This window comes from Humibacter albus DSM 18994 (assembly GCF_000421825.1).
In the GTDB taxonomy this organism is placed as follows: domain Bacteria; phylum Actinomycetota; class Actinomycetes; order Actinomycetales; family Microbacteriaceae; genus Humibacter; species Humibacter albus.
The window spans coordinates 55,468-113,138 of sequence record NZ_ATXT01000011.1; the positions used below are offsets into that span (position 1 = coordinate 55,468).

A 57,671-nucleotide genomic window follows, 5' to 3' on the forward strand; every position below is an offset into this window, starting at 1 on the left:
CTCGTTGCAGTTCCGTTTCGCGGGAAGCCGACCCCCTGAGTTGAACCGGGTCTGGTTGGAGGCCCTCGCCATCTCCTCGCACGGCACGCGGGGGATGGTCGTCATGCCGGAAGACGAGGCGGAGGCTTACCTCGCATCGGCGCCGAACGCGGGCTGATCGCCGGTGGCGCTGCGCAGACGCCCTCTGACCAGCGGCGACGCGTGGGTGGTCGGACCGGACGGCCGCCGGTTCTGGGGCACCTACGGAGCAGCGGGCCTGCTCCTGGCGCACCCGCACGCCGGAGTTCTGCTGCAGCACCGCGCCGAGTGGAGCCACTTCGGCGGAACGTGGGCGTTGCCGGGCGGCGCGCGGCACGAAGGGGAGAGCGCGCCCGATGGCGCACTGCGCGAAGCGGAAGAAGAAGCGGGCGTCCCGGTCGACCGGGTGCGCCGGCGCTTCCTCTCTCGCCTCGACCTGGGCTGGTGGTCCTATTCAACGGTGGCCGGCATCGCCGACACGCTCTTCGATCCGGTGATCGGGGATGCCGAGAGCATCGAAGTGCGTTGGGTGCCGCTCGACGAGATCAACGGTCTCGAGTTGCACCCGTCGTTCGCGCAGCGGTGGCCGCTTCTGCGCGAAGACCTGTTTCGTGACCCTGTCGTCATCGTCGACGCGGCCAACGTCGTGGGATCGCGACCGGACGGCTGGTGGCGCGACCGTGCGGCTGCGGCGGCGCGGCTGGCCGCTGGTCTGATCTCGCTGACGGAGTCGGGCTGGCCTGCCTCCGCGCTGCAGCTGCCGCACGATCTCTGGTGGCCGCGCGTCGTGATGGTGCTGGAGGGACAAGCCAAGCGGATGCCGGCCCTCGGCTCTTCGCACCCGCTCGAGCTGGTACACGCGGACTCCGACGGCGACAGTGCGATCGTGGATCGCGTCGCATCGGAGGCGGACCCCACGCAGGCGATCGTGGTCACGGCAGACCGCGGTCTGGGGGAGCGGGTGCGCGGGCTCGGGGCATCCATCGCGTCGCCGGGCGCCGTGCTCAGCGCGATCGACGCAGTGATCGAATGACAGTCGGATGACGGTTCCCGGGTCGCGGCACATTCACGCGGTCTGGGCGAGCGATGCCTTCCACTTGACGAGGGAGCGCACGGTGGCGCTCTCGTCGTCGGCTAGACGCGCCATGGCATCGTCGGGCACGAAGTAGTTCACGGCCACCCAGCCGCGTACCAGTTCGGAGGCGTCGCCGGCGAGCTCACGCAGCACGTCGCATGGCGTCGCCTCGTTGCGTGCCACGCAGGCCCGCACGCCGTCGGCCGGATCGTGCGCGAGCACCTCGAAGAGGTCCGGCGGAGTGTTGTAGCTGCTCGCCACGCTCTCTCGGATCTTCGGGTTCGCGTCTTGCGCGAGGATGCGCAATCGGCGGATCTTGCTCTCGGTGACAGGCGGCATCGGATGCAACGACGCCGCTTCCTGAGCGGTCAGCATCGCGGGCGCCGCGCGTCGCATGGCCTCACGCTGAGCAGGAGTGTTGAACCGAATGCACGACATGCCTTCAGGCTAACGGCCTGCTGCATCCTCGTGTCGCGCTCGTTCGCGTTTCCTGGCACTTCGGGCGGGCCGGCTCTCCGGGCGCACCGGCACAGCGGCCTCGCTCAGCGAGCGGTCGTGGTGCGGCGGCGCCGGATCCACGGGATCACGGCCGACGTCGTCGCGCGATAGTGCGCATACTCCGGGTAGCGCCGCCGCGAGATGCCCTCGGTGAAGGTGGTCGACCCGATGAAGAGCACCGTCAGCAGAACCACCCCGACGACCGTCCACTGCAGAACCGAACGGGCGGCGATGGCGCCGATGAAGAAGAAGACCCACCACTGGGCGAGCTCGAAGAAGTAGTTCGGATGCCGGGAGAACCGGAACAGGCCGGACTGCAGGAAACGGGGACTCGGCTCCCGGCCGGCCGCGGTCTCGGCCGCCTTCCACCGGTGGAAGTCCCACTGCTGCTGGTCCGAGACCGTCTCACCGAGAAGAAAGGCGAGGAAGAGCACGATGCAGACCACGTCGAGCAGGGTCAGCGGTGTCGGATGCAGGTAGGCCGTCCATGCCGGCAGCATGAACAGGAAGATCACCACGTTCTGGAAGATCACGATGAACAGCAGGTTGAAGAGCACCCACTTCCACCCGGTGATCCTCGTCCGCAGGTGAGCCCAGCGGTAGTCCTCGCCGCCGCGCGCGTAGCCGCCCTTGCGCGCGAAGTTGAACGTGAGACGGGCTCCCCAGAGCGTCACGAGCGCCGCCATCGCGTCCAGACGGGGATCCATCAACCCGGCAGCTCCCGCGTAGACCCACACGTATGCGACGGGAACGAGCGACCAGATGCGGTCGACCCACGAATACTCCTTCGTGAGTTGTGACGCGAGCCAGGTCGCGACGCAGACGGCAGCGAGAATCCACAGGCACACGATGACGGGGGACATGCACCGAATTCTATGGCGCGGCCCGGCCGAGGCGGCGGGACACGTCGAGCCGTCGCTGCCCCTATGATTGCCAGGCGTGGCACAGGCATCCTCCGCGGTCTCCTCGCGGGTGCTCACCGTTCCCAACGTGCTGAGCTTCTTCCGGCTCGCCCTCGTGCCCGTCTTCCTCTGCTTCGTCATCGTCGCGTGGGATGCTTGGGCTCTTCTCGTGCTCGTCGTCGCCAGCGTCACGGACTTCTTCGACGGCTTCCTCGCGCGCAGGCTCGACCAGGTCTCTCGACTCGGTCAGCTCCTCGACCCGGCCGCAGACCGCCTCTACATCTTTGCGGCATTGATCGGGCTGGCCTGGCGTGAGCTTCTGCCGTGGTGGCTCGTGCTCGCGATCATCGCGCGCGATGTGATGCTGCTCGTGCTCGGCATCGTTCTGGCGAACCACCGGCACGGCCCATTACCTGTGCATCACCTCGGAAAGATCGCCACGTTCGCCCTGCTGGTGTCGCTGCCGGTGCTCATGCTCGGCGAGGCATTCCCGGTGTTCTCCTGGGCATCACGGCCCCTCGGCTGGGCCATCGCGCTCTGGGGTGCGTTCCTGTACTGGTGGGCCGGCATCCTCTACGTGCGCGAGACCGTCAGAGTCATCCACAACACGCCAGGCGGCGACGGCCCGGTTTCCGATACGCTTTCAGAAGAGGAGGTCGACGGTGGCTGAGCAGAACGACCCGAACAGCGAAGCGCAGCGAGCCGCGGGGGAAGACACGACCGCCGGCTTCGGCGAGGAATTCGCTGCAGCGATGAACGCGCAGGCGGCGGGGGTGACGCCCGAAGAGAAGGAGGCGATCGCCGCATTGCCGAGCGGATCCGCGCTCCTGATCGTGCGGCGGGGACCCAACACCGGAGCGCGGTTCCTGTTGGATGAAGACGTGATGACGGCGGGCAGGCATCCCGATGCCGACATCTTCCTCGACGATGTCACGGTGTCACGTCGTCACGCGGAATTCCTGCGACACGGCACCGCCTTCGAGGTGAAGGACCTCGGCTCCCTGAACGGCACGTACTTCGACGGTGTCCGCGTGGAGAGCGCGATGCTGACCGACGGTGCGGAGGTGCAGGTGGGCAAGTTCCGACTCACCTTCTACGCCGCTCGCCACGACTTGGACGCGTCGGCGTCGGCCTGATGGCCCGCCAGGCGTCGCAGACACGTGGCGCGGGAGCCGTCCGCGCCGGTGTGCTTCTGAGCATCGGTCAGGTTCTCGCGCAGCTGACGCCGGAATTCCCCGACCTCGCGCCGTCGAAGCTGCGCTTCCTCGAAGAGCAGGGACTCGTGACGCCCGCGCGCACCGCGTCCGGCTATCGCAAATTCTGCACCGACGACGTCGAGCGGCTGCGGACCATCCTGACGCTGCAGCGCGATCACTATCTTCCGCTCAAAGTCATCCGGTCGTATCTGGCCGATCTCGACGCCGGCCGCACGCCGCTCATCCCCGGCACATCCGGCCCGACGCGCCCGAACATCCTGTCGACGGGACACCGGTTCAGCCGGGAGGAGCTGCTCTCCGAAGCGGAGGCCTCGCCCGCGCTCCTGCAAGAGGCCATCGCCGCGTCACTCGTGAGCCCGGCCGACGTCTACGGAGAAGACCAGCTGATCGTGCTCAAGGCGTTGGTCGACCTGCATCGCAGTGGGATCGAGCCGCGTCACCTGCGCGGCCTGCGGGCCTCGGCGCAGCGCGACATCGGCTTGATCGAAACAGCGCTGGCGCCCGTTCTGCGTCGCTCCGACACGAGTGCGCGTGCCCGCGCCGGCGAGCGGGGGCGCGATCTCGCCGACGACCTCGAGACCGTGCGATCGAGCATCGTGCGGTCGGCGATCGGCAGGCTCGCGCCGTGACCGCTGCGACACGCCGAGCCGTTCGACCGGATGTCGTTGCCGGCCCGAGCGGGCACGGTTACCGTGGAATGTGCATCGCTTCGCGGTGGGTGACCTGGGGTGAGAGGGAGAGCGCATGAGTGAAGTCCGTCGGAATGACGACGCGCGCTACGACCTCGGTTTGCTCTTCACCGACGGAATGCCCGAGTTGGATGACGCGAACGGTTATCGAGGAGCTGTCGCGGCGCGCGCCGCCGGTATCAGCTACCGACAACTGGACTACTGGGCACGTACCGGGCTGGTGGAGCCGACAGTGCGCGGAGCCGCGGGTAGCGGCTCGCAGCGGCTGTACGGCTTCCGCGACATCCTGGTGCTGAAGCTCGTCAAGCGGCTGCTCGACACCGGCATCTCCCTGCAGCAGATCCGCACGGCGGTCGACCAGCTGCGCAAGGAGGGCGTCAACGACCTCGCACAGACAACCCTGATGAGCGATGGAGCGAGCGTCTACCTGTGCACGTCCAACGACGAGGTCATCGACCTCGTCGGCCGTGGACAGGGCGTCTTCGGCATCGCCGTGGGCAAGGTGCTGCGCGAGGTGGAGACGAGCCTCGTCGAACTGAACGTGCAGGCATCCGACACGATGGACGAGCTCGCGGCTCGTCGCGCGGCGAAGAAGATCTCCTGACCGAAGACGGCCTTTCAACAGAGGAACCGTCGCAGCCGCGCACGTTCTCGTGAGCGAGACGTTCCCGCGGAACAGGGCGCGCGGTCAGTTCTCCGCGTATTCGCCCATGCGCGCCGTGCGGAGCACGCGTTCCAGGAGCATGTCGAAGTTGTGCGCCATCTCCTGAGCGCTCTCGCCCGGCCAGACGTGCAGCGGCTTGGCCGCTCCCTGCGCCTGCTGCAATGACGTGCGCTCCGGAAGCTGAGGCGAGAGCACGAGCGGTCCGAACATGTCGCGCAGCTCCTTGATGCGGAACTGGTGCTCCAGGGACTGCACGCGTGCGCGGTTGACGATGATGCCGAGTGGTTGCAGCCGCGGCGAGAGGCCGCGTCTGATCTCCTCGATCGCGCGCAGCGCGCGGTCGGCGGCGGCGACCGAGAACAGGCCGGGCTCGGTGACGACCGAGACCCGGTCGCTGGCGGCCCAGGCCGTGCGGGTGAGCGCGTTCAGCGATGGTGCGCAGTCGATGAGCACCAGGTCGTAGTCGTGCTCGACGTTGGCGAGCGCCTCTTCGAGCTTCCAGATGTCGCGAATCGAGGGATGCGGGCCGTCGAAGTTGATCGCGGACGGGCTGCCGATCATCACGTCGACCTTGCCGGAGCGTCCCCTCGTCCACCCGCTCGGTGCGATCGCCGCGCGGACCACCTTCTCCTTCGGAGAGGCCAGCACATCGGCCACGTTGAGGTGCCCGGCGACGGTGATGTCCATGCCCGTGGAGACATCCGACTGCGGGTCGAGGTCGACCACGAGCGTGCGCAGTCCCTTGGCAAAGGCCGCAGACGCAAGACCCAACGTCACCGTGGTCTTGCCGACACCGCCTTTGAGGGAACTGACGCTGAGCACATGCACAAGAGGAAACGTTACCGTCAGTAGTCTTAGAGAACCTAACCGTTCGCTGAGCGGCGTGCCCCCGCCGGAGAGGCCCGAATGTTCAAGAAAATCCTGGTCGCGAATCGCGGGGAGATCGCTATTCGTGCGTTCCGCGCCGCATACGAGCTCGGTGCGAAGACCGTTGCCGTCTTCCCGTACGAAGACCGCAACTCGATGCACCGGCTCAAGGCCGACGAGGCGTACGAGATCGGCGAGCCAGGACATCCGGTGCGCGCGTACCTCGACGTCGCTTCGATCATTCGCGTCGCGGTGCAGTCGGGCGCCGATGCCATCTACCCGGGCTACGGGTTCCTCTCGGAGAACCCGGAACTCGCCGAGGCGGCGGCAGAAGCGGGCATCACCTTCATCGGTCCACGCGCCGACGTGCTGCGCATGGCGGGCAACAAGGTGACGGCGAAGGAGCACGCGATCGCGGCCGGCGTCCCCGTGCTGGCATCGACGCCGCCGTCGCGTGACATCGAGGAATTGCTCGCAGGCGCGGAGGCGATCGGTTTCCCGATCTTCGCCAAGGCCGTCGCCGGGGGCGGCGGACGCGGCATGCGGCGAGTGAACAGCATGGCGGAGCTGCGGCCTGCGCTCGAAGAGGCGATGCGCGAGGCCGACAGCGCTTTCGGTGACCCGACGATGTTCCTCGAGCAGGCGGTGCTTCGGCCACGGCACATCGAGGTTCAGGTTCTGGCTGACGCGACCGGGCACACGGTGCACCTCTTCGAACGCGACTGCTCGGTGCAGCGGCGCCACCAGAAGGTGATCGAGATGGCCCCGGCGCCGAACCTGCCCGACAGCATCCGACAGGACCTGTACCGGGATGCCATCGCCTTCGCCTCCTCGATCGGTTACGTCAACGCCGGCACCGTCGAGTTCCTGCTCGACACCGCGGGGGAGCGTGCGGGGCAGCACGTCTTCATCGAGATGAACCCGCGCATCCAGGTGGAGCACACCGTCACGGAAGAGATCACCGACGTCGATCTCGTGCAGTCGCAGATGCGCATCGCCGCGGGGGAGAGTCTCGTCGACCTCGGTCTGCGCCAGGAGTCGATCCAGATGCACGGCGCGGCCATCCAGACTCGCATCACCACCGAAGACCCCACCCAGGGGTTCCGCCCCGACACCGGGACGATCACGACCTACCGCTCACCCGGTGGCGGTGGCATCCGACTCGACGGTGGAACCGTCGCGGCGGGCGCGCAGATCAGTCCGCACTTCGACTCCATGCTGGCCAAGCTGACCTGCCGCGGCCGCGACTTCGGAGCGGCTGTTCTGCGAGCGAGGCGTGCGCTGGCCGAGTTCCGCATCCGAGGCGTTGCCACGAACATCCCGTTCCTCCAAGCCGTGCTCGACGATCCGTCGTTCGTGGCGGGCGACCTGAGCACGTCGTTCATCGAGGAGCGGCCGCAGCTGTTGCGCGGCCGCGTATCGAAGGATCGTGGCACCAAACTGCTGAACTGGCTCGTCGACGTCACGGTCAACCAGCGCAACGGCGCACGGCCTCTCGGCCCCGACCCGGCGGCGAAGCTGCCCGACTTCGACGTCTCTGCGCCCGTTCCCGACGGATCGCGGCAGCGGCTCCTCGAGCTCGGGCCGTCCGGCTTCGCTGAGGAGCTGCGGAATCAGACCGCGCTGGCCGTCACGGAGACGACATTCCGCGACGCGCATCAGTCGCTGCTGGCGACGCGGGTGCGCACGAAGGACCTCACGGCGGTCGCACCGTACGTGGCCCGCATGACGCCCCAGCTTCTCTCCGTGGAGGCGTGGGGCGGTGCGACCTACGACGTGGCACTCCGCTTTCTCGGCGAAGACCCGTGGGAACGTCTCGCCGCGCTTCGCGAATCCCTTCCGAACATCAACATCCAGATGCTTCTCCGGGGCCGCAACACAGTGGGCTACACGCCGTATCCCACTCAGGTCACGGATGCCTTCGTGCGCGAAGCCGCGGCCACGGGCGTCGACATCTTCCGCATCTTCGACGCGCTCAACGATGTGAACCAGATGCGCCCGGCCATCGAGTCCGTCCTGGCCACCGGCACGGCGGTCGCCGAGGTCGCCGTCTGCTACACGGCCGACGTCCTCGATCCGGCAGAAGAGCTCTACACGCTGGACTACTACCTGCGTCTGGCGGAGAGCATCGTCCAGTCGGGGGCGCACGTGCTCGCCATCAAAGACATGGCAGGTCTGCTGCGGCCAGGGGCCGCCGAGCTCCTGGTCCGCTCGTTCCGTGAGCGGTTCGATCTTCCGGTGCACGTGCACACGCACGACACCGCCGGTGGCCAGTTGGCGACCCTGCTCGCGGCAAGTGCCGCCGGAGCCGACGCCGTCGACGTCGCCAGCGCCCCGATGTCGGGCACGACGAGTCAGCCGTCCGCGTCGGCGCTGGTGGCGGCGCTCGCGCACACCCGGCGCGACACGGGCATCTCCCTGCAGAACGTCTCCGACCTGGAACCGTACTGGGCGGCGGTCCGCGCACTGTATGCGCCGTTCGAGTCGGGGCTGCCCGGCCCGACCGGCCGCGTGTACGAACACGAGATTCCGGGCGGCCAGCTCTCCAACCTGCGGCAACAGGCGAAAGCGCTCGGTCTGGCCGATGACTTCGAGCTCATCGAGGACATGTACTCGGCGGCCAATCGCATTCTGGGTCGCATCCCCAAAGTGACGCCGTCGTCGAAGGTGGTGGGCGACCTCGCTCTGCACCTCGCCGCCGTGCACGCCGACCCCGATGACTTCGAGCACAACCCCCAGAACTACGATGTGCCCGACTCCGTCGTGGGCTTCATGGCAGGGGAGCTGGGCGATCTTCCCGGCGGATGGCCCGAGCCGTTCCGCAGCAAGGTGCTCGAAGGCAAGAACGTGCGGGTCGCAGTCGCTGAGCTCACACCGGAGGAGCAGCAGGGACTGGATGCCGATTCGGCCACGCGGCGCGCCACGCTCAACCGGCTGCTCTTCCCGGCACCCGCGCGCCAGTTCGAGCAGGTGCGCGAGCTCTTCGGCGACGTCTCGGTGCTCGACACGGCCGACTACCTCTACGGTCTGACGCCGGGCCACGAGCACGTCATCCTGCTCGGGCGCGGAGTCCGGCTCTACGCGGGGCTCGAGGCGATCGGCGAGGCGGACGACAAGGGTATCCGCACTGTCATGACGACTCTCAACGGGCAGCTGCGACCCGTCTTCGTGCGAGACCGATCGATCACGGTCGAGACGAAGGCGGCCGAGAAGGCGGATGCCTCCATTCCGGGACATGTCGCTGCACCGTTCTCGGGCGTGATCACCCTGCAGGTGCAGGCGGGGGACCGCGTGAGCGCGGGAACGCCCGTGGCTTCCATCGAGGCGATGAAGATGGAAGCGGCGATCGCGACGCCCGTCTCCGGGACGGTCGTACGCCTCGCTGTCCCGAAGACGCAGCAGGTCGACGCCGGCGACCTGCTCGTGGTCGTCGCCCCCGACTGACCTGTCGCCCCTATTTGGGGGGTGTGCGGTACCTCTCCGTCGCGCTCGGAGCCGGCGATATGCTGGGGCCGACGCAAGGGGGCGTGCGTGGCTGCCAGCAGCAAGAAGAACGGAACCGCCAGGGGTGCGGGGACGACCGCGGTCGAACGCGACATCGAGGCGGGCGAGCACGCCGGGCCGTCGGATGACGAGGCCGTGACGCCGCACGATGCCGAGGTCGACGTCGAGGTCGAGGTCGAGAGTCTTGAAGGCAGGGAAATCCTCGTCACCGAGTCGGGCAGCATCAACGTCGTCGTGGATCTTCCGGCCGCTCCGCCGAAGCCGCGGCCCGTCGAGGAGGAGGCCGTCGCCATCGACGACGTGCCTGTGGACCCGGCCAGAACGCGTCAGCCACGGACCGCGTCGGTGACGATCGTCACCGCTCACCCGGTGCGGACGCAGCCGCTTCCTCCGGTGCGCACGCCGATACCTCGCCAGGTGGAGGTGGAGGTCTCGAGCGGATGGCGGCATCCGTCCCGTCGAGGACGCCGGTCCGGTGAGGTGGCCGAGGTGCCGGAGTCGTCAGCCATGCTGACCGCTGACCGGTTGCTGGTGCCGCATCGTGGGGCACGGCCCGCTCCCGAGGGTGCGGGGCGTCTGATGCTCTACAAGGCGACGTTCGGTGTCGTGAACGCGGGGGACTCGAAGGCGGCGCGGGCTCGCAATGAGCTGAACCGGCGGATCCAGCGGCCGTTGCCGGGCGGAGCCCGGTTCGTTCCCGTGCTGACCCGCAAGGGCGGCGTCGGCAAGACCACCGTGACCGCACTGCTCGGAATGGCTCTGGCCGACCAACGGGAGGACAGGATCATTGCGATCGACGCCAACCCCGATCGCGGGACTCTCTCTGAGCGCGTGTCGAAGCAGACGGAGGCGACGGTGCGCGACGTGGTGCACCGTGCCGCGTCGATCGACGGATATACCGCCTTCTCCGCACTGGTCTCGCGTGATCGGACGCGACTCGACGTTCTCGCCTCCGATACGGATCCGCAACTGTCCGAAGCCTTCGATGAGAACGATTACAACGTCGTCGCCGATCTCGCCGCCCGCTACTACTCGATCGTGCTCACCGACTGCGGCACGGGCATCGTGCATTCGGTCATGAAGCCGACCTTGCGTCGGGCCGACTCGATCGTCATCGTGTCCGGCGGCAGCGTCGACGAGGCGAAACTGGCATCCGAGACCCTGACCTGGCTCGAGGTGAACGGGTACGAAGAACTCGTGCGCAACGCCGTCATCGCACTGAACACGGCGACGCAGGGCACAAGCCTGGTCGACGTGGAAGAGATCGAGGCGCATTTCCGGTCACGAACCCGCGACGTCGTGCGCATACCCTACGACCCGCGCCTCGCCGCCGGTGCCGCCATCGACTACCAACACCTGCGACCCGCGACCCGGCGGGCCGCGCGCGTGCTGGCCGCGCTGGTCGTCGAAGGGCTGCCGGCAACCCGGTGACGGCCGGGGCGCAGCCGCGATGCCAGAGCGTTCGGTCAGTGAGGGCGTTCAGTAAACTGATCGGATGCCTGATCGCCCCATCCGCCTCTTCGGCGACCCCGTGCTCAGCAGCGTGTCCGAACCGGTCGGCGCGATCGACGACGGCGTGCGCGCCCTGGTCGCCGACCTGCTCGACAGCGTGAAGCTGCCCGGTCGTGCCGGCGTGGCCGCGTGTCAGATCGGTGTCGGGCTCCGAGCGTTCAGCTACAACGTCGACGGTGAGGTCGGTTACCTGCTCAATCCACGCATCGTGGACGTCGACGGCGACCTCGAGGAGATCGACGAAGGATGCCTGTCGGTCCCCGGCCTGTGGTTCCCGACTCCGCGCCATCCGTTCGCACGAGCAGCGGGCATCGACCTCGACGGCAACGAGGTCGCCGTCGAGGGTACTGGCGTGCTCGCCCAGGCTCTGCAGCACGAGACGGACCACCTCGACGGCATCGTGTACCTCAAGCGCCTCGCCCCGGAGCGCCGACGCGAGGCGATGCGCAAGGTGCGCGAGAGCGACTGGTTCTGAGTTGTTCTGTGCGCCGTCCCCCGGCCGGCGCACCGCGGTTGGCCGGGTGCATGGCGGGGTTCGGCGGCGTGCATGCCGCCGCCTTGTGGAGCGTGTTGCGCTGGTGGGGCGGTCGCGCTCCATTTCCTGGTGCGCCCTTTTCTCTTGGTGCGCCCTTTTCGGTGGGGAGTCATTGGTCGCGGGGCGGCGTCGGCCGGGTGCATGGTGGGGTTCGGCGGCGTGCACGCCGCCGCCTTGGGGAGCGTGTTGCGATGGCGGGATGGTTGCCCTCGTGTGGCGGCGCGTCGCTTTTGGGGACAGCCGTCGTATGCGGCGAAACCGGGTCAGCGCAGTGAGAAGCCCTCTGTCGACGGTGCGTTCGAGTACAGGGACTCGATCTCGGGGGAGAAATCCTTCAAGATCTCGTGGCGCTTGATGCTCAGCTTCGGCGTGAGATGACCGCTCTGCTCCGTGAACTCGGTGGGAAGCACGACGAACTTGCGGATGGACTCCGCGCGCGAGACCTGCGTGTTCGCGGCATCCACCGCCTTCTGCAGCTCCGCGAGCACTGCCGGATGCTTCGACGCGACGGTCAGCGACATGTCGGGGTCCAGTCCGCTGTTGTGCAGCCACACGGGCAGCATCTCCGTGTCGAGCGTGATCAGGCATCCGATGAACGGCTTCTGGTCCCCGACCACCACGACCTGACCGACCAGTAGATTGGCGCGGATCGCGTCCTCGAGCACGGCAGGGGCGACGTTCTTGCCACCGGCCGTCACGATGATCTCCTTCTTACGACCGGTGATCGTGAGGAAGCCGTCGTCGTCCAGGCTGCCCAGGTCGCCCGTCTTGAACCAGCCGCCCTCGAACGCGTCCGCGGTCTGCTCCGGGTTGTTCCAGTACTCCTTGAACACGTCGATACCCTTGATCAGGATCTCGCCGTCATCCGCGATCTGGACCGCGACGCCGGGAAGCGGCACGCCCACGGTCCCGATACGCGAGCGCTGCGGAAGGTTGACGGTCGCGGGAGCCGTGGTCTCCGTCAGGCCGTAGCCTTCGAGCACCGTGATGCCCATGCTGTGGAAGAAGTGCCCGAGGCGGGCTCCGAGCGGGGCCGATCCCGATACCGCATACCGCACATTTCCGCCCATCGCCGCGCGAAGCCGGGCGAAGACCAAACGGTTGTACAGCGCGAACCGCAGGCGCAGCCCGAACGGAACCGGCTCGCCGGCCTCCTGCGCCTTCGAGTAGTCGATGGCGCAGGCAGCGGCCTTGCGGAAGATGCCGCCCTTCCCGCCGCTCTCCGCGTTCTGCTCCGCCGAGTTGTAGACCTTCTCGAAGACTCGCGGCACGGCCAGGAGGAAGCTCGGTTTGAACGTGCCCAACGACGGCAGCAGGCTGCGGGTGTCCGGCTGGTGGCCGACCCGCACTCCGCCGTGCACGCAGAGCACCGCGATGAACCGGGCGAAGACGTGCGCGAGAGGAATGAACAGCAGAGTGGATGCTCCGCGCGGGTCCTCGACCACCTCGTGCAGCGCCACCGCCGAGTTCCGGGAGAGGTCGACGAAGTTCGCGTGCGTGATGACACAGCCCTTGGGTCGCCCCATGGAACCCGACGTGTAGATGATGGTCGCGAGATCGTCGGCATTCGCGAGCCTGCGACGACGGACGATCTCGTCGTCGGACACCTCGTGGCCCGCCTCGGCGATCTTCTCCAGATCGCCGAGATCGATCTGCCACACGTTGCGGATGTTCGGAAGGTCCGCGGCGACCTCATCGAAGCGCGCGAAGTGGTCGGCCGTTTCGACGAACATGTGGGTGGTACCGGAGTCGCTCAGATTCCATTGCACTTGAAGCGGCGAGCTCGTGTCGTAGACCGGCACGAGGACGGCACCGGCATACCATGCGGCGAAGTCGATCAGCGACCACTCGTACCGCGTGCGGCACATGATCCCGATCTTGTCTCCGGGCTCCACTCCGGCGGCGACGAAGCCCTTCGCCAGAGCGATCACCTCGGCTTCGAACTGCGCGGCAGTCACGTCGATCCAGCCGTCGCCCGCAGGCTTGGCGAACAGCACCTTCTCCGGCGTCTCCGCGGCCCGTTGCACCAGCAGATCGGCCGAGTTCGCGGTCGGGTCGGCAGGCACCGCAAGAGGGGTTTCGGTTCGGTTCACTGGCAACTCCTTCGCCACCGTCATACCCAGTACACTCTATGCTGCATCGGCCGAACGATCTGGCGGCTGCGCACTCGTCGACCAGGAAAGGCGGCCTTCGGCTTGCACGCGATCGGAATCGACATCGGAGGCACGAAGGTCGCCGGAGCGCTCGTCGACGAGCTGGGCACGATCATCCGTGAGGACCGCGTTCCGACATCGCGGGATGCGGACGAGATCGAGACGGCCGTGGTCGAGATGATCGCCCGCCTGAAGGACGATGCGGAACCGGTCGCGGCCGGGGTCGCGGCGGCCGGATTCATCGACGCGGCGCAGTCCACCGTGTACTACGCGCCGAACATCGCGTGGCGGAACGAGCCGCTGCGCGAGAAGCTCGAGACACGCACCGGAATGCCGATCGTCATCGAGAACGATGCCAATGCCGCCGGCTGGGCGGAGTTCCGGTTCGGTGCCGGGCGTCTGGTGAGCGACATGGTCATCCTCACCATCGGCACCGGAGTCGGCGGAGCGATCGTCTCCGAGGACAAGCTCTTCCGCGGTGGCTTCGGCACCGGCGCGGAGATCGGACACATGAGGGTCGTTCCCGGCGGCCTGCCCTGCGGGTGCGGCGCACGGGGCTGCATCGAGCAGTACGGATCGGGACGTGCCCTGCAGCGCTACGCGAACGAACTCGCCGACCAGGGCGGCATCGGCCAGGTGCTCGCCGATGTACGCACACGCACCGGCACGCTCCGCGGCGCCGACATAGGCGATCTCATCCAGCGACGTGATCCCGGCGCGCTGGCCGCGCTCCGGCAGCTCGGCGACTGGCTCGGGCAGGCCTGCGCCAGCCTGGGCGCCGTGCTCGACCCGCAGATGTTCGTGTTCGGCGGCGGCGTCGCGGCGGCCGGCGACCTTCTGCTCGAGCCCATCCGTGCCTCGTATCTCGAGAACCTTCCCGCCCGCGGCTACCACCCCGAACCCGAGTTCCGCATCGCCGAACTGGTGAACGACGCCGGTGTCGTCGGTGCGGCCGACCTCGCGCGCCTGCACGCGGAGAGCCACTAGGCTGCTCGTGCACGCTATGGAAGGGGTGCGCTGACAGGTGTTCTACTGGCTGCTGAAGTACGTGATCGTGGGTCCCGCGCTCCGTGCGATCTTCCGGCCGTGGGTCGTTGGACTCGAGAACGTCCCGAAAGACACCGCGGTCATCCTCGCCAGCAACCATCTGTCGTTCATCGACTCGATCTTCCTGCCCCTGGTCGTGACGCGTCCTGTGTCGTTCCTCGCGAAGAGCGACTACTTCACCGGGCCCGGGTTCTCCGGGTGGATGACGAAGACGTTCATGCGTGCCACCGGCCAGCTGCCGATCGACCGCGGGGGCGGTCCCGCCTCCGAGGCGTCGCTCAACACCGGCCTCACCGTGCTCGCGCGCGGTGAGATCCTCGGCATCTACCCCGAGGGCACGCGAAGCCCCGACGGCAAGCTGTATCGAGGACGCACCGGTGTCGCCCGCATGATCCTCGAGGGTCGCGTGCGGGTCGTTCCGGTGGTCATGGTCGGCACCCAGCAGATCATGCCGATCGGCTCGAAACTGCCTCGCATCCGTCGGGTCGGTGTCGTGTTCGGCGACGTCCTCGACTTCTCGCGCTTCGAGGGACTCGAAGGCGATCGGTTCATTCTGCGCTCCATCACGGACGAGATCGTGTACGCGCTGCACGGGCTCGGCGGACAGGAGTACGAGGATGTCTACGCGTCGACGGTCAAGGCGCGTCGCGCCAGCGTCGCCCGCTGAACGGGAGAGGGGCGTCGTCGGCGGCCCGCGCGTTGACAGGCCGGCCCTGCGCGTGAGCCCAGACGATGGACCCGGCCGGCGAGCATGACGATCATGCCCCAGCCGGTAAGCTGAGTCCGGTCCGACGGCGGACCCGGACGCCGCTCGACGGAGCCCGGGCACGCGATCGGCGATGTCGCGGTCGTCTCCCGAGACGGCCGTCACACGCAAGAGTCGAAAATGATCCGAGACAAGACGTCGTCACCCGCGGCGCCTCGACTTCGAAGAAGTGGAACCACCGCCCGTGCTGCTTGATTCGTCCGACACCGTCGTTCCCGCCGATGAGTCCGTGATCGCCGGTCTCGACCACTGGCGTTCTCTCGAGGCGCGGCAGCAGCCGACCTGGCCCGACGCTGAGGCTGCTCGCGAGGCATCCGCTGAACTGGCGAGCATGCCGCCCCTGGTCTTCGCCGGCGAGGTGGACGAGCTGCGCGAGAAGCTCGCGGCGGCGGCCGAGGGACGTGCGTTCCTGCTCCAGGGCGGCGACTGCGCAGAGACATTCGCCGAAGCGACGGCGGACAAGATCCGCAACCGCGTGAAGACCGTGCTGCAGATGGCCGTCGTCCTGACCTACGGCGCATCGGTGCCCGTGATCAAGATGGGCCGCATGGCGGGTCAGTTCGCCAAACCGCGCTCGAGCGACACGGAGACACGCGGCGGAATGACTCTTCCGGCCTATCGCGGCGACATGGTGAACGGATACGAGTTCACCGAAGAGTCGCGCACCGCCGACCCGCGTCGTCTGGTGCGCGGTTATCACACCGCCGCCTCGACGCTGAACCTGATGCGCGCGTTCACCCAGGGAGGCTTCGCCGACCTGCGGCAGGTGCACAGCTGGAACCGCGGCTTCTCGGCGAACCCGGCGAATCAGCGCTACGAGGGTCTCGCGCGCGAGATCGACAGGGCGATCAAGTTCATGGAGGCGGCCGGAGCCGACTTCGACGAGTTGAAGCGCGTGGACTTCTACGCCAGCCATGAAGCCCTCCTGATGGATTACGAACGGCCGATGACCCGCATCGACTCGCGCACCGGAACGCCGTACGATACCTCGGGCCACTTCGTGTGGATCGGGGAGCGCACACGTCAGATCGAGGGCGCCCACGTCGACTTCCTCAGCCGCGTGCGCAACCCCCTCGGCGTCAAGCTGGGCCCGGCGACCACGCCGGATGACATGTTCCGGTTGATCGACAAGCTCGACCCTGACCGCGAGCCGGGCCGACTCACCTTCATCACGCGCATGGGGGCGGGCAAGATCCGGGATGCGCTCCCGCCGCTTCTCGAGGCGATCCGCAAGCACGGTGCCACGCCGCTCTGGGTCACCGACCCGATGCACGGCAATGGACTGACCACGCCGACCGGATACAAGACGCGCCGATTCGACGACGTCGTCGACGAGGTCAAAGGGTTCTTCGAAGCGCACCGCGATGCCGGAACGATCCCCGGCGGCATCCACGTCGAGCTGACCGGCGACGATGTCACGGAGTGCCTGGGCGGATCCGAGCACATCGAGGAGGCGACGCTGGCGACGCACTACGAGTCGCTATGCGACCCGCGCCTCAACCACATGCAGTCGCTGGAGCTCGCCTTTCTCGTCGCCGAGGAGCTCGGCGCGCGCTGACAGTCTCGGGTCGGATGCGTCGGTCCGGCGAGGCCGAGCTCGGTCCACGCCGTGAAATCAGAAGTTCGCCGCGAGGCTGACCTTGATCGTGCTGCCCTTCGGCTGCATCGTTCCGCCCGCCGGGTCGAGAGCGGTCACCTTGAACGCCGACGAGAAGGTGTCCACAGGAATGGTTCCGACGGTCTTCGGGTAGCTGACCTGGAATCCGGCGTCGGTGAGCGCCTTCTTCGCATCCTTCCAGGTCTTGCCGACCACGTCGGGAACCTGCACGGGTGCGGGGCCGAGGGAGATGTCGAGCACGATCGTGTCGCCCTTGCGCACGACACCGGCATTCTGCTGCGCTTGAGCGAGCACGGACCCCTTGGGAACGTCGTCGCTGTAGTCCTTCTTGCCTTCGGCGCTCTTGAGTCCGACGGCGGCCAGGGCCGACTCGGCGTCCGCCTCGGTCTTCCCTGTCACATCCGGAACGGCGCCGAGCGAGACCACGAGGTTCACCTTGAGGCCCTTGTAGTAGTCGCCCCCTTTGGAGAGGTCCGCCTTGTCGTCGTCAGCCTTTGCCGCAGAGATCACGGTGTCCTGGGCGACACTGGACGAGAACTGCTCGTCGACCGTTCCCACCACGGCTCCGACGCCGGTGATGTCCTTCTTCGCCTGAGCGCTGCTCAGGCCGGCGAGTGCGGGAACAGTGATCGGCTGGCGCCCCTTGGAAACGTGCAGCGTGACGGTCGACCCCTTGGTGATGACATTCCCCTGACGAGGGGTCGACGACACGACCTTGCCGACCGGGACGCTGGACGAGTAGACCTGATCCGCCTTCGCTTCGAAGCCGGCTTCGGTGAGCTTCGTGGTCGCCGCATCCTGCGCGATTCCGGTCACAGTGGGCACGGTGACCTGCGATCCCGGTCCGCCGCCGAAGTACCACCCGGTTCCACCGGCGAACGCGGCCAGCACCAGCACGAGCGCGAGCAACCACCAGCCACGAGCACGTCGGCCGTGGGTCATCGTCGCGAGCGCGGCGACCGCGTCCGTCGCCGATGCCTCGGGACGTACCTTCGCCGCCGGGGCGATCAGCTGGGTGTCCGACTCGGGCGCCTCCGTTCCGGTTGGCGGGAGCACGAGCGTCGGCTGCGGGCCGGTCTCCGCGCTGGAGGAATGCAGCTCGCGCTCGACTTGAAGGAGACTCTCGAGCATGACGCCGGCATCCGCCGGCCGGTCCGCAGGATCCTTCGCGGTCGCCCAGAGCACCAGGTCGTCAAGGCGCGGCGGAACGTCGGGATTGATGCTGCTCGGCCGCGGAACGGGATCGTTCGCGTGCTGATACGCAATCTGCATCGGTTGCTCGCCCTTGAACGGTTGTTCGCCGGTCAGCATCTCGAACATCATGATGCCGAGCGCGTAGATGTCGCTGCGGGCATCCGCGACGCCTCGGGTGACGAGCTCGGGGGAGAGGTAGGCGATGGTGCCCAGCAGCGCCTGCCCCGTACCGGTGCTGTTCGTGACGGCGCGTGCGAGGCCGAAGTCTCCGATCTTGATGCGACCGTCATCGGCCAGCAAGACGTTCTCCGGTTTGAGATCTCGGTGGATGATCCCCGCTCGGTGGGCGGCGGCGAGCCCGGAGAGCACGGCGTCGGCGATGTCGATCGTCTGTTCCGGCGTGAGGCGGCCGTAGTCGCGAAGCAGGTCGCGCAGCGTGATGCCCGGCAGATATTCCATGACGAGGTACGCCATGTCGGCGTCCTGTCCCTGGTCGAACACGCTGACCACGTTCGGATGCGCGAGGCGCGCCGCCGATCGCGCTTCCTGCACGAAACGGTTCTTGAACTGCGCGTCATCGGCGAGGTGACCGTGCATCACCTTGATCGCCACGCGCCTCTCGAGACGCAGATCGGTGGCCAGATAGACGGTCGCCATGCCGCCGCGGGCGATGCGCGAGCGCACCTGATACCGGCCGTCGATGAGACGGCCGAGCATCGGATCGGGCTGGCTCGCGGTCACTCGTCGAGTCTACGGAGGGCATGGCTGTGAGCCTGGAAGAACACGGTAACGAATGACCTACGAACGGGTGTGGAATCCGCGTCAGGCGTGGCACGCTAGTCGAGTGGTGAAACCGAGCACGGAATCCGATCGAGCGCGAGAAGAGAGAAACTGGCTGACCGTCCCCGACCTGGTCGACGTCCTCGGCGTCGGGGTGGGGCGCATCCATCGACTGCTGGAAGACAAGCACCTCCTGGCTGCCCGCGTGGATGGGGTGCTGAAGGTGCCTGCCGACTTCATCGCAGGCGACGAGCCGTTGAGCGAGCTGCGCGGAACGCTGTTCGTGCTCGCGGATGCTGGCTTCGACGACGACGAGGCGATGGAGTGGCTGCTCGCGCCGGAGGACAGCCTCGGGACGGCTCCGATCGACGCGCTGCGCGCGGGACGCAAGGCCGAGGTGAGGCGGGTCGCTCAAGCCTTGGGATGATGCGCGCCAGACCATCCGCTGGCGTCATCGAACCCGGTGGGCTCGTCACGCTTGACGATCGCTGACCGACTGAGCAAGGTCGCGCAGTCGGTTCACGGCCGAGCTGGCCAGTGGTGCGTCGTCGAGCGCCCGTGTCGCGCGAGTCGCGTTCCGTTCGATCATGCGCTCGACCTCCGCGGCCGCGCCCGACGCGTTGATGGTGCTCTGCAGCGTGCGGATCTGGCCGTCGTCGAGATCGGGGTCGCCGAGCAGTTCGTCGAGCAGGCGCCGGGCGGAGCCGGGGAGCGTCCTGCGTGCCAGAGCGATGAGCACCGTGCGCTTGCCTTCGCGCAGGTCGTCACCGCTCGGCTTCCCGGTGACCCGGGAGTCGCCGAAGACGCCGAGCAGGTCGTCTCTGAGCTGGAATGCGATGCCGAGCGGCAGGCCGAATTCTCGGAGCACGTCGAGCTGGCCCAGCGTGCCGCCGGCGAGCAGGCCCCCGAGAAGCAGCGGAGCCTGCACGCTGTACTTCGCCGCTTTGTAGACGATCACCCGTTCTGCGCGGGGGAGCAGGTCCGACTCCGGTCCGCGCCGCCACGACGACTCTTCGAGGATGTCCAGGTATTGCCCGGCGATCACCTCGGCCCGCATGCTTCCGAACTCGCGGCGCACGCCGGCGGCCCGGGCGGGCGCGGTGTCGATGAGTGCTTCATCCAGCATGTCGCTGCTGAACCCGAGGAGCAGATCGCCCAGCAGGATGGCGGAGGAGGTGCCGAAGTCGGCGGCGGAGCCGTCCCACTCCTCGGCGGTGTGGAGCGAGGCGAATCTGCGGTGCGCTGATGGGCCGCCGCGGCGGGTGTCGGACCGGTCGATGATGTCGTCGTGCACGAGCGCGGCAGCGTGGAACAGCTCGAGTGCGGATGCCAGGCCCACGACGGGATCGAGAACGTCGGACTCCTGAGCGTGGCCTGCGTCGTGCACGGCGCGGTAGCCCCAGTAGCAGAAGAGGGCCCTGAATCGTTTGCCACCACTGAGAAATTGCCGGGAGAACGCGCTCATCGGCTCCAGGTCCGGGGCGATGGCCTCAAGAATAGATTCGCGAGATTCGAGGAAGCGTCCGATCCGGTCGTTCACGAGATCGATCAATCGGTTGCTTTCCGGCACTCGCCTAGCCTAGCCGCGGCGGCAAGGCTAGAATGAGAGTTCAACATCGTCATTCTCGTTAGCCTGAGGGGGACAAGGATGCCGCTTTCGGAGCACGAGCAGCGCCTCCTCGATGAGATGGAGCGCGGCCTCTATCAGAATGACGCCGATTTCGTCGCGAAGGTCGGCGGGGCGCGCGTGCGCCCGACCTACCGCGCGGTCGTTCTCGGCATCCTTCTCGCCGTCGTCGGAGTCGGGGTTCTCCTGACCGGCGTGTTCGTCCAACAGGTGGTGGTGGGAATCGTGGGCTTCGTGCTCATGCTCGCCGGTGTGCTGGTGGCGATCACACCGAGCCGCGCGAAACGCGCCGCCGCAGCCGCCGCTGAGTCCAGCGATTCATCGGCGTCCAAGCCGGCGCAGCCGGGGTTCATGGACAAGATGAACGAGCGGTGGGACAAGCGCCAGGAAGGCGACCGCTGACCGCAGGGTCGAACAGGTTGGTCGACCGTTCGGTCGCTCATCCCGAAGCTTCCGGGCCTTCGTCGGCGTGACGCCGAGGGGGCTCGAACGGAGTCGGCCCAGAAGGTGAAACAAGGGTGCACGCCGCGCGTGCGCCCTTTTCTCATGCCCGCACGCATTCTCACGGCCGGCACGCGTTCATGGCCGACATGCGTGCACATGCCTGACTTGCGCTCGTCGTGCACGGCTCCGGCCGGGGCGGCGCAAGTACGGAAGCAGTAGGTCGCTGAGCGGCGAGTTGTCGAGGCCCTCCACTCTGCTCTCGTCTCCACGGTTCGCCGCGCGCCCGTGAGGGGAGCATCGGCGCAGAGACACGCCCGATAAGAGCGCAGCCAGCCCGGATTCGCTCCACTCTCCTCCACCGTCATATTTCCCAGTGTTTACGCGGAATAATCGTCCGGCTATGCTGTCATGCCATCCCAGATCCGCGATTTGTGGATGAATGTGGAGTAAAGTGGAGGATGTCGCCGGCTCGCGGCGCAGTTCGACGGGGGAGGAGCCGATGTTCCTTGGCACCTACGCCCCCAAGCTCGACGAAAAGGGGCGCATCATCCTCCCGGCGAAATACCGCGACGAGTTCGAGTCGGGACTCGTGATGACCCGCGGTCAGGAGCGTTGCGTCTACGTCTTTCCGCGGCGCGAGTTCGAGTCGCTGAACGAGAAGATCCGGCAGGCGCCCGTCACGAGCAAGCAAGCGCGTGATTACCTGCGCGTGTTCCTCTCGGGCGCCAGCGACGAGATTCCCGACAAGCAGCACCGTGTGACGATCCCCCCGCTCTTGCGGACGTACGCGGGTCTGCAGAGGGACCTCACCGTGATCGGTGCGGGCAACCGCGCCGAGATCTGGGACTCCGCCGCATGGGAGTCCTACCTGAGTGAGAACGAGTCATCGTTCGCGGAGACCGCCGAGGAGGTGATCCCGGGGCTGTTCTAGCGCCTGGCGCCGGACTCCCAGCCACAGCTCGCACCCTGATGCACCTTCCCCGGTGTCAGGTGGCGTGTGGATGGGGATCCGACGGCAGGGGCGAAGCCCCGTTCCTCTCATGGTCGATGACGCCGAACCCTCTCAGATCCACATCCCGGTCATGCTCGAGCGCTGCATCGAGTTGCTTGCTCCCGCGCTGCAGACCAACGCACCGGTTCTGGTGGATGCCACGCTGGGCCTGGGTGGACACACCGAGGCGCTCTTGCGGCGCTTCGGGCACCTTCGGGTCATCGGGCTCGACCGCGACACCGACGCGATCGCGCTCGCGTCCCAGCGCCTGGATGCTTTCGGGGACCGTTTCACGGCAGTGCACACGGTCTACGACGGGATCACGGACGCCGTCACCGGACTGGGGATCTCCGCCGTCGACGCCGTGCTCTTCGATCTCGGCGTCTCGTCGTTGCAGCTGGACCGGGTGGAACGCGGCTTCTCGTACTCGAAGGATGCTCCGCTGGACATGCGTATGGACGCGTCGGATCCGCTGACAGCACAGACGGTGATCGCCGAATACGACGAAGCGGACCTTCGCCGGATCTTCCTCGACTATGGCGAGGAGAAGCTGGCCGCACGGTATGCGCGCGCGATCGTGCGGGCGCGCGCCCTGACGCCGATCACCCGCTCGGCGCAGCTCGTGGCGATCATTCAGGAGGCCACGCCGGCGGCCGTGCAGCGGGCGGGGCATCCCGCCAAGCGCGTCTTCCAGGCACTGCGCATCGAGGTGAACCACGAGCTCGACGTTCTCGAGCGAGCCGTTCCGCGAGCGGTGGACCTGCTCCGCGTCGGCGGTCGCATCGCGGTGATGTCGTTCCAGTCTCTGGAAGACCGCATCGTCAAGCGGGCGTTGGCCGCGAAGGCGAAGTCGACCGCGCCGGTCGGGCTTCCGGTGGAGCTGCCCGAGCATCGACCGGAACTGAAGCTGCTGACCAGGGGGGCCGAGCTGGCCGATGACGAGGAGCGTGCACGCAATCCGCGGGCCATTCCCGTTCGTCTGCGCGCGGCGGAACGCATCAGGGGGATCTCATGAGCCAGGCGACCGCGTCGCTTCCATCGACACGGCGGGCACCGGAGCGCCGTACACCGCCACGGCTCGAGGCGCTGCCACGAGCGTCACGGCGCGCACGACCGAAGCTGTTCTACGCAGCCGTGGCGGTCATGACGGTCATGGCGGTTGTCGTCGTCCAGCTCCTGCTGTCGATCGGCGTCTCGCAGGGCGCCTACCGCATCGAGTCGCTGCAACAGACGAAAGCGCATCTGGCACGCCAGTACCAGCAGGCCTCGGAGAAGGTGCAGACGTTGTCCTCGCCGCAGAACCTAGCGGCCAACGCCGTCGCGCTCGGCATGGTCAGCGACGCGTCGCCCGTCTACCTGCGGCTCTCCGACGGCGCTGTGATCGGCGCGCCCACCCCCGCGTCCGCGACTGCGGACTCGACGGGACAGCTCGTGCAGAACGCGCTGACCGCCGGCATCCCGCTCGTGACCGCGTCGAAGAGCGCGAAGGCGCCGAAGGACTCGAAGGCGGCGCAGGGCACGGCGACGCAGACCGGAACCGGCGCGGCAACGGGCTCGACGGCATCCGGAACAGGCGAATCGGGCACACCGGACTCGAATCAGAGCAGCGACGATGACTCGCCCGTACCGTGGACGGGGGCCCTTCCGGCGCCTTCGACCCATTGATCCACCCGAGGTTGCCGTATGACGTCCGTCAGAGCCCATCGCCGTCGAACGGCCGTCGCGATCGCGACGGTGCTGGTGATCGTGGCGGTGTTCGTGGTCCGGCTCGTCGACGTGCAGGTCGTGCGGGCGGACACGCTGGACAGGCAGGCGGCGGAGCGGCGCGGCGATGTGTCGGTGATCGAAGGGACGCGCGGCTCGATCCTCGCCGAGGACGGGACCGTCCTGGCGCGCACCGTGCTGCGCTACAACTTCATCGCCACACCGAAATACGCCGACAAGGGCACCCGCACCGAGAACGGCAAGGCTGTCAAGGTCACGCTCCAGCAGGCGGCCGATGCCATCGCGGCCATCACGGGGCAGAAAGCCAGTGACATCACCGGGCCGATCGAGGACGCCCTGAAGCAGAACAAGAACTCCGAGTACGCGCTCGTGGTGAAGAACGTGGACGCTTCCACGTATCAGAAGATCTCGGCGCTCGGCATCTCCTGGCTCGATGCGAAGAGCCATCAGGTGCGCGTGTACCCCGACGGTGCGGTGGCGGGGAACATCCTCGGGTTCTTGAACGGCGAGGGCACGGCCCAGGCCGGCCTGGAGAAGGAGTATGACAAGTGCCTCGCCAGCAGCAACGGCGAGCAGACCTATCAGGTGGGCGCCGATGGCGTGACCATCCCGGGCAGCACGAAGGTGCAGAAGGCGGCGAAGAACGGCGGCGACGTCGTCACGACCATCGATCCCGATCTGCAGTGGTTCTCGCAGGACGAGATCGAGAAGACCGTGAAGGAGCTCGGCGCCCAGTTCGGCATGGTCAGTGTCGTCAGCGTCAAAGACGCCAAGATCAAAGTCGCGGCGCAGTATCCGTCGGCCGATCCGAACAATCTCGACGCGACGGGTACGCAGTACTGGAAAGCCATGATGTTCCAGGACATGTACGAGCCGGGCTCGATCTTCAAGCCGGTCACCGCTGCTGCCCTGCTCGACACCGGAATGGTGACGCCGACGACCCAGCTGGTCGTCCCAGACACTCTCTCGCCCCAAGAGGGCGTGTTCGTCTCGGACAGCGAGTCGCACCCGGTGCAGAACCTCACACTCACCGGCGTGCTGACGGAATCCTCGAACGTGGGGATGTCCGAACTCGGCACGAAGATGAGTGACAAGGAACGCTACGACTTCATGCGCAAGTTCGGCTTCGGGAGCACAACGGGCGCGAACTTCCCCGGCGAATCCGCGGGTCTGTTGTCGAAGCCGTCCCAGTGGGACGCCCAGACCCGCTATGCGACGACGTTCGGTCAGGGACTCTCCACGACACAGGCGCAGATGATGAGCGCGTACCAGGCGATCGCGAACGGGGGAGTACGGGTGCCGCTCTCCCTGATAGCAGGGTGCAGGCAGGCGGACGGCACCATGACCGACGTGCCGTCGAGCACGGGAACGCGGGTGGTGTCGAAGCAGACCTCTCAGGAGATCCTCGGGATGCTCGAGAACGTTCTGAAGGGAGGCCCGATCTCGACGCTGCCGAACTTGGAGATCCCGGGCTACCTGGTCGCGGCCAAGACAGGTACCGCCCAGGAGCCGGACGGAAATGGCGGCTACAAGCAGAGCTACTACGTCTCCGTCATGGGCGTCGCGCCGGTCGACGATCCGCAGTACATCGTTTCGGTCAACATCGGCTTCCCGACTACGATTACATCGTCGCTGGCAGCGGGTCCGCTGTTCAAGACGATGATGAGCCAGGTGCTCAAAACGTTCCGGGTTCAGCCGTCAACGGCACCACCGGCCGACTACCCAGACACCTATTGAAAGCGAGCGACGTGACCGCAACGGGCACTGCCATGCTGCGCCCCGAACATCCCGCTTCCCGGTCGTTGTCACAACTCGTGACCGACTTCGGATTCGAGACCAGGGAAAGGGTCGACTCCGTCGAGGTGAGCGGCGTGACCGTCGCCTCGAGCTCGGTGGAGCCTGGTGATCTCTACGTCGGTCTGCCTGGTAGGCGGGCGCACGGCGCGTCGTTCGCATCGGAGGCGGCTCGTGCAGGAGCCGCTGCCGTGCTCACGGATGCCGCGGGCGCGGATCTCGCAGCGCAGGCCGGCATACCCGTCGTCGTCACCGACGAACCGCGCGCGGTGCTCGGCGACGTGGCGTCCTGGATCTATCGCACGCAGGAGAACCCGGCGACGCTGTTCGCCGTGACCGGCACGAACGGCAAGACGAGCGTCGTGTACATGATCGCCGCCGTCCTCGAACAGCTCGGGATACGCGCGGGGCTCAGCTCGACCGCGGAGCGGAGGATCGGCGACCTCGCGGTCACGAGCTCCCTGACCACTCCAGAGGCGAGCGAATTGCACGGACTCCTCGCTCGCATGCGCGAGAGCGAGGTGCGCGCGGCGGCCGTCGAGGTGTCGGCGCAGGCGCTGAGCCGGCATCGGGTCGACGGGATCGTGTTCGACGTCGTCGGCTTCACGAACCTGAGCCACGACCATCTCGACGACTACGGCTCCATGGACGAGTACTACGAGGCGAAGCTTGCGCTCTTCGACCCGGATCGCGCCCGCCGTGGCGTCGTGACAGTCGACACCGGCTGGGGCCGGCGCCTTGCGGACGAGTCGCGCATCCCGGTCACGACGCTCTCGATGGCGCCCGGTGCGGAGGCCGACTGGCGCGTCGAGCTGGGCGAGTTGGCGCTCGATCGCACCGGCTTCACGCTGCACGGCCCGGACGGGAGGTCGGTGACCACGAGCATCCCGGTGCTCGGCTCGTTCATGGCCGCCAACGCGGCGCTGGCGATAGTGATGCTCGTCGAGTCGGGCTACGACCTCGAGGCGATCGGGCAGGCGCTCGACCGCGACGGCGGCATCCAGGCGTACATTCCCGGGCGGGCCGAGCGAGTCTCCGGGGAGAACGGGCCGGCGGTCTTCGTCGACTACGGTCACACGCCGGATGCCTTCGTCCACGCCCTCGCCTCGCTGCGCGAGGTGACGAAGGGGCGCATCATCATGGTGTTCGGGGCCGATGGCGACCGAGACACCACCAAACGCGGCGACATGGGCGCGATCGCGGCCCGCGGCGCGGACGAGGTGATCATCACCGACTTCCATCCCCGGTACGAAGATCCCGCGGCGATCAGGGCCGCACTCATCGCCGGAGCGCTGGACGCGGTCCCCGACGCTCACGTCGAGGAGATCGCCGACCAGAGGGCCGCGATCCGTGCCGCGATCGCACGTGCCGGCGATGACGACGTGATCTTCTACGCCGGCCCGGGGCACGAGGACTATCAGGAGGTCGCAGGAGTGCAGCTGCCCTACTCGGCGCGCGACGACGTGAGGCTGGCACTGCGCGAAGCGGGGCTGCTGTCATGATCGCGATGACGATCGCCGAGATCGCTCGGGCCGTGCACGGGAGGCTCGCGGCGGGCGCCGACTCGTCCACCGTGATCGAGGGGCTTTCGTACACGGATTCGCGCGAGGTGGAGCGAGGCGGCGTCTTCTTCGCCAAGCCGGGCGAGTTCACCGACGGTCACTTGTTCGCTCCGCAGGCGGCCGAACGGGGCGCCGCCTTGCTGGTGGTGGACCACGAGCTCGAGCTGCAGACTCCGCAGATCGTGGTGACCGACGTCGTCGACGCGCTCGGTGCGCTCGCCCGCACCGTGATCGCTCGCGTGCGCGAGCAGGGCCGACTGCGCATCGTGGGCATCACGGGCTCGAACGGCAAGACGACGACCAAGAATCTGCTGGCGTCCATTCTCGGCTCGGCCGGGCCGACGGTGGCGCCCCGTGCCTCGTTCAACAACGAGGTCGGTGCCCCGTTGACCATGCTCGAGGTCACCGACGCGACACGGTTCCTCGTCGCCGAGATGGGCGCGAGCCGCGAGGGTGACATCGCTCGTCTCGTCCACATGGCGAAGCCCGACGTGGGCGTCGTGCTGAAGGTCGGCCTGGCGCACGCCGGTGAGTTCGGAAGCATCGAAGCGACCCAGCGCGCGAAGTCGGAGATGGTGACCGAATTGGATGCCGATGACACGGCCGTCCTCAACGCGGACGACCCGCGCGTGGCGGCGATGGCATCCCTCACCCGGGCGAAGGTCCTGTGGTTCGGCATCGATGGTGCCGCGGACGCGGGCGGGGTCCGGGCGACCGACGTGCGTGCCAGCCGCGCGGGCACCCGGTTCACGCTGCACCTGCCCGATGGGACGAGCCGCGCTGTGGCGTTCCGTGTGCTCGGAGAGCATCACGTCGCGAACGCGTTGGCGGCGGCCGCTGCGGCGTTCGCACTCGGCGTCGGCATCGAGGAGATCGTCGCCGGGCTCGAATCCGTGACCCGAGCGGAGCGCTGGCGCATGGAGGTCCTGGGTGGCGCGGGCGGCGTGACTGTGATCAACGACGCCTACAACGCCAGCCCCGACTCGATGGCGGCCGCGTTGAAGACCCTGGCGCAGTTGCGCGAGCCCGGTGGACGAGCCATCGCCGTGCTGGGCGAGATGAGCGAGCTGGGCGAGGCATCCGGCGCCGAGCACGACCGCATCGGCCTGCTGGCCGTGCGTCTCGGCCTGGACCAGGTGATCGTCGTCGGTGCGGGCGCCCGCCGCATGCACATCTCGACGATCAACGAAGGATCGTGGGACGGCGAATCGGCGTTCGTTGAGACACAGGACGAAGCGTTCGACCTGCTCAAGGGTCTCGTGCGGGAGGGTGACACCGTGCTGGTGAAGTCGTCGAACTCGGCGGGTCTGCGTCATCTCGGCGACCGGCTCGGGGAGCTGTTCTCGTGAGGGCGCTCCTGACCGCCGGGGCGTTGTCGCTCGCGTTCTCGCTGTTCCTGACGCCGGTGTTCGTGAAGCTCTTCCACAGGCTGAACTGGGGTCAGTTCATCCGCGACGACGGTCCGCAATCGCACCACGCCAAGCGGGGAACGGCCACGATGGGCGGAATCGTCATCATCCTGGCCACACTCGTGGGCTACTTCGTGGCAGTGCTCCTGAACGGCGGCGACGGCCTGTCGGCATCGCCGCTGCTCGTCCTGTTCATGATGGTCGGCCTCGGGCTCGTGGGCTTTCTCGACGACTTCCTGAAGACGCGCAAGCAGCAGAGCCTCGGTCTCGGCGGCTGGTCGAAAGTGGCCGGGCAGGTCGTGATCGCGACAGTGTTCGGCATTCTGGCGATCAACTTCCCGAGCAACGAGGGCGTGACGCCCGCCTCGACGCAGATCTCGTTCATCCGCGACCTGCCGATCGATCTCATGGTGCTCGGCGGCATCCCGTTGATCGGCATCATCCTTTATCTGATCTGGATCAACCTGATCACCACGGCGACATCGAACGGCGTGAACGTGACCGACGGGCTCGACGGCCTTGCCACCGGGTCGTCGATCCTCGCGATCGGCTCCTACATCATCATCGGGTTCTGGCAGTTCAACCAGTCCTGCTTCAGCGACACCATCGACACCGAGAACCTGTTCAAGTGCTACACGGTGCGCGACCCGCTCGACCTCGCCGTCGTCTCCGCGGCGATCGTCGGATCGCTCGTCGGCTTTCTGTGGTGGAACACGTCTCCGGCACAGATCTTCCTCGGCGACACCGGGTCCCTCGCGCTCGGCGGCGCGCTGGCAGCCCTCGCAGTGCTGAGCCACACGGAGCTGCTGCTGGTGTTGATCGGCGGCCTGTTCGTGATCGAGGCGGGCTCGGTCATCCTGCAACGCGCGTACTTCAAAGTCACCAGGGGTAAACGCATCTTCCGCATGAGTCCGATCCATCACCACTTCGAGCTCAAGGGCTGGGCAGAGGTGACCGTCGTCGTGCGGTTCTGGATCATCGCCGGGCTGCTCGTCGTCGCCGGCGTCGGCACGTTCTATCTCGAGTGGCTGTCGAGGACGTCGTGACGCCTCCCACGGCCCGGCGCGCCCGGCTCGCCGGGCTCACGAGCTGGCGGTCCGACTGGCGCGGCCTGCGTGTCGTCGTGCTCGGCCTCGGGGCTGCGGCGTTCTCGTCGGCGGATACGCTGGTCGAGCTCGGAGCCGATGTGCTCGTCGTGGCCGACAGCCTGCACGAGGAGCGCGCCCGACTGCTCGACGTGATCGGTGCCCGGCTCTTCGTCGGCGATCTGAGCGAGGTCCCGGATGTCGTCCCCGCGTTCGATCCGGACGTCCTGATCGTCACCTCCGGTCGTTATCATCCCGACCATCCCGTGCTTCTCTGGGCGGGGGAGACGGATGTACCGGTGTGGGGCGACATCGAGCTCGCCTGGCGCGTGCGCGACAAGGTCGAACCCGCTGCGGAGTGGATCTGCGTGACCGGCACGAACGGCAAGACGACCACTGTCGAACTGACCGCGACGTTGCTCACCGCTGCAGGGCTCCGCGCTGCGGAATGCGGAAACATCGGCGTTCCGGTTCTCGACGTCGTGCGGGATCCGCAGGGATTCGATGTGCTCGTCGTCGAACTCTCCAGCTATCAGCTGCACTGGGTGAACAGCCACTCCGGCGGAGAACTCGTCCCGTTCTCCAGCGCCTGTCTCAATCTCGCCCAGGACCATCTCGACTTCCACGGGTCCATGGCGGAATACGCCGCCGACAAGGCGCGCGTCTACGAGAACACGAAGGTGGCGTGCATCTACAACCGGGCGGACTCTGCGACGCTGCGGATGGTCGAGGAGGCCGACGTCGTCGAGGGTGCCCGCGCGATCGGGTTCGGTCTGGACTCGCCCGGTCCGAGCGACTTCGGCGTCGTCGACGGCATCCTCTGCGACCGCGCCTTCCTCGACGATCGCGCCACGACGGCGCTCGAGCTCACCACGATCGACGAACTGCGAGAGGCAGGACTGTCGGCACCGCACATCGTCGCCAACGTTCTCGCAGCCTCTGCGCTGGCGAGATCTTTCGGAGTCGCAGCGGGCGTCATCCACGAAGCCCTGCAGACCTTCCGTCTCGACCCTCACCGCATCGAGCGAGTCGCCGAGAGCCGGGGCGTCAGCTGGGTCGACGACTCGAAGGCGACGAACCCGCACGCCGCTGACGCCTCGCTCCGTGCGTTCGACCCGGTGGTGTGGGTCGTGGGAGGCCTGCTCAAAGGGGTGGAGATCGACGACCTCGTCCGAGCGCACGCGCGACGGCTCTCGGGCGTCGTCGTCATCGGAGTCGATCAGGAGCCGGTGCTGGCGGCATTCCGCCGACACGCGCCCGGCATCCGGGTTCTCGCGGTGACGCCCGGAGAGACTGACAACGTGATGCCTGAGGCGGTCCGACTGGCTGCGCAGCTTGCGCAGGACGGCGATACGGTGCTCCTCGCTCCGGCGGCGGCGTCGATGGACCAGTTCGCCGACTACGGGGATCGTGGCGCACGGTTCGCGCGCGCGGTGCGGGACTTCCTGGGCCGGTGAGGCACGGCAGCCGGTTGCGAGCGACGGGCCACGGCGAGCGGACGGGTCACAGGGAACGACAGACGACCGGGGAGGCGACGTGACGACACCGACGCGCACCTCCTCCTCGGCCCGCGTTCCGCGTACTCCGCGCGCCAGCGCCGCGGGTGCTTCGGCGGGCGCGCGCAACGCGAAGAGCGCGGCGGCGCCGGCACGAGACGCGCGACGAACGACCGCGGAGACCGCGGGCACATCCCCGCGCGGTGGCCTCGTCTCAGCCCGCATCTCGCTCGGCCGAGTCTTCGCGTCTGAATCGTCGAACTACTTCCTGCTCCTCGGGATCACCCTGTTCCTCGTCGTCTTCGGACTCGTGATGGTGCTCTCCGCATCGTCGGTGGACTCGATCAGCACCGACTCCGTGTTCAACACGTTCTGGACCCAGGGGATCTACGCGGCCATCGGCATCCCGATCATGTTGCTCGCGTCGCGCATTCGGCAGACGTGGTGGAAGCGCCTCGCCTGGCCGGCGTTGATCGTCGGATGCATGCTGCAGGTCCTCGTCGTGTTCACGCCTCTCGGAGGCGGCAACTCGCAGAACCGCAACTGGCTGAGCATCGGGAACATCCAGTTCCAACCGTCCGAGATCATCAAGATGGCCATCATCCTCTGGCTCGGCATGTTCGTGGCGTTGAAATGGGACAAGCTCACGCAGTGGCGGTACATGCTGGCGCCGGTCCTGATCGTGACGGGCACGGCGATCGCGCTCGTCCTGGGCGGCCAAGACCTCGGCACCGTCATGATCATCGCGGCGATCGTGTTCGGCGCGCTGTTCATCGCGGGCGTCCCGTTCCGCCAGCTCTTCGTCGTGCTCGTCATCGTGAGCGCCGTGGCGTATGTCTTCGTCGCCACCAACACGAGCCGGCTCGAACGCGTGACGGCGTTCCTCCATCCGCAGGGCGTCGACCCCGAGAAGGAGGGCTATCAGACGCTCCAGGGCACCTGGGCTCTGGCCGCCGGCGGCGTCTTCGGGGTGGGACTGGGCAATTCGCGATCCAAGTGGAAGTGGCTGCCGGAGGCGGACTCGGACTTCATCTTCGGTGTGATCGGAGAAGAGCTCGGCCTGATCGGCGCCATCGTGGTGCTGGGACTCTTCGTGGCACTGGCCGTCGTGCTGATCCGTATCATCAGAGCCAGTGATGATCCTTTCCAACGGGTCGTGACTGCAGCCGTCATGGTGTGGCTGGTCGGGCAGGCGCTGGTGAACATCGGCGTGGTGCTCGGGCTCCTGCCTCCGCTCGGTGTGCCGTTACCCTTCATCTCACACGGAGGAACCGCTCTGCTCAGTTCACTCTTCGCCATCGGCGTGGTGCTGTCGTTCACGAGAACGGCGCCGCAGAAGAACCCGTCCACGGCGACGCTCCGATGACCGTGTACCTGATGGCCGGTGGAGGGACCGCCGGCCACGTCAATCCGCTGCTCGCCGTCTCCGATGCGCTGCGGCGCGCCGACCCCGATGCCGAGGTGATCGTGCTCGGCACGGCGGAGGGCCTGGAGTCCAGGCTGGTGCCCGAGAGGGGATACGAGCTCGCGACCATTCCGAAGCTTCCCTTCCCACGACGACCGAATGCGGCGGCTCTGCGCTTTCCTGCGCGTTATCGCGCCGCCGTGTCCAGCGTGCGCGAGCTCATCCGTCTGCGCGGCGTCGACGTGGTCGTCGGGTTCGGTGGCTACGCCGCAGCCCCGGCATACTCCGCCGCGCGCCGGGAGGGCGTGCCCGTCGCGCTCCACGAGGCGAACGCGAAGCCCGGCATGGCGAACAAGCTCGGCGCTCGAAACACGAGGTTCGTCGGGGTCGCATTCGAGAACACGCCGATCGCGCACGCGCGCTTCGTCGGAATGCCGTTGCGCCGCGAGATCGAGGACCTCGACCGCGCGGCGATGCGCCAGGACGCCCTCGCGTACTTCGGGCTCGACGACGGTCCGGTCGTTCTCGTCACCGGAGGATCGTTGGGCGCCCGGCGCATCAATGCCACGGTGACGCAGAGCGCTTCGGACCTGACCGAAGCAGGTTTCCAAGTCCTGCACATTCAGGGCGGCGCGTCCGAGTTCGCCGATCCCGGGATCCCGGGGTATCGGCTCATCGACTACTGCGACCGCATGGACCTGGCGCTCGCTGTGGCGGACGCGGCGATCTCCCGCGCCGGTGCGGCGACGGTGAGCGAGCTCTCGGCCCTGGGCATCCCGGCGTTCTATGTGCCCTACCCCGTCGGCAACGGCGAGCAGCGCTTCAATGCGGCCGGCGTCGTGGAGGCCGGCGGCGCCGTCCTGGTCGACGACGCGGACTTCACCCCCGAGTGGGTCCGCCGGTCTGTCCTGCCCGTGCTGAGGGATCGGGATCGCCTGCGGCAGATGGCGCAGGGAGCAGCGTCGGTCGGCGTCACGGACGGCGCGGAGCGCATGGTCTCGATGATCGACGAGGCTCGGCGCAGCGCGCCTGACCAGACGACGCGCCCGGCTCGCTGATCGCACGGCCGGTCGAGCCGGACGGTCAGGTCGCTGACGGCATACTGGATGGGCCGGGACGGTCATCGCCAGCCCGCCGCGCTCAGAATTCCGCCGACATGCACAGACAGGACATCCTCGCACCGTGATCAAGCCCGATCCCACCCTGACGCTTCCTGCCACCATCGGGCGGACGCACTTCGTCGGCATCGGCGGAGCGGGCATGAGCGGCATCGCGCGGCTGTTCCTGCAGGCGGGACACACGGTGACCGGGTCGGATGTGCGGGAGTCGGCGAACATCGCGGCGCTGCGCGAGCTGGGTGCCACGATCACGATCGGACACGACGCCGCGAATGTGGGCGACGCCGACACCCTCGTCGTCACGAGCGCACTGTGGCAGGAGAACCCGGAGTATCAGTACGCGCTCGCGCAGCGCATTCCGGTCCTGCATCGCAGCCAGGCGCTGAAATGGCTGATCGCCGACAAACGGCTGGTGTCAGTGGCCGGCGCGCACGGCAAGACCACGTCGACGGGCATGATCATCACGGGGCTCCTCGGAATCGGCCAAGACCCGAGCTTCGTCAACGGCGGCGTGATCGAGGCGCTCGGCTCGTCCAGCGCGTTCGGGGCCGATGACCTGTTCGTCATCGAGGCCGACGAGTCCGACGGGTCGTTCCTCCTCTACGACACGGCCGTCGCGCTCATCACGAACGTCGATCCGGACCACCTGGACCACTACGGGTCGCTCGACGCGTTCCGTCAGGCCTTCGTCGACTTCGCGTCTGCCGCCCGCGAACTCGTCGTGATCTCGTCCGATGACCCCGGTGCCGTCGATGTGACGAAGCATCTGGCGCACTCGAGAGTCGTCACGTTCGGCGAGGCAGAGGATGCCGACGTGCGTGTCCACTCGATCGTCACCGACGGTCCGGTCTCGTTCGCGCTGAGCTACCGGGGAGCGGATTACAGCACCACGCTCCGAGTCCCGGGCAGGCACAACGCGGTGAACGCGGCCGGAGCGTTCGCGGTGCTGACCGGCCTCGGCTTCGAGCCGCAGGCATCCTTGGACGCCATCGCCGCCTTCGCCGGCACGCAGCGACGCTTCGAGCTGCACGGCATCGTTCGCGGCGTGAGCGTGTACGACGACTACGCACATCACCCCACCGAGGTGGCCGCGGCGCTGTCCGCGGCACGCACCGTCGTGGGCGACGGGCGCATCATCGCCGTGCATCAGCCGCACCTCTACAGCCGCACGCGTCTCTTCGCGGCGGAGTTCGCGGATGTGCTGGAGACGTACGCCGACGAGACGGTCGTGCTCGACGTGTACGGCGCGCGCGAAGACCCGGAGCCCGGCGTGACCGGCGCGCTGGTGGCCGACAGGTTCCGCGACCCGTCGAAGGTGGCTTTCGTCGCAGACTGGCAGGCCGCCGCGGATCACACAGCAGAAATCGCGCGCGAGGGAGATTTCGTCATCACGCTCGGCTGCGGAGACGTGTACCGCATCGTGCCGCAGCTCCTGGAGTCCCTGCGAAACGCGGACGGCTGACCAGTGAAGCGTCCGCAGGGCTTCGACAGCGCAGGGACGCGGCTGTCCTCGCGCGCATCGGCGCGCCCGGCGCCGGGTGAGTCGCGTTCGCCCGAGATCGAGTCGCTTCGGCACGCGGCGACAGGTGACGAAAAGCGCACCCCGCCGTCAGCAGAGCGGGCGACGGGCTCCCGGGCGCGAGTCGAGCGCCGTGCCGCGGTCCTGGAGGACCCGCGTGCCTCGAAGCCGGATGCCGACACCCAGCCGATCCCGGTGCTCTCGAGCGCAGAGCGTACCGAGAAGCCGCATCGAGGCCAGCCGCACTCACGCGCACCGCGAGGAGCGGATCCGCATGCACGTGACGCCGGAGCGGAAGCCCGCCCCTCACGTCGGCGCCGTGAGAAGAGCGTCACCGACGACACTCCTGCCTCGCCGAGTGTCCGTGCTGCGGCGCGGCGCCGGCGCCGATACGAACGCGCCGAGGTGCGTCGCTTCACGCGTGCCACCCGCCGGCGTCGTCTCGCTTGGCTGATCGGGGCCGGCTCCGTCGCGGTCGTGCTGCTCGCAGCGGTCCTGGTCTCCTTCTCGCCGGCGATGGCCTTGCGCACAGTGCGAATCGAGGGTGCGCAGCGCGTGGACGCGAAGGCGGTGCGGCAGGCGATCGATCCGCAGCTGGGCACCCCGCTGCCGTTCGTCGACTACCACGCCGTCCGGCACGAGCTCTCGCAGTTCCCTCTCATCCGGAGCTACAGCACCGAGGCGGTTCCGCCCGGCACGCTCGTCGTACGGATCGTGGAGCGCACCCCTCTCGCCGTGCTCCAGACGAAGAAGGGCTACGAGCTGGTCGACCAGGCCCATGTCGTCATGCAGACCACGGCGGGTCGTCCGGGCGGATACCCGCTGATCACGTTCTCGGCCGGAGCGTCGTCGAAAGACCGCGCCAAGGAGTTCTCGTCGACGGCGGCCGTGCTCGCGGTGCTGCCCGCCGCCACGTTGAGCCAGGTCGACAGCGCGACCGCGACGGGAGCCCAGGACGTCACGCTTCGCCTCTCATCCGGCGCCACTGTCGTCTGGGGCGGGCCCAGCGACGCTGACCTGAAATCGTCGGTTCTCACCGTTCTCATGAGGGCGGCGCCCGGCGCATCCGTCTACGACGTTTCGTCCCCGAAGAGCCCCGTCACGCGCTGACGCAGACGTCCGGTTCCGCGCCGCGCACTCTCGCACCGCACATTCCCGCGCCGGTGTGACGACACGCGGACCACCTGCGCGTGCGCGGGCCGGGCGCCGCTTAACGTCAGGCGTAGTAAATGCATACCGAGCATAACTTTAAGCCTCGACTTGAAGTTGAAGGTTGACAGCACTGCAGTTCGCCAGCGGAGGCCCGTCGTGAGTAATAACCAGAACTATCTCGCCGTGATCAAGGTCGTCGGCATCGGAGGTGGCGGCGTCAATGCCGTCAACCGCATGATCGAGCTCGGCCTGCGCGGCGTCGAGTTCATCGCGATCAACACGGACGCCCAGGCGCTGCTGATGAGCGACGCGGACGTCAAACTCGATGTCGGTCGGGAGATCACGCGCGGTCTCGGCGCCGGCGCGGATCCCGAGGTCGGTCGCCGGGCGGCCGAGGACCACGCGGAGGAGATCGAGGAGGCGCTCACCGGCGCCGACATGGTCTTCGTCACCGCGGGGGAGGGCGGCGGAACCGGTACCGGTGGTGCTCCCGTCGTCGCGCGCATCGCCAAGTCGATCGGGGCCCTGACCATCGGTGTCGTCACGAAGCCGTTCGGGTTCGAGGGCAAGCGCCGGGCCGATCAGGCGGAGGCCGGCGTCGCTCGGCTGAAGGAAGAGGTCGACACCCTCATCGTCGTGCCGAACGACCGTCTGCTGGAGATCAGCGATCGCGGCATCAGCATGCTCGAAGCATTCGCGACCGCCGACCAGGTGCTTCTCGCCGGTGTGCAGGGCATCACCGACCTCATCACGACGCCCGGCCTGATCAACCTCGACTTCGCCGACGTCAAGTCCGTCATGCACGGGGCGGGATCCGCGCTCATGGGCATCGGCTCCTCGCGCGGCGCCGACAGGGCGATCAAGGCGGCGGAACTGGCCGTCGCTTCGCCGCTGTTGGAAGCGAGCATCGAGGGTGCGCGCGGTGTTCTGCTCTCCATTCAGGGCGGATCGAACCTCGGCATCTTCGAGATCAACGACGCGGCGCGGCTCGTTCAGGAGGCGGTGCATCCGGAGGCGAACATCATCTTCGGTGCCGTCATCGACGACACGCTCGGTGACGAAGTGCGCGTGACGGTCATCGCCGCGGGCTTCGACGGCGGTGAGCCGCAGCCGAAGGCGACAGATGTGCGCCGCTCCACGTTCGTGGCCGCAGGAGCATCATCGGACTCGGAGTTGGGTGACACGCAAGCGCTCGAAGAAGAGGACGTCCCTTCGCGCGGCACATGGTCGGATGCCGATTCCGAGCTCGTGGAGGCGGCCGCGGCAAACGACCCGTCGTTCGATGAGGACGATGCGCTGGACGTGCCCGACTTTCTCAAGTGACGTCGACGGCCGCAGGGGGCGGGCTCCGAGCCAGGCTCGCATCGGTGCAGGACTCCGTGGCAGCTGCCGCGCGAGCGGCATCGCGCGATCCTGCCGGGATCACGATCATCGTGGTGACCAAGTTCCACCCCGCGTCGCTGGTGCGCGAACTCGCCGAGCTCGGCGTGCGGGACGTGGGGGAGAACCGGGCCCAGGAGGCGAAGGCGAAGGCGTCCGACGTGGACGACTCCCGCCTGCGTTGGCACTTCATCGGTCAGCTTCAGACGAACAAGGCGCGGCTCGTGCGCGGCTTCGCCAGTGCGGTGCACTCTCTCGATCGCCCGTCGCTGGTGGATGTCTTGAGCTCGGAGGCAGGCGGCGTTCTGGACTGCTTTCTGCAACTCTCGCTCTCCGACGAGCCCGGGCGCGGCGGCGTCTCGCCCTCCGAGCTGCTGCCGCTGGCGGAACGGGTGCTCGCCGCTCCCGGTCTGCGGCTGCGCGGCGTGATGGCCGTCGCACCGCTCGGCCAGGAGCCTTCACGCGCCTTCGCCCGCGTGCGTGAGGCGTCGGAGCGCCTTCGTGCGCTCGCTCCCGAAGCGAGCGCCATCTCCGCGGGCATGTCGGGCGACTTCGCCGCCGCGATCGCCGAAGGGGCGACACACCTTCGGATCGGTACGGCAATCACCGGAAAGCGGCCCGACCATGTTTAGCCTGGCTGTGGAACGCGCCGTCGACCGGCGACACGGCTCGAGTCTCACACGGAGGACCCCATGGCTAACCCGCTCAAGAAGACGATGGCCTACCTCGGTCTCGTCGAAGACGAGCTCGAGTACGAGGAAGAACCGGTCGCCCCTGCGCATCCGGCACCTGTCGCGCCCGTGCAGCAGCACGCTGCTGTGGCCAAGGCGCCCGTCACGCCTCTGCGCAAGCCGACCCCGGCACGGAATACGACGGTGCAAGAAATGAACGAGATACTCACAGTCCACCCCCGCCAGTACAGCGACGCGAAGATGATCGCGGAATCGTTCCGCGATGGCATCCCCGTGATCCTGAACCTCTCCCAGATGACGGAGTCGGAGGCGCAGCGCATGATCGACTTCTCGAGCGGCCTCACACAGGGTCTGCGGGGAAAGATCGAGAAGGTCACCAGCAAGGTGTTCCTGCTCTCGCCCGAACACGTCGTGGTGTCGGGTAGCGCCGCGACCGCGGGAAGCGACGTCGAGGCGTCGTTCTTCGCCGGCGCCTGAGCAAGGCTTCAGCGCTAGCCCAGCGGCGTCACGCATACTTGATCCGTGCCCCTCGCCGTTTCGATCATCGCGACCGTCGCGTACTACGCATTCCTGTTGTTCTTCATGGTGCTGTGGGTGCGGTTCGTCCTCGATCTGGTGCGCACATTCGCACGAGGTTGGCGCCCACGGGGATTCGGCCTGGTGCTGGCTGAGGCAGCGTTCACCGTGACAGATCCTCCGATCAAATTCTTTCGTAGACTGCTGCCACCCCTCTCACTGGGACCGGTGGCACTCGACTTCGGCTGGACGCTGACGATGTTCGTGTGCATCATCGGCATGTACATCGCGTCGTCGTTCATTCGATGACGCACGGGTTGTCCGCGATGGCATGGTCGCAGGCGACTTTGCTAGCGTTAGCTGAACGTTATCCACTGTTCGAAAACACAAGCTCTAAGGGTGGTAGGCCATGGCGCTAACTCCGGAAGACGTCGTCAACAAGCGGTTCCAACCGACCAAATTCCGTGAGGGTTACGACCAGGACGAGGTCGACGATTTCCTCGACGAGGTCGTCGTCGAGCTCCGCCGCCTGAACCAGGAGAACGAGGAGCTCAAGCAGCGGCTCTCCGCCTCCGACTCGCGGGTCGCGGAATTGCAGCGTTCCGCCTCGGTGGAACAGACGCAGGCCATCCCGGCCCCCGCACCCGTTCCGGTCGTCGCTCCGACTCCGCAGCCCGCGGCCGCGGCAGCCGACGAGACCGAAAGCACGAACAACCTGCTGCAGCTCGCCCGTCGTCTGCACGAGGAGCACGTGCGTGAAGGTGTCGAGAAGCGCGACGCGCTGATCGCCGAGGGTCACGCGACCGCTGCTCGGGTCGTGGCGGAGGCCGAGGCGAAGCAGCGCGCGCAGATCACGGCGCTGGAATCGGAGCGCTCGACGATCGAGCGCAACATCGAAGAGCTGCGCAACTTCGAGCGCGACTACCGCGCGAAGCTGAAGAGCTACATCGAAGGGCAGCTGCGCGACCTCGACACCGCCGGAGTCGGCACCGCGGGGTTCAAGCCGGCCGGCGGCTCGCAAGCGTCGTCCGGCCAGTTCGCCACCGTACCCGCGGGTGACGGTGACCGGCAGGCTCCTCCGACGTTCCAGAGCTTTGGAGGCTAAGCCGGCCGGGAAGGTCAACGTTCGCGCGATCATCCTGCTGGCCGTCGTCGCGCTCGTCGTCCTCACCCTCGATCAGCTCGCCAAATGGTGGGTGGTGAACAACCTTCCGTTCCAGGTTCCGAAGAACATCGTCGGAAACCTGCTGATCTTCGAATACGACCGCAATTCCGGCGCCGCGTTCTCGATCGGCACCGGATCCACCTGGATCTTCTCGATCATCGCCACGGCCGTGTTGGTGTTCGTGATCTGGTACGCCCGGCGCATTCGATCTGTCGTGTGGGCTCTCGTGTTCGGACTGGTGCTCGGAGGGCTTCTCGGGAACCTCTCCGATCGCCTTTTCCGCCCGCCGGGATTCGGCACCGGCGAGGTCGTCGACTTTCTGCGCATCCCGTTGTTGCCGGCCATCTTCAACTTGGCCGACTCGGCCATCGTGTGCGCGATGATCCTCTTCCTGATCCTCACCGTGATGGGGGTCGGCCTGGACGGCAAGCGGCCGGTCCCGAAGGCATCCACGGCAGCCGCTGACAGTGGCACGAGCGGCAAGGATGCCTCGCCGTCGGCAACCGAGGACGGCACGACCGACGCAAGCGCGGCGGTCGTCGGTGAGGCGGGCGTGCGCGACGACGCGGCGCAGAAGGGCATCGGATCGCAGCCGGCGGACTCCACCGATGCCGACGACGCCGGCCGCCATGGCGGCGATGCTGCCGAGGCGGGCGGGCGTAGCGACGGCGCCGACCGGGCGGAATCGCGAATGCCGGGCATCGGTGTCGCCCCGACGCCGACAACCGCGGACGGCCGTGGCTGACGTGACGGGGCGCGGCGGGTCGCGGACGCGCAGACGGTGAGCGAGTACCGCTCGCTTCCCGTTCCGGACGGACTCGACGGCTCGCGTGTCGACGCCGGCGTCGCCAAACTCCTCGGGCTCTCTCGCAGCTTCGCGGCCGACGTCGCAGAGGCTGGCGGAGTGTCGCTGGACGGCCGTGTTCTCGGCAAGTCCGATCGGCTGTCGATGGGCGGCTGGCTCGAGATCACCTGGACGCCGAAGGCCGCCGTCGAGATCGTGCCGGTCACGGTGGCGGATCTGGGGATCGTCTACGACGATGACGACATCGTCGTCGTCGACAAGCCGGCCGGGGTGGCGGCACACCCTTCAGCGGGCTGGGACGGACCGACGGTTCCCGGTGCGCTGGCGGGTGCGGGCTTCCGTATCTCCACGTCGGGCGCGGCCGAGCGCGCCGGGATCGTGCACCGCCTCGACGCGGGTACGAGCGGGCTGATGGTCGTCGCGAAGAGCGAGCGCGCGTATTCCGCGCTGAAGCGCGCTTTCCACGATCGTGAGGTCGAGAAGATCTACCACGCGGTGGTTCAGGGACATCCCGACCCGCTGGCAGGCACTATCGACGCGCCGATCGGCAGGCATCCGCGCGCGGAATGGAAGTTCGCGGTGACAGCCGGAGGCAAGCCGTCGGTGACGCACTACGAGACGATCGAGGCGTTTCCCGCGGCAAGTCTGCTCGAGATTCACCTGGAGACCGGGCGCACCCACCAGATCCGCGTGCACATGGCGGCGCAGAGGCACCCGTGCGTCGGCGACGCGATGTACGGGGCGGACCCGTCACTGTCTGCTCGTCTGGGGCTGGACCGGCAGTGGCTGCACGCACGACAGCTGGCGTTCGAGCATCCAGGCACGCGCGAGTGGGTGACGTTCACCTCCGAGTACCCGCGCGAGCTGCAGCACGCGCTCGACGTTCTGCGCGACGCCTGACCCGGCATCGCGACGGAGCCATCGGGTTCTGCGGGATCGCCGCACCGGGCCCCGCGCTCGTCGGCGGTGCGAATTAGGCTGAGGATCCACGACCACCGGGAGGTCCAGAAGACGTGGCGACTGATTCCTTCGTCCACCTGCACGTGCACAGCGAGTATTCGATGCTCGACGGGGCGGCGAAGATCGGCCCGTTGATGGAGGCGGCTGTCGGCTACGGGATGCCCGCGATCGCCGTCACGGACCACGGCAACATGTTCGCGGCGTTCGAGTTCTGGAAGGCCGCGACTGCCGCCGGCATCAAGCCGATCATCGGCACCGAGGCGTACTTGACGCCCGGGACGCATCGTAGCGACCGAACCCGCGTCCGCTGGGGGAACGGTGGCGAAGACGATGTGTCGGGCAGTGGTGCGTACACGCACATGACGATGCTCGCCGAGACCACGGAGGGCATGCACAACCTCTTCAAGATGTCGTCGCTCGCCTCCATCGAGGGCTATTACTTCAAGCCCCGCATGGACCGCGAACTGCTCGAGACGTATGCGAAGGGCGTCATCGCCACCACCGGATGCCCGAGTGGCGAGGTGCAGACCCGGTTGCGTCTCGGGCAGTACGACGAGGCGGTCCGCGCGGCAGCGGAGTACCGCGACATCTTCGGCAAGGACAACTTCTACGTCGAGCTGATGGAACACGGTCTCGGACTCGAATCACGTGTTCGCCGCGATCTTCTGCGGCTTGCGAAAGAGCTCGACCTGCGCACGGTCGCGACCAACGACCTCCACTACACGCACGCCGAAGACGCCAAGTCGCATGCCGCCCTGCTCTGCGTGCAGTCGGGATCGACACTGAACGATCCGAAGCGCTTCCAGTTGGAGCCCGAGGGCGAGTACTACCTCAAGTCTCCCCAGCAGATGCGCGACCTCTTCCGGGAGCTGCCCGAGGCCTGCGACTCCACGCTCGAGATCGCGGAGCGGTGTCAGATCGACTTCGAGCTCTCCACGGGCAAGTACATGCCGAAGTTCCCGGTGCCGGAGGGCGAGACCGAAGAGAGCTGGTTCGTCAAAGAGGTCAACGCCGGGCTGGAGCAGCGCTATCCGGAGGGCATCACCGACAAGGTGCGGGCGCAGGCGGACTACGAGATCGGCATCATCCTGCAGATGGGGTTCCCCGGCTATTTCCTGGTGGTCGCCGACTTCATCAACTGGTCGAAGAACAACGGCATCCGGGTGGGTCCGGGGCGCGGATCCGGTGCGGGATCGATGGCCGCGTACGCCATGCGCATCACGGACCTCGACCCGCTCGAGCATGGGCTCATCTTCGAGCGCTTCCTCAACCCGGACCGCGTGTCGATGCCCGACTTCGACGTCGACTTCGACGACCGTCGTCGGCTCGAAGCGGTGAAGTACGTCACCGAGAAGTACGGGGCGGAGCGCGTCTCGCAGATCGTCACCTACGGCACGATCAAGGCGAAGCAGGCGCTGAAGGACGCGGGACGGGTGCTGGGCTTCCCGTTCTCGATGGGGGAGAAGCTCACCAAGGCGATGCCGCCGGCGGTCATGGGCAAAGACATCCCGCTGTACCAGGTGTTCGACAAGGACAGCCCGCGCTACAAGGAGGCGGTCGAACTGCGGGCCGTCGTCGAGAGCGACCCCGATGCCAAGACGGTGTTCGACACGGCGCTCGGCCTGGAGGGCCTGAAGCGACAGTGGGGTGTGCACGCCGCGGGCGTGATCATGTCGTCGGACCCGATCGTCGACGTCATCCCGATCATGAAGCGCGAGCAGGACGGCCAGATCGTCACGCAGCTGGACTACCCCGCGGCGGAGTCGCTCGGCTTGATCAAGATGGACTTCCTGGGTCTGCGGAACCTGACGATCATCAGCGACGCCCTGGACAACATCCAGGCGAACCAGGGATTCGAGCTCGACCTCGAGGGACTGCCGCTCGACGACAGGGATGCCTACGATCTGCTCACCCGCGGCGACACGCTGGGCGTGTTCCAGCTCGACGGCGGCCCGATGCGTGCGCTGCTGCGGCAGATGAAGCCCGACAACTTCGAAGACATCTCCGCGCTCATCGCCCTGTATCGGCCAGGCCCGATGGGTGCCAACTCGCACATCAACTACGCCCTGCGCAAGAACGGTCTGCAGCCGATCACGCCCATCCATCCTGAGCTCGAGGAGCCGCTCAGAGACATCCTCGACACCAGCTACGGCCTGATCATCTACCAGGAGCAGGTGATGGCGATCGCGCAGAAGGTGGCCGGATTCTCGCTCGGTCAGGCCGACATTCTGCGCCGTGCAATGGGCAAGAAGAAGAAGTCGGAGCTCGACAAGCAGCAGGCCGGATTCTTCGGCGGGATGAAAGAGCGCGGCTACTCGCAGGCCGCGATCGACAAGCTGTGGGAGATTCTGCTTCCGTTCTCGGACTACGCGTTCAACAAGGCGCACTCGGCGGCCTACGGCGTCGTCTCGTACTGGACCGCGTATCTGAAGGCGCACTACCCGGCCGAGTACATGGCGGCGCTGCTGACGAGCGTCGGCGACTCGAAGGACAAGATGGCGCTCTACCTGAACGAGTGCCGTCGCATGGGCATCAAGGTCCTTCCGCCGGACGTGAACGAGTCGATCGGCTTCTTCGCGGCCGTCGGCGACGACGTCCGCTTCGGCCTCGGGGCCGTACGCAACGTCGGTACGAACGTCGTGGAGGGCATCCGTCAGGCGCGGGAGGAGAAGGGTCGGTTCGAGTCGTTCCACGACTACCTCAAGAAAGTGCCGCTGCACGTGGCGAACAAGCGCACGACCGAGTCGCTGATCAAGGCCGGCGCCTTCGATTCATTCGGCAACACGCGCCGTTCGCTCCTGGAAGTGCACGAAGCCGCCGTCGAATCCGTAGTGAACGACAAACGCGTCGAGGCGACCGGACAAGCGGGCTTCGACTTCGACACGCTGCTGGCCGACGAGCCGCACACCGAGCCGATCTCGGCGATCCCCGATCGACCGGAGTGGGACAAGCGGCAGAAGCTCGCGTTCGAGCGGGAGATGCTCGGCCTCTATGTGTCCGACCACCCGCTGGCGGGTCTGGAACTGGAGCTCGCGAAGCAGGCGAGCACGTCGATCGCGGACCTCACCGGGTCGGAGTCGACGCAGGATGGAGACACCGTCACGATCGCGGGGCTCGTCACCAGCGTGCAGCACCGGGTGGCCAAGACGTCGGGCAATCAATACGGCATGATCACCGTCGAGGACTTCGGCGGCGAGATCACCGTGATGTTCATGGGCAAGGCGTACCAGGAGTTCGGGACGTCTCTGGTCGGCGACTCGATAGTCGTGGTGCGCGGTCGGGTCAGCATGCGCGACGACGGCATGAACCTGCACGCCTACAGCCTCTTCACGCCGGATCTCGGTGCGGCGGTCGCAGGCCCGGCGGGACCGCTGGTGATCACGATGCCCGACCAGCGGGCGACGACCGAGGTTGTGACGAACCTCGGGGAGATGCTCGTGCGTCACGCGGGAGACAACGAGGTGCGGCTTCGGTTGGTGAAGGGGACGAACGCACGGGTGTTCGAACTGCCGCATCGGGTCACGGTCTCTCCCGACTTCTACGGCGAGCTGAAGGGCCTGCTCGGGCCCGCTTGCCTCGCATGAGCGCGCGCGGCGGCCTCCCGCGCGCTCGGTAGGCTTGACGCGTGCGAATCATCGATCTGAGAGGCCTCACGCTCGACTCCGATCAGTTGCGCGACCGGGTTCCCCGGGCCGAGGTCGACGTGAGCGTGGCGTCCGAGTCGGCGGCCACGCTCATCGACGAGGTCCGAAAGCGAGGCGCTCAGGCGCTGCTGGATCAGGCGGAGAGATTCGATGGCGTCCGCCCGTCGTCGCTGCGCGTGCCACAGCGCGCGATCGCGGCGGCGGTGGATGCCCTTCCCCTTCCCGTTCGCGACGCCCTGGAGCGTGCGATCGACCGCGTGCGCACCGTGAGCGCCGCGCAGGTGCCGCCCGCGGCATCCACTCGTCTCGGCGACGGCGCTGTCGTCGATCAGCGCTGGGAGCCGGTCTCACGCGCCGGACTCTACGTTCCCGGGGGCAAGGCGGCCTACCCGTCGAGCGTGGTGATGAACGCGGTGCCCGCGCAGGTGGCCGGTGTCGGTTCCGTCGCTCTGGCGTCGCCGGCGCAACGCGAGTTCGGCGGATCGGTGCACCCCGCCGTTCTCGGAGCTGCCGGACTGGTCGGTATCGACGAGGTTTACGCGATCGGGGGAGCGGGCGCGATAGGTTCGCTGGCCTACGGTGTGCCTGATCTTCCGCTGGCACCCGTCGACATCGTGACAGGTCCCGGGAACATCTTCGTGGCTGCCGCCAAGCGGCTGGTGCACGGCGTGGTCGGCATCGACGCGGAGGCGGGGACGACCGAGATTCTGGTGATCGCCGACGGATCGGCCGATCCACGCCTGGTCGCCGCCGATCTGCTCAGCCAGGCAGAGCACGACGAAGCCGCCGCATCGCTCCTGGTCACGGACTCACCCGATCTTGCGCGGGCGACTCAGGAGCACCTGGCCGAACAGCTGGCCTCGACGCGCAACCGCGAGCGAGCCTCGGTCGCCCTGAACGGCCCGCAGTCGGCGATCGTGCTGGTCGACGACGAGGAGGCGGCCGTGCGCTTCAGCGACGCGTACGCGCCCGAGCACCTCGAAGTGCACACCGCACAGCCGGATGCCACGCTCACGCGCATCCACAACGCGGGCGCCATCTTCCTCGGTTCGTCCTCGCCGGTGAGCCTGGGCGACTACCTCGCCGGCTCGAACCACGTGCTGCCGACCGGAGGGTCGGCACGGTATTCCTCCGGGCTGGGCGCCTACACGTTCCTGCGGCCGCAGCAGGTGATCCGATACGACGAGTCCGGTCTGAGCGCGGTCGCGGACGCCGTCGTCGCACTGTCGGCCTCGGAAGGCCTGCCCGCGCACGGTGAGGCCGTCGAGGCCCGCGCCCGCACGACCGTCACCCCTTAGCCTGGAGCAACCATGTTCTGTCCGTTCTGTCGTCATCCAGACTCCCGCGTCGTCGACTCCCGCACCTCGGACGACGGGCTCTCCATCCGCCGCCGCCGGCAGTGCCCGGAGTGCGGTCGTCGGTTCTCCACGATCGAGACGGCGAGTCTGAACGTCATCAAGCGCAGCGGCGTCGTCGAGCCGTTCAGCCGCGAGAAGATCATGGCGGGCGTGCGCAAGGCGTGCCAGGGCCGTCCCGTGACGGACTCGGATCTCGCGGTGCTCGCCCAGAAGGTGGAAGAGTCGGTGCGCGCCACGGGCGTCTCGCAGATCGACGCCAACGAGATCGGCCTGGCGGTGCTGCCGCCCCTTCGCGAGCTGGACGAGGTCGCCTACCTGCGCTTCGCCAGCGTCTACCAGGCATTCGACTCCCTCGACGACTTCGATTCGGCGATCAGTGCACTGCGTGAGGAACACCACTCGCAGCCGACACCGGCCGAGTGATCGCGTCAGTCGTCACCGGCATGTATCGCATCCTCTTCGCGCTCGTCTTCCGCCACATGGACCCCGAGCGGGCGCACCACCTCGCCTTCACCGCCATTCGTCTTCTGCCCAAGCTCGGATTGCGGCGGCTCGCCGCTCGTTTCACCCGACCGCGCACCGACCAGGCGGTGAGTGCACTCGGCCTCACCTTCCCGACGCCATTCGGAGTCGCAGCGGGCTTCGACAAGAACGCCACGGCCATCCTCGGCCTCGGTGCATTGGGATTCGGGCACGTCGAAGTCGGCACCGTCACCGCCATCCCGCAGCCGGGGAATCCGAGGCCGCGCCTGTTCCGGCTCATCCCCGACCGGGCCATCGTCAACCGCATGGGGTTCAACAACGAGGGCGCGGCGACCGCGGCCACACGGGTGGCGAAGACACGGGCTGTCGTCGGACGTCCGATCGTCGGCGTCAACATCGGCAAGTCCCGGGTGGTCGCGGTGTCGGATGCCGTCGCCGATTACCGCGTCTCCGCCCGCGCCGCCGCCGAGGTCGCGGACTACCTGGTCGTGAACGTCAGCTCTCCGAACACGCCGGGTCTGCGCGACCTGCAGGCGGTGGAGTCATTGCGTCCGCTGCTGTCGGCGGTCAAGGACGAGGCGCGCGGTGTTCCGCTGCTGGTCAAGATCGCGCCCGATCTCGTCGATGACGATGTTCTCGCTGTGGCGGACCTGGTGGTCGACCTCGGCCTCGACGGCATCATCGCCACGAACACCACGATCGCCCGTGACGGTCTCTCCACAGACCGGCAGGTCGTGACGGCCGCCGGAGCAGGCGGGCTGTCGGGACGTCCGCTCAAGGAACGGTCGTTCGAGGTGCTGCGGCTGCTTCGCGCCCACGTCCCGGCCGAGCTCTGCATCATCTCGGTGGGCGGGGTGGAGACCGCGCGCGACGTACGCGAACGACTGGATGCCGGTGCCACGCTCGTGCAGGGCTATTCCGCCTTCATCTACCGCGGCCCGCTCTGGGTGCGCGCGATCAACCGCGGCCTGGACGACCTCGCCAAGGCGCGATGAGTGGAGCAGCCGGCGATCGGCCGGCTAGTCGCAGGGTGTTCCCTGATGGAACCGGAGCCTCCACCGGCCACCGGTGCGCACCCAGAGCGAGCTGCGAAGGGTCGTGCCGCGGGCATCCTCGGCGCGGAACACGTGCAGCAGCGCATCGGGGCCGACACGGTCGAGCGACAGTCGCTCGAGGATGACTCCCTCGCCGGAACCGGGGGAGAGGGCGACATCGTCCTTGCCCCAGGTACGTCCCGACCGGCCGATCTCGGCGAAGTCGGGGTGCAGGAGTGCGGAGAGCTCCGCCACGTCCTCGCGCACGCGAGGATCGAGGAGCGCGCGCTCCTGCCGGATCACCGTCTGCTCGTCCGACTCGTCATCGACGTCGAAGAGCGTCGGCTCCGCGGGACCGGATGCCTCGTCAGGACCCGACGCCGGGCCGAGCGACGCCGGGCCGAGCGTCGTCGGGCCCAGCGTCGTCGGGCTGGGAGAGTCGGGCGATCCGTCGAGAGCGGCGGCCGGCCCCCACGACGAGTCTGCGCGCCAGCCGGGACCGGCGTCGACCGGCGTTCCGTTCTGATACGCGGTCGCGACGGCCCGCGCCCGAGTGTCCGCCGCCTCGTTGAGCTCGTGCCCGGCGTGACCACGCACCCACTCGAACGCGTAATCGCGGCCGGAGAGGGCGGCATCCAGGCGCTGCAGGAGCTGCAGGTTCTGCACGGGGGAGCCGTCGGCCTTGCGCCAACCCTTGCGTTTCCACCCGGGCATCCACTTCGTGACCGCGTTGATCACATACTGGCTGTCGCAGAGCACAAGCAGGTCGTCGTTCTCGCCCGCCGTCGACTCGAGCAGGTCGATGACGGCCATGAGCTCGCCCTGGTTGTTGGTACCGTGCGGCCAGCCACCGGCCGCCCAGGTGCCGTCATCCACGTACCATGCCCACCCGGCGGGACCGGGGTTGCCGAGGGCGGAGCCGTCGGCCGCTGCGACGATCGTCATCGAACGCGGATCAGGACGGGTACTGGCCGCGCTTGACCTGCGGCTTCGGGATGCGGATGCGACGGAACTGCAGCGCGCGCATGACGGCGTACCAGGTGATGCCGCGTTCGACGAGGCCGAACTTCTCCCGCATGCGTCGGCGCATTGTGAAGACCATGATGATCGAGTCGATCACGGCGACGCCGAAGAACAGCCAGAGCACGATGATGCCGTAGTACTGCAGGGCGGTGATCGGGATGAAGGTCAGCACGATGACCACCAGCATGACCGGCATGAGGAACTCGGCGACGGTGAAACGGGCATCCACGTAGTCGCGCACGAACCGCTTCTGCGGGCCGCGGTCACGCTGCGTGAGGTAGCGCTCGTCACCGGAGGCCATGCCCAGTCGAGCGCGCTCACGGGCTTCGGCGTTCTTGACCCGCGCGTCGCGGGCCGCGGCTTTGCGGTCAGCGGGGACGAGCGGACGCTTGCGCGCCGCCTCGCGTTCGGCACGGCTCGGGGTCGCATGACCCTTGCCGTTGGGGTGCGACTCGGCCTCGGGAGCCGGCGTCGCGGTGGAATCTGCTCGTTTCGCCACGGAAGTCCTCGCTCGTCGTCCGATTAAGATTACCCGCATGAGCGAAGCCGATCACCCACGGGACGACCTGACCCCCGCACTCACCGGTGCCGTGCAAGAAGGGATGCCTCAGGCGGTCGCTGACCTGACCGACCTGGTGCGCATTCCGTCCGTCTCCTGGGCCGCGTTCGACCAGGAGAACGTGGCGCGCAGCGCGGACGCCGTAGCCGTTCTCCTGCGAGAGCTCGACGTGTTCGACAGCGTCGAGATCGCCCGCGCTCCGGTCGGCGACGGTGATGAGCTCGGCCGGCCGGCCGTGATCGCCCGTCGTGAGCCGAGGAACGGGGCACCGACGGTACTCCTCTACGCGCACCATGACGTGCAGCCTCCTGGCAAGGACGAGGACTGGGACACCCTGCCCTTCGAGCCGACGGTGCGCGGCGACCGCCTCTATGCGCGGGGCGCGGCGGACGACAAGGCCGGCGTCACGGCGCACGTCGCGGCGATCCGGGCGTTGGCCGAGACGATCGGCCGGGACTTCGATCTCGGCATCGCGGTCTTCATCGAGGGGGAGGAGGAGTTCGGCTCCCGCTCGTTCGCCAACTTCCTGCAACGGCACAAGTCGAACCTCGCCGCCGACGCCATCGTCGTGGCCGATTCCGACAACTGGAGTGTGGACATCCCCTCGCTCACCGTCGGACTGCGCGGGAACGTCGCGTTCAAGCTCACGGTGTCGACCCTGCAGCATGCGTCGCACTCCGGAATGTACGGCGGGGGAGTGCCGGATGCCATGCTCGCCCTGGCCAGGCTGCTCGCCACCCTGCACGATGAAGACGGCGCGGTGGCCGTCGAGGGGATGACCACGCACGAGGCGGACGTGCCGGACTACTCGGAGGAGCGCTTGCGCGAGGAAGCCGCCGTGCTCGACGGCGTCTCTCTCGTCGGACGGGGACCCGTGCTCTCTCGCCTGTGGAACCAGCCGACGATCACGATAACCGGAGTCGACGCACCCAGCGTGGCCAATGCATCCAACACGCTTCTGCCGAAGGTCTCCGTGCGGCTGAGCGCGCGTGTCGCCCCCGGGCAGAGCGCACGCGAGGCGTTCAGCGCCCTCGAGCGGCATCTGCTCGCGAACGCGCCGTTCGGCGCCCACGTGGAGATCTCCGACGTCGACCTCGGCGATCCGTTCCTCGTCGATACCAGCGGCTGGGCCGCGGTGGAGGCCAAGAACGCGATGCGGGATGCCTGGGGTGCGGAACCGGTCGAAGCGGGCATCGGCGGCAGCATCCCCTTCATTGCGGACCTGGTGCGCGAGTTCCCTCAGGCGCAGATCCTGGTCACCGGTGTGGAGGACCCCGACACGAGGGCTCACAGCCCCAACGAATCCCTGCACCTCGGTGTGTTCCGCCGTGCGATCCTCACGGAGGCCTTGTTGCTGGCTCGCCTGAACAATCGAGCCGGCTGACTTACACTGGTGCCACACTCCACTCCAGCCCAAAGGAATGAGGCACTCGATGAGCGAGACGACTCTCACCGGCACCGACACCATCGCCGAGCGGAAGGCGCACGGCGTGCTGCTCACGGATGCCGCGGCCGACAAAGTGCGCAGTCTGCTGACCCAAGAGGGCCGTGACGACCTGCGGCTGCGCCTCGCCGTTCAGCCGGGTGGATGCTCCGGGTTGATCTATCAGCTCTACTTCGACGAGCGCTTCATGGACGGCGACGGCACCGTGGACTTCGACGGCGTCGAGGTCATCGTCGACAAGATGAGCGCGCCGTACCTCGACGGTGCGACGATCGATTTCGAGGACACGATCCAGAAGCAGGGCTTCACCATCGACAATCCCAATGCCGCGGGTAGTTGCGCGTGCGGAGACAGCTTCCACTGAGATTCTGTTCACACCAGATTCACGGAAAGGACCGGCCGATCAGCCGGTCCTTTTCGCATGTCAGGGCGTGCGAGCAACGCTCCGCACGAGCGGGTCTGGCGTACGAAGGGGCGGCAGATGGCGGTAGGCTAGCCATGGTCACTGAAAGCAGCGCACGCCGCTGCGCCCACGAATTACTCGAAAGGTCACCGGTGCGTCACAATCGCCGTTTCCGATGGGCTGCAGTTCCGATCGCAGCAACGCTCGCGCTGGTTCTCGCCGGCTGCTCGGAGTCACAGCTGCACGGATTCCTACCCGGCTTCAACGGCAAGACGCCGGTCACCAACCACACCGAGCGTGTGTCGGGGCTGTGGGTCACGTCGTGGATCGTCCTCCTGATCGTCGGCCTCATCGTGTGGGGCCTGATCATCTGGTGCGTGATCGTCTACCGTCGGCGCAAGGGACAGACCGGCATTCCGGTTCAGCTGCGCTACAACATGCCGATCGAGATCTTCTACACGATCGTGCCGTTCGTGCTCATCATCGGTTTCTTCGCTTTCACCGCCCGCGACCAGAACGCGATCGAGAAGCCGTACGCGCATCCCGACCTCACCGTGCAGGTGTACGCGAAGCAGTGGTCGTGGGACTTCAACTACCTGTCCAACGGCGTCTACGACCCGGGTGTCCAGGCGCAGCCTGACGACAAGTCCGGCGCGCCGGCGGGTTCCGTCGTGGAGGGCCAGATCCCCACGCTGTATCTGCCGGTGGACAAGAAGGTGACGATCAAGCTCAACTCGCGTGACGTCATCCACTCGTTCTGGGTTCCTGCGTTCCTGTACAAGAAGGACGTCATCCCAGGTCACACGAACTACATGTACTTCGAGCCCACCCGCAAGGGCACGTATGTCGGCAAGTGTGCAGAGCTCTGCGGCGAGTATCACTCGTCCATGCTCTTCAATGTGAAGGTCGTCTCTGAAGACGAGTACGACCAGCACATTCAAGAGCTGAAGGACAAGGGTTACACGGGCAAGCTCGGCTCCAACGTCGACCGCAACACGAACCTGCCCGGCACGGGCGCTCCGAAGGACAACGAGTAAGGCATCCGGACAATGAGTACGACCACAGCACCGGCTCCCGCGGCGACCACGCCGTCGCCCACGGCTCAGATCCTCGGCGGGACGAAGATCCATCGCAAGGGGAACATCCTCGTCAACTGGATCACTTCCACCGACCACAAGACCATCGGGTACATGTACCTGATCACGTCGTTCGTGTACTTCTGCGTCGGCGGCGTCATGGCGCTGATCATGCGCGCCCAGCTCTTCGAGCCGGGCCTCCAGGTCGTGCAGACGCGCGAGCAGTACAACCAGCTGTTCACGATGCACGGCACGATCATGCTGCTCATGTTCGCGACGCCGCTGTTCGCCGGTTTCGTCAACGTGATCATGCCACTCCAGATCGGTGCCCCTGATGTCGCGTTCCCGAGGCTGAACGCGTTCGCCTACTGGCTCTACAACTTCGGCTCGCTGATCGCGGTGGCCGGCTTCCTCACACCGCAGGGGGCGGCATCGTTCGGCTGGTTCGCGTATCAGCCACTGGCATCCACGACGTTCTCACCGGGGCTCGGCGGGAACATGTGGTTCCTGGGGCTGGGCATCTCCGGGTTCGGAACGATCCTCGGTGCGGTGAACTTCATCACGACGATCATCACGCTCCGCGCTCCGGGCATGACGATGTTCCGCATGGCGATCTTCACCTGGAACGCACTGATCACGTCGATCCTGATCCTGATGGCGTTCCCGGTTCTCGCCGCGGCGATCTTCGGTGCCGCCGCCGATCGCGTGCTCGGCGCCCACATCTTCGATGCGGCCAACGGCGGGGCCATACTCTGGCAACACCTGTTCTGGTTCTTCGGCCATCCCGAGGTGTACATCATCGCTCTGCCGTTCTTCGGCATCGTCTCCGAGGTGTTCCCGGTCTTCAGCCGCAAACCCGTGTTCGGCTACAAGACCCTGGTTTATGCAACGATCTCGATCGCGGCCCTGTCTGTGACCGTGTGGGCGCACCACATGTATGTGACGGGCATGGTCCTGCTGCCGTTCTTCTCATTGATGACAATGCTCATCGCCGTTCCGACGGGTGTGAAGATCTTCAACTGGGTAGGCACGATGTTCAGGGGCTCTCTGACATTCGAAGCTCCGATGCTCTGGTCGATCGGGTTCCTCGTCACGTTCACCTTCGGCGGGCTCACGGGCGTCATCCTGGCGTCGCCACCGCTGGACTTCCACGTGTCCGACACCTACTTCGTCGTCGCGCACTTCCATTACGTGGTGTTCGGTACTGTCGTCTTCGCCATGTTCTCCGGCTTCTATTTCTGGTGGCCGAAGTGGACGGGCAAACTGTTGAACGACACCCTCGGCAAGTGGCATTTCTGGCTGCTGTTCCTCGGGTTCCATATGACGTTCCTGATCCAGCACTGGCTGGGCGTCGTCGGTATGCCCCGTCGCTACTACAGCTATCTGCCACAGGACGGGTTCACGTGGATGAACCAGGTCTCGACCATTGGGGCCGCAGTTCTCGCGATCTCGATGATTCCGTTCCTCCTGAACGTGTACATCACGGCTCGGTCGGGCGCGAAGGTGACGGTGAACGACCCGTGGGGCTATGGACGCTCGCTCGAGTGGGCGACAAGCTGCCCGCCGCCGCGGCACAACTTCACCTCGATTCCGCGTATCCGCAGTGAATCGCCCGCGTTCGACCTCAACCACCCCGAGGTCGGCCTGCCGATCGGCGTGGGCCCCGGCAAGGATGCGCCGGAGACGGCCGTCGTGGAACTCGGCTCTGGAAAGGTGAAGTGACGTGAAGGTCTCTGCCGTCGTCTTCTGGGTCATCGCGGTGTTCTTCTTCGTGGTGGCCGCGATGTACACGATCTGGTCGTGGTACTACTACCCGAATCACGAGATCGAGCCGGTCGGTACCGTCGCTCTGCTCTTGACCGGTGTGCTCGGGGCGTTCATCGCGTTCTTCCTGCAGCGCACGCGTGCGACTCAGAACGGTGTAGAGCTCCCCGAGGACCGTCCCGACGCGAACGTCGACGACGGCGACCCGGAGATCGGACACTTCAGCCCATGGAGCTGGTGGCCGTTCATGCTCGGGCTGTCGGTGGCGATCATCGCCCTCGGTATCGCGGTCGGCTGGTGGATCGTCCCGATCGGTCTCGGTCTGACCATTGTGAGCCTGGTCGGCTGGGTGTTCGAGTACTACCGCGGATACTTCGCCCGCTGATCTGACAACGGAACTGTCTCAGGGCGGGCCGTCTTCCCATCGGGGAGGCGGCCCGCTTTGTGCGCCTACCGGGTGCGGCCTCTAGCTTGGCCTCCTCGCGTGTGACGCGGCGCTCCGGGATCCTGGCGTGCGGACGCGGATCCGCGGGATCCTCGCGGCCGTTGTAGCGCGAAGAGCGGGGGCCGCGCAAGGGGCCGGCCACGCCGGCCTGGAAACGAACGCGCTGGCCGGCCGCGGGCTGCAGTTCGTGATGCGCGGCCGACGCGTCGAGCGCACGACGCTGGAGACCGTCCACCACGACGAAGCGAGCACGCGCCCGCGGGCACTGGCGATAGCGAGAACGGGCGATAGCGGGCAGCCGCGGACGGTACCTGCGCCTTTCCCATCGGCACATCCAGGCGAGGCCCTGTGCACCCAAACGACCCCGTCTACCCGGCTCCGCGTGCGCATTTCGGTGCACTCGCATTGCGGCGACGACTCCTCACGTGGCAGCGCAGCCGCGGTCGCTCGCGTTCTTGTGGGGGCCAGCTGGACGCGGCGTGCGAATCGCGGAAGTTCGCGTGATACCCGCCCCTGCCTGCGTGCACCCCTGCCGGGCCTCACACGACGCCAGGGCTGGCTTTGTGCCGGGCCGCACGCGCCGCCGGAAGTGGCCCTGCCCAGGTTCGCGCACCGTCGGACCGGCACTTGTCGGGCCCGCGACGTGGACGGAGCCTTCGGCGACGTGCATGCCGTCCTGCATGCCTTGCGGATCGTCATGGGCGACGGCCTTGCAGCCGAGGCGGCTCGCAACCGGGGGAGCGTGCCGCCATGTCTTTCGCCCCGCGTGCGCGTCCCACTCTTCTTGCGATGACGCTCGGATGAAGATCGAGTCGCAGACGGCTTGGTGCATCTAGCCGCAGAAGGCTTGCTGCATCGAGCTGCGGAAGGTTTGGTGCCGGCAATGAGGCTGTTGTTCGAGTTGCATGAGGCACGCGTGGCGAACTCGTCGAGGCTGCCCCGACGACCGCACGAAGCGGGTCTATGAAGCGGGATGCCGTGCGGGGGCGTCGGAGGGATATCGAGTCTCCGTACCTGAGCCGACCTTGCTGCGGCTGATGCAGGCTCCCAGTTCGTAGCGGACGGCGCGCAGGGGCGGTGGCGGTGAATGCACCAGGGGGGCGGGCCCGGGGGAGACGAGCCGTGGAGAGACGAGCAGGGGAGAGACGAGCAGGGGAGAGACGAGCCGGGAGAGCAGGTTCGCCATGCCGGGGACGCAGGGAAGAAGGAGCGCTCGTGAACGGTGAGGGATGGCGCCGTGCGGCGAGTGGTTCGAGACCATAACGAATCGGGCGCCGCGCTCCGTGGGGGAGCGCGGCGCCCGATGCTGGCGTCGGTTCAGGCGTCAGTGGTGACCGTGACCGGACTCGAGTTCACCCTTCGAGACGGGCTCGAGGCGGTCCTCGAAGAACCAGCGCGACATTCCAGCGCGGAATCGGTTGCCGAACGTGATCTTGCCGCGCGAGTTCGGACGCAGCATCAACGGCTGATATGTGTCGTAGCTCACGAGCCGCCACCGCTCGTACTCGTCGAGCGGCTGGTGCACCTCGATGAACTCGCCACCGGGCAGCTTGACGATGCGGCCGGACTCGTAGCCGTGCAGGGCGATCGAACGGTCCTTCTTCTGCAGAGCGATGCAGATGCGCTTCGTGACGAAGTAGGCCAAGATCGGGCCGACGATCAGAGTGACCTGCAGGGCGTGGATCACGCCTTCCATGGTCAGCTTGAAATGAGTCGCCACGATGTCAGAACTCGCCGCCGCCCACATGACCGCGTAGAACGTGACACCGGCGGCACCGATTGCCGTGCGGGTTGCCTGGTTGCGGGGCCGATCGAGAATGTGGTGCTCTCGCTTGTCACCGGTCACCCACGCCTCGACGAACGGGTAGATCGCCACGAGGATGAGGAACAGCACGAGGATGACGATCGGGATGATGATGTACCAGACCCAGGTGTGTCCGAGCCACACGGTCTCCAGATGCGGCGGGATCAGACGGAGCATGCCGTCGGCGAACCCGATGTACCAGTCCGGCTGAGTACCAGCCGAGATCGGCGATGGGTCGTAAGGGCCATACATCCAGATGGGGTTGATGGTGAACAGCGATGCCATCAGTGCCAGCACACCGAAGACGATGAAGAAGAAGCCACCGGCCTTCGCGGCATACACCGGAAGGATCGGGTAGCCCGCCACGTTCTGCTGGGTGCGCCCCGGCCCCGCGTACTGCGTGTGCTTGTGCACGACGACGAACACCAGGTGGAGCGCGATGAAGGCGACAACGAGCGCCGGGAGCAACAGGATATGCAGCGTGTAGAGCCGGCCGACGATCGCGTCTCCAGGGAATTCTCCGCCGAAGATGAGGAAGTTCAGCCAGGTGCCGATCACGGGGATGCCCTGCACCATGCCGGAGATGATGCGGAGACCGTTGCCGGACAGCAGGTCGTCGGGAAGCGAATACCCGGTGAAGCCCTCGGCCATGGCCAGGACGAACAGCGTGAACCCGATCACCCAGTTCAGCTCGCGCGGCTTGCGGAACGCGCCCGTGAAGAAGATGCGTAGCATGTGCAGGCCGATGGA

51 protein-coding genes (2 of these 51 only partly in view) are annotated in these 57,671 nt (G+C 67.2%); 42 read left to right on the top strand and 9 right to left on the bottom strand.

Annotated features, from left to right (window positions below; translation table 11 throughout):
* Both H623_RS21625 and H623_RS0101655 read left to right on the top strand, forming a co-directional pair.
* Positions 1-157, top strand: the end of a protein-coding gene (locus tag H623_RS21625; protein WP_022899203.1) for a DUF7882 family protein. 176 nt of this gene lie to the left of the window's left edge; 157 of the gene's 333 nt are visible here — the last part of the coding sequence; its start codon lies beyond the left edge, outside the window; its stop codon occupies positions 155-157.
* A gap of 6 nt (positions 158-163) precedes the next feature.
* A complete protein-coding gene (locus H623_RS0101655; protein WP_022899204.1) occupies positions 164-1,051 on the top strand; it encodes an NUDIX domain-containing protein in 888 nt (295 codons plus the stop codon).
* 33 nt (positions 1,052-1,084) lie between these two features.
* On the opposite strand, the gene H623_RS0101660 is transcribed toward H623_RS0101655, so the two are convergent.
* A complete protein-coding gene (locus H623_RS0101660; protein WP_022899205.1) occupies positions 1,085-1,531 on the bottom strand; it encodes a hypothetical protein in 447 nt (148 codons plus the stop codon).
* Positions 1,532-1,635: 104 nt separating this feature from the next.
* A complete protein-coding gene (locus H623_RS0101665) occupies positions 1,636-2,454 on the bottom strand; it encodes a DUF1295 domain-containing protein (RefSeq protein WP_022899206.1) in 819 nt (272 codons plus the stop codon).
* Between the two features lie 76 nt (positions 2,455-2,530).
* On the opposite strand from H623_RS0101665, the gene H623_RS17245 reads away from it, so the two are divergent.
* From H623_RS17245 to H623_RS0101685, 4 genes are all read left to right on the top strand, one after another.
* The gene (locus H623_RS17245; RefSeq protein ID WP_022899207.1) at positions 2,531-3,163 is read left to right on the top strand and encodes a CDP-alcohol phosphatidyltransferase family protein; all 633 of its coding nucleotides are present in this window, start codon (positions 2,531-2,533) and stop codon (positions 3,161-3,163) included.
* The gene (locus tag H623_RS0101675) at positions 3,156-3,629 is read left to right on the top strand and encodes an FHA domain-containing protein (protein ID WP_022899208.1); all 474 of its coding nucleotides are present in this window, start codon (positions 3,156-3,158) and stop codon (positions 3,627-3,629) included. Before H623_RS17245 ends, H623_RS0101675 begins: the two co-directional genes overlap by 8 nt.
* The gene (ftsR, locus tag H623_RS0101680) at positions 3,629-4,339 is read left to right on the top strand and encodes a transcriptional regulator FtsR (protein WP_022899209.1); all 711 of its coding nucleotides are present in this window, start codon (positions 3,629-3,631) and stop codon (positions 4,337-4,339) included. The genes H623_RS0101675 and ftsR overlap by 1 nt, the downstream gene beginning before the upstream one ends.
* 115 nt (positions 4,340-4,454) lie before the next feature.
* On the top strand, positions 4,455-5,003 hold the full coding sequence (locus tag H623_RS0101685; protein WP_022899210.1) for a MerR family transcriptional regulator: 549 nt from the start codon (positions 4,455-4,457) through the stop codon (positions 5,001-5,003).
* Between the two features lie 84 nt (positions 5,004-5,087).
* Here the strand turns inward: H623_RS0101685 and H623_RS0101690 are convergent, their stop codons facing one another.
* Positions 5,088-5,891, bottom strand: a complete 804-nt coding sequence (locus tag H623_RS0101690; protein ID WP_022899211.1) for a ParA family protein — start codon at positions 5,889-5,891, stop codon at positions 5,088-5,090.
* 78 nt (positions 5,892-5,969) lie between these two features.
* Between H623_RS0101690 and H623_RS0101695 the strand changes: the two genes are divergently transcribed.
* From H623_RS0101695 to H623_RS0101705, 3 genes are all read left to right on the top strand, one after another.
* Positions 5,970-9,374, top strand: coding sequence for a pyruvate carboxylase (locus H623_RS0101695; protein ID WP_022899212.1), 3,405 nt, complete (start codon positions 5,970-5,972; stop codon positions 9,372-9,374).
* 87 nt (positions 9,375-9,461) lie between these two features.
* Positions 9,462-10,865, top strand: a complete 1,404-nt coding sequence (locus tag H623_RS17250; protein ID WP_022899213.1) for a MinD/ParA family ATP-binding protein — start codon at positions 9,462-9,464, stop codon at positions 10,863-10,865.
* A 64-nt stretch (positions 10,866-10,929) separates the two neighbouring features.
* Positions 10,930-11,421 (top strand): peptide deformylase, encoded by a 492-nt coding sequence (locus H623_RS0101705; RefSeq protein ID WP_022899214.1) that lies wholly within the window; start codon positions 10,930-10,932, stop codon positions 11,419-11,421.
* A gap of 323 nt (positions 11,422-11,744) precedes the next feature.
* Here H623_RS0101705 and H623_RS0101710 read toward each other — a convergent pair whose 3' ends face one another.
* A complete protein-coding gene (locus H623_RS0101710; RefSeq protein WP_026939793.1) occupies positions 11,745-13,574 on the bottom strand; it encodes an AMP-dependent synthetase/ligase in 1,830 nt (609 codons plus the stop codon).
* A 102-nt stretch (positions 13,575-13,676) separates the two neighbouring features.
* Here H623_RS0101710 and H623_RS0101715 point away from each other — a divergent pair, with 102 nt between their 5' ends.
* The 3 genes from H623_RS0101715 to H623_RS0101725 all read left to right on the top strand — a co-directional run bounded on the left by H623_RS0101715 (position 13,677) and on the right by H623_RS0101725 (position 17,005).
* Entirely contained in the window at positions 13,677-14,621 is a 945-nt protein-coding gene (locus H623_RS0101715) for an ROK family glucokinase (protein ID WP_022899216.1), read from the top strand.
* 37 nt (positions 14,622-14,658) lie between these two features.
* Entirely contained in the window at positions 14,659-15,348 is a 690-nt protein-coding gene (locus tag H623_RS0101720; protein ID WP_022899217.1) for a lysophospholipid acyltransferase family protein, read from the top strand.
* Between the two features lie 328 nt (positions 15,349-15,676).
* Entirely contained in the window at positions 15,677-17,005 is a 1,329-nt protein-coding gene (locus H623_RS0101725) for a class II 3-deoxy-7-phosphoheptulonate synthase (RefSeq protein WP_026939794.1), read from the top strand.
* Between the two features lie 57 nt (positions 17,006-17,062).
* Here H623_RS0101725 and pknB read toward each other — a convergent pair whose 3' ends face one another.
* On the bottom strand, positions 17,063-18,976 hold the full coding sequence (pknB, locus tag H623_RS0101730) for a Stk1 family PASTA domain-containing Ser/Thr kinase (RefSeq protein WP_022899219.1): 1,914 nt from the start codon (positions 18,974-18,976) through the stop codon (positions 17,063-17,065).
* Positions 18,977-19,103: 127 nt separating this feature from the next.
* Between pknB and H623_RS0101735 the strand changes: the two genes are divergently transcribed.
* Complete coding sequence (locus H623_RS0101735) at positions 19,104-19,466, top strand: Rv2175c family DNA-binding protein (RefSeq protein WP_022899220.1); 363 nt, start codon at positions 19,104-19,106, stop codon at positions 19,464-19,466.
* Between the two features lie 45 nt (positions 19,467-19,511).
* Here H623_RS0101735 and H623_RS0101740 read toward each other — a convergent pair whose 3' ends face one another.
* Positions 19,512-20,609: a polyprenyl synthetase family protein gene (locus tag H623_RS0101740; protein ID WP_022899221.1), complete on the bottom strand. Its 1,098-nt coding sequence runs from the start codon at positions 20,607-20,609 to the stop codon at positions 19,512-19,514.
* A 78-nt stretch (positions 20,610-20,687) separates the two neighbouring features.
* On the opposite strand from H623_RS0101740, the gene H623_RS0101745 reads away from it, so the two are divergent.
* The 24 genes from H623_RS0101745 (at position 20,688) to H623_RS0101860 (ending at position 48,364) form a co-directional block, all read left to right on the top strand.
* Positions 20,688-21,068, top strand: a complete 381-nt coding sequence (locus H623_RS0101745; protein ID WP_022899222.1) for a DUF3040 domain-containing protein — start codon at positions 20,688-20,690, stop codon at positions 21,066-21,068.
* Positions 21,069-21,609: 541 nt separating this feature from the next.
* Positions 21,610-22,041, top strand: a complete 432-nt coding sequence (gene mraZ / locus H623_RS0101750; RefSeq protein WP_026939797.1) for a division/cell wall cluster transcriptional repressor MraZ — start codon at positions 21,610-21,612, stop codon at positions 22,039-22,041.
* Positions 22,042-22,150: 109 nt separating this feature from the next.
* Complete coding sequence (gene rsmH, locus H623_RS0101755; RefSeq protein WP_022899224.1) at positions 22,151-23,116, top strand: 16S rRNA (cytosine(1402)-N(4))-methyltransferase RsmH; 966 nt, start codon at positions 22,151-22,153, stop codon at positions 23,114-23,116.
* Positions 23,113-23,766, top strand: coding sequence for a cell division protein FtsL (ftsL, locus tag H623_RS20820; RefSeq protein ID WP_022899225.1), 654 nt, complete (start codon positions 23,113-23,115; stop codon positions 23,764-23,766). The genes rsmH and ftsL overlap by 4 nt, the downstream gene beginning before the upstream one ends.
* Positions 23,767-23,784: 18 nt before the next feature.
* Complete coding sequence (locus H623_RS0101765) at positions 23,785-25,563, top strand: peptidoglycan D,D-transpeptidase FtsI family protein (protein ID WP_022899226.1); 1,779 nt, start codon at positions 23,785-23,787, stop codon at positions 25,561-25,563.
* Between the two features lie 32 nt (positions 25,564-25,595).
* On the top strand, positions 25,596-27,122 hold the full coding sequence (locus H623_RS0101770) for a UDP-N-acetylmuramoyl-L-alanyl-D-glutamate--2,6-diaminopimelate ligase (RefSeq protein ID WP_022899227.1): 1,527 nt from the start codon (positions 25,596-25,598) through the stop codon (positions 27,120-27,122).
* The gene (locus H623_RS0101775; protein ID WP_022899228.1) at positions 27,119-28,531 is read left to right on the top strand and encodes a UDP-N-acetylmuramoyl-tripeptide--D-alanyl-D-alanine ligase; all 1,413 of its coding nucleotides are present in this window, start codon (positions 27,119-27,121) and stop codon (positions 28,529-28,531) included. The genes H623_RS0101770 and H623_RS0101775 overlap by 4 nt, the downstream gene beginning before the upstream one ends.
* Positions 28,528-29,637 carry a phospho-N-acetylmuramoyl-pentapeptide-transferase gene (gene mraY / locus H623_RS0101780; protein ID WP_022899229.1) on the top strand — a complete coding sequence of 370 codons (1,110 nt, stop codon included), beginning with the start codon at positions 28,528-28,530 and terminating at the stop codon, positions 29,635-29,637. The genes H623_RS0101775 and mraY overlap by 4 nt, the downstream gene beginning before the upstream one ends.
* Entirely contained in the window at positions 29,634-31,133 is a 1,500-nt protein-coding gene (murD, locus tag H623_RS17260; RefSeq protein WP_051143043.1) for a UDP-N-acetylmuramoyl-L-alanine--D-glutamate ligase, read from the top strand. The genes mraY and murD overlap by 4 nt, the downstream gene beginning before the upstream one ends.
* A gap of 79 nt (positions 31,134-31,212) precedes the next feature.
* The gene (ftsW, locus tag H623_RS0101790; RefSeq protein ID WP_022899231.1) at positions 31,213-32,538 is read left to right on the top strand and encodes a putative lipid II flippase FtsW; all 1,326 of its coding nucleotides are present in this window, start codon (positions 31,213-31,215) and stop codon (positions 32,536-32,538) included.
* Positions 32,535-33,635 carry a UDP-N-acetylglucosamine--N-acetylmuramyl-(pentapeptide) pyrophosphoryl-undecaprenol N-acetylglucosamine transferase gene (locus H623_RS0101795; RefSeq protein WP_022899232.1) on the top strand — a complete coding sequence of 367 codons (1,101 nt, stop codon included), beginning with the start codon at positions 32,535-32,537 and terminating at the stop codon, positions 33,633-33,635. Before ftsW ends, H623_RS0101795 begins: the two co-directional genes overlap by 4 nt.
* 124 nt (positions 33,636-33,759) lie before the next feature.
* A complete protein-coding gene (gene murC / locus H623_RS0101800) occupies positions 33,760-35,157 on the top strand; it encodes a UDP-N-acetylmuramate--L-alanine ligase (RefSeq protein WP_022899233.1) in 1,398 nt (465 codons plus the stop codon).
* A gap of 462 nt (positions 35,158-35,619) precedes the next feature.
* Complete coding sequence (locus H623_RS21630) at positions 35,620-36,324, top strand: cell division protein FtsQ/DivIB (protein WP_033371165.1); 705 nt, start codon at positions 35,620-35,622, stop codon at positions 36,322-36,324.
* A 198-nt stretch (positions 36,325-36,522) separates the two neighbouring features.
* Positions 36,523-37,689 (top strand): cell division protein FtsZ, encoded by a 1,167-nt coding sequence (gene ftsZ, locus H623_RS0101810; RefSeq protein WP_026939799.1) that lies wholly within the window; start codon positions 36,523-36,525, stop codon positions 37,687-37,689.
* Positions 37,690-37,733: 44 nt separating this feature from the next.
* Positions 37,734-38,378, top strand: a complete 645-nt coding sequence (locus H623_RS0101815; RefSeq protein ID WP_084485599.1) for a YggS family pyridoxal phosphate-dependent enzyme — start codon at positions 37,734-37,736, stop codon at positions 38,376-38,378.
* 60 nt (positions 38,379-38,438) lie between these two features.
* Positions 38,439-38,915 (top strand): cell division protein SepF, encoded by a 477-nt coding sequence (locus tag H623_RS0101820; RefSeq protein ID WP_022899237.1) that lies wholly within the window; start codon positions 38,439-38,441, stop codon positions 38,913-38,915.
* A 45-nt stretch (positions 38,916-38,960) separates the two neighbouring features.
* Positions 38,961-39,263 carry a YggT family protein gene (locus H623_RS0101825; RefSeq protein ID WP_022899238.1) on the top strand — a complete coding sequence of 101 codons (303 nt, stop codon included), beginning with the start codon at positions 38,961-38,963 and terminating at the stop codon, positions 39,261-39,263.
* A 100-nt stretch (positions 39,264-39,363) separates the two neighbouring features.
* Positions 39,364-40,059 (top strand): DivIVA domain-containing protein, encoded by a 696-nt coding sequence (locus tag H623_RS0101830; RefSeq protein WP_022899239.1) that lies wholly within the window; start codon positions 39,364-39,366, stop codon positions 40,057-40,059.
* On the top strand, positions 40,049-40,864 hold the full coding sequence (lspA, locus tag H623_RS21635; RefSeq protein WP_022899240.1) for a signal peptidase II: 816 nt from the start codon (positions 40,049-40,051) through the stop codon (positions 40,862-40,864). Before H623_RS0101830 ends, lspA begins: the two co-directional genes overlap by 11 nt.
* A gap of 36 nt (positions 40,865-40,900) precedes the next feature.
* The gene (locus H623_RS0101840) at positions 40,901-41,824 is read left to right on the top strand and encodes an RluA family pseudouridine synthase (RefSeq protein WP_022899241.1); all 924 of its coding nucleotides are present in this window, start codon (positions 40,901-40,903) and stop codon (positions 41,822-41,824) included.
* Between the two features lie 161 nt (positions 41,825-41,985).
* Positions 41,986-45,468, top strand: coding sequence for a DNA polymerase III subunit alpha (gene dnaE / locus H623_RS0101845; protein WP_051143068.1), 3,483 nt, complete (start codon positions 41,986-41,988; stop codon positions 45,466-45,468).
* Between the two features lie 41 nt (positions 45,469-45,509).
* Positions 45,510-46,826, top strand: a complete 1,317-nt coding sequence (gene hisD, locus H623_RS0101850; RefSeq protein WP_022899243.1) for a histidinol dehydrogenase — start codon at positions 45,510-45,512, stop codon at positions 46,824-46,826.
* Positions 46,827-46,838: 12 nt separating this feature from the next.
* The gene (gene nrdR / locus H623_RS0101855) at positions 46,839-47,309 is read left to right on the top strand and encodes a transcriptional regulator NrdR (RefSeq protein ID WP_022899244.1); all 471 of its coding nucleotides are present in this window, start codon (positions 46,839-46,841) and stop codon (positions 47,307-47,309) included.
* Positions 47,310-47,329: 20 nt separating this feature from the next.
* Positions 47,330-48,364 carry a quinone-dependent dihydroorotate dehydrogenase gene (locus H623_RS0101860; protein ID WP_026939800.1) on the top strand — a complete coding sequence of 345 codons (1,035 nt, stop codon included), beginning with the start codon at positions 47,330-47,332 and terminating at the stop codon, positions 48,362-48,364.
* Positions 48,365-48,388: 24 nt separating this feature from the next.
* Here the strand turns inward: H623_RS0101860 and H623_RS0101865 are convergent, their stop codons facing one another.
* Positions 48,389-49,348, bottom strand: coding sequence for a ribonuclease HI family protein (locus H623_RS0101865; protein WP_022899246.1), 960 nt, complete (start codon positions 49,346-49,348; stop codon positions 48,389-48,391).
* Positions 49,349-49,358: 10 nt separating this feature from the next.
* Complete coding sequence (locus H623_RS0101870; RefSeq protein WP_022899247.1) at positions 49,359-49,925, bottom strand: DUF3043 domain-containing protein; 567 nt, start codon at positions 49,923-49,925, stop codon at positions 49,359-49,361.
* Between the two features lie 37 nt (positions 49,926-49,962).
* Between H623_RS0101870 and H623_RS0101875 the strand changes: the two genes are divergently transcribed.
* From H623_RS0101875 to H623_RS0101895, 5 genes are all read left to right on the top strand, one after another.
* The gene (locus H623_RS0101875; RefSeq protein WP_022899248.1) at positions 49,963-51,369 is read left to right on the top strand and encodes a dipeptidase; all 1,407 of its coding nucleotides are present in this window, start codon (positions 49,963-49,965) and stop codon (positions 51,367-51,369) included.
* Positions 51,370-51,418: 49 nt separating this feature from the next.
* Positions 51,419-51,793, top strand: a complete 375-nt coding sequence (locus H623_RS0101880; protein WP_022899249.1) for a HesB/IscA family protein — start codon at positions 51,419-51,421, stop codon at positions 51,791-51,793.
* A gap of 191 nt (positions 51,794-51,984) precedes the next feature.
* Positions 51,985-52,869 (top strand): aa3-type cytochrome oxidase subunit II, encoded by an 885-nt coding sequence (gene ctaC / locus H623_RS0101885; RefSeq protein WP_022899250.1) that lies wholly within the window; start codon positions 51,985-51,987, stop codon positions 52,867-52,869.
* 12 nt (positions 52,870-52,881) lie between these two features.
* Positions 52,882-54,630, top strand: coding sequence for an aa3-type cytochrome oxidase subunit I (gene ctaD / locus H623_RS0101890; RefSeq protein ID WP_022899251.1), 1,749 nt, complete (start codon positions 52,882-52,884; stop codon positions 54,628-54,630).
* Between the two features lies 1 nt (position 54,631).
* Positions 54,632-55,057, top strand: a complete 426-nt coding sequence (locus H623_RS0101895) for a cytochrome c oxidase subunit 4 (protein ID WP_022899252.1) — start codon at positions 54,632-54,634, stop codon at positions 55,055-55,057.
* A gap of 1,384 nt (positions 55,058-56,441) precedes the next feature.
* On the opposite strand, the gene qcrB is transcribed toward H623_RS0101895, so the two are convergent.
* Positions 56,442-57,671: the 3' portion of a cytochrome bc1 complex cytochrome b subunit gene (gene qcrB, locus H623_RS0101900; RefSeq protein WP_022899253.1), read on the bottom strand. 378 nt of this gene lie beyond the right edge of the window; 1,230 of the gene's 1,608 nt are visible here — the last part of the coding sequence; its start codon lies off the right edge, out of view; its stop codon occupies positions 56,442-56,444.

Bases quoted from the DNA above. Each gene is read 5' to 3' on its own strand.
- H623_RS0101660 (WP_022899205.1), bottom strand. From the start codon at position 1,531: ATGTCGTGCATTCGGTTCAACACTCCTGCTCAGCGTGAGGCCATGCGA.
- H623_RS0101665 (WP_022899206.1), bottom strand. From the start codon at position 2,454: ATGTCCCCCGTCATCGTGTGCCTGTGGATTCTCGCTGCCGTCTGCGTC.
- ftsR (WP_022899209.1), top strand. From the start codon at position 3,629: ATGGCCCGCCAGGCGTCGCAGACACGTGGCGCGGGAGCCGTCCGCGCC.
- H623_RS0101685 (WP_022899210.1), top strand. From the start codon at position 4,455: ATGAGTGAAGTCCGTCGGAATGACGACGCGCGCTACGACCTCGGTTTG.
- H623_RS0101695 (WP_022899212.1), top strand. From the start codon at position 5,970: ATGTTCAAGAAAATCCTGGTCGCGAATCGCGGGGAGATCGCTATTCGT.
- H623_RS0101705 (WP_022899214.1), top strand. From the start codon at position 10,930: ATGCCTGATCGCCCCATCCGCCTCTTCGGCGACCCCGTGCTCAGCAGC.
- pknB (WP_022899219.1), bottom strand. From the start codon at position 18,976: ATGCTCGGCCGTCTCATCGACGGCCGGTATCAGGTGCGCTCGCGCATC.
- H623_RS0101745 (WP_022899222.1), top strand. From the start codon at position 20,688: ATGCCGCTTTCGGAGCACGAGCAGCGCCTCCTCGATGAGATGGAGCGC.
- mraZ (WP_026939797.1), top strand. From the start codon at position 21,610: ATGTTCCTTGGCACCTACGCCCCCAAGCTCGACGAAAAGGGGCGCATC.
- rsmH (WP_022899224.1), top strand. From the start codon at position 22,151: ATGGTCGATGACGCCGAACCCTCTCAGATCCACATCCCGGTCATGCTC.
- ftsL (WP_022899225.1), top strand. From the start codon at position 23,113: ATGAGCCAGGCGACCGCGTCGCTTCCATCGACACGGCGGGCACCGGAG.
- H623_RS0101765 (WP_022899226.1), top strand. From the start codon at position 23,785: ATGACGTCCGTCAGAGCCCATCGCCGTCGAACGGCCGTCGCGATCGCG.
- H623_RS0101770 (WP_022899227.1), top strand. From the start codon at position 25,596: ATGCTGCGCCCCGAACATCCCGCTTCCCGGTCGTTGTCACAACTCGTG.
- H623_RS0101775 (WP_022899228.1), top strand. From the start codon at position 27,119: ATGATCGCGATGACGATCGCCGAGATCGCTCGGGCCGTGCACGGGAGG.
- H623_RS0101795 (WP_022899232.1), top strand. From the start codon at position 32,535: ATGACCGTGTACCTGATGGCCGGTGGAGGGACCGCCGGCCACGTCAAT.
- H623_RS0101820 (WP_022899237.1), top strand. From the start codon at position 38,439: ATGGCTAACCCGCTCAAGAAGACGATGGCCTACCTCGGTCTCGTCGAA.
- H623_RS0101830 (WP_022899239.1), top strand. From the start codon at position 39,364: ATGGCGCTAACTCCGGAAGACGTCGTCAACAAGCGGTTCCAACCGACC.
- dnaE (WP_051143068.1), top strand. From the start codon at position 41,986: ATGCTCGACGGGGCGGCGAAGATCGGCCCGTTGATGGAGGCGGCTGTC.
- nrdR (WP_022899244.1), top strand. From the start codon at position 46,839: ATGTTCTGTCCGTTCTGTCGTCATCCAGACTCCCGCGTCGTCGACTCC.
- H623_RS0101860 (WP_026939800.1), top strand. From the start codon at position 47,330: ATGTATCGCATCCTCTTCGCGCTCGTCTTCCGCCACATGGACCCCGAG.
- H623_RS0101865 (WP_022899246.1), bottom strand. From the start codon at position 49,348: ATGACGATCGTCGCAGCGGCCGACGGCTCCGCCCTCGGCAACCCCGGT.
- H623_RS0101875 (WP_022899248.1), top strand. From the start codon at position 49,963: ATGAGCGAAGCCGATCACCCACGGGACGACCTGACCCCCGCACTCACC.
- H623_RS0101880 (WP_022899249.1), top strand. From the start codon at position 51,419: ATGAGCGAGACGACTCTCACCGGCACCGACACCATCGCCGAGCGGAAG.
- ctaD (WP_022899251.1), top strand. From the start codon at position 52,882: ATGAGTACGACCACAGCACCGGCTCCCGCGGCGACCACGCCGTCGCCC.